This is a genomic window from Klebsiella sp. GFKo11, assembly GCF_056490265.1.
In genome coordinates, this window is sequence record NZ_CM151369.1 from 1549052 (window position 1) to 1606722 (window position 57671).

Here is a 57671-nt window from a genome sequence, read left to right on the forward strand (position 1 = left end):
AAGGATGCCCAAGCGGAGAGCGCATTTCGTCCTACGGGCGAGAAATATCTTGCTAACATCTATCAACTGGCTCGTCAGCGCCTGGCGAATGCCGGCGTGGGGCTGGTTTTCGGTGGCGACCGCTGTACTCTAAGTGAAAAGGATGATTTTTTCTCTTATCGTCGCGACAAGACGACAGGGCGTATGGCAAGTTTCATCTGGCTGATATAACCTGCCGGACTAAGACGATCCAGAAGGCAGACTTATTTTTTGCATAGTTCAGGTCTTTAACCTTGAATAATTGAGGGATGACCTCATTTAATCTCCAGTAGCAAATTTGACCTGTTATGGGAGGAGTTATGCGTCTGGATCGTCTTACCAATAAATTCCAGCTTGCTCTTGCCGATGCCCAGTCGCTTGCACTTGGGCACGACAACCAATTCATCGAACCTCTTCATTTAATGAGCGCCTTGCTGAATCAGGAAGGGGGATCGGTACGTCCTTTATTAACTTCAGCCGGCATCAACGCCGGAGAGTTACGCACCAATATTGAACAAGCACTGAGCCGTTTACCCCAGGTGGAAGGTACCGGTGGTGATGTTCAACCATCTCAGGATTTGGTGCGTATTCTGAACCTTTGCGACAAGCTGGCGCAAAAGAGAAAGGACAACTTTATTTCGTCGGAACTGTTCGTTCTGGCGGCGCTTGAATCACGCGGTACGCTGACCGACCTTTTGAAATCCGCCGGAGCAACAACCGCCAACGTGAGTCAGGCGATTGAACAAATGCGTGGAGGTGAAAGCGTGAACGATCAGGGTGCCGAAGACCAACGTCAGGCATTGAAAAAATTTACCGTCGATCTGACCGAGCGAGCCGAGCAGGGCAAGCTTGACCCGGTGATCGGCCGTGATGAAGAGATCCGCCGTACTATTCAGGTACTGCAGCGTCGTACCAAAAACAACCCTGTGCTCATTGGTGAGCCTGGCGTCGGTAAAACGGCCATTGTTGAAGGACTGGCGCAGCGAATTGTGAATGGTGAGGTTCCGGAAGGCCTGAAAGGCCGTCGGGTACTGTCACTGGACATGGGCTCGCTGGTGGCTGGGGCTAAATATCGTGGCGAGTTTGAAGAGCGTCTAAAAGGTGTGCTTAGCGATCTAGCGAAACAGGAAGGTAACGTTATCCTGTTTATTGACGAGCTGCACACTATGGTGGGGGCTGGTAAGGCTGATGGCGCCATGGATGCCGGGAACATGCTGAAACCGGCACTGGCTCGTGGTGAACTGCACTGCGTAGGCGCCACGACGCTGGACGAATATCGTCAGTACATCGAAAAAGATGCGGCGCTGGAACGTCGTTTCCAGAAGGTGTTCGTTGCTGAACCGACGGTAGAAGATACCATCGCAATTTTGCGAGGCCTTAAAGAACGTTATGAACTGCACCACCACGTTCAGATAACCGATCCGGCGATTGTTGCAGCGGCTACTTTATCGCATCGCTACATCGCTGATCGGCAGTTGCCGGATAAAGCCATCGACCTGATTGATGAAGCCGCATCCAGCATCCGTATGCAGATTGACTCGAAGCCGGAAGAGCTCGATCGCCTCGACCGCCGTATTATCCAGCTCAAGCTGGAGCAGCAGGCGTTAAAGAAAGAGTCGGATGAAGCCAGTATCAAGCGGCTGGATATGCTGAATGAAGAGCTGGCGGATAAAGAGCGTCAATATTCAGTATTAGAAGAAGAGTGGAAGGCTGAAAAAGCGTCACTCTCTGGAACCCAGACGATTAAGGCCGAGCTGGAGCAGGCAAAAATAGCCATTGAACAGGCGCGTCGCGTCGGTGATCTGGCGCGGATGTCTGAACTGCAATATGGCAAAATTCCTGAGCTGGAAAAACAGCTGGCGGCTGCAACTCAGTCTGAAGGCAAGACCATGCGCCTGTTGCGTAATAAAGTAACGGATGCAGAAATTGCGGAAGTGCTGGCTCGCTGGACCGGCATCCCTGTCGCCAGAATGCTGGAAGGTGAGCGCGAAAAGCTGTTGCGTATGGAACAGGACCTGCACCATCGCGTGATTGGTCAGAATGAGGCGGTTGAAGCGGTATCGAATGCGATTCGTCGTAGCCGTGCTGGCCTGTCCGATCCGAACCGACCGATTGGCTCATTCCTGTTTCTTGGGCCAACCGGTGTTGGTAAAACGGAACTTTGTAAAGCTCTGGCTAACTTCATGTTTGATAGCGACGATGCGATGGTTCGTATCGATATGTCCGAGTTTATGGAGAAACATTCCGTTTCGCGTTTGGTGGGGGCGCCTCCGGGATATGTCGGTTATGAAGAAGGTGGCTATCTGACTGAAGCGGTTCGCCGTCGTCCTTATTCCGTCATCCTGTTGGATGAAGTGGAAAAAGCGCATCCAGATGTCTTTAACATTCTGTTGCAGGTTCTGGACGATGGGCGTTTGACTGACGGGCAGGGGAGAACGGTCGACTTCCGTAATACGGTCGTCATTATGACTTCTAACCTCGGTTCGGATCTTATTCAGGAACGTTTCGGGGCGTTGGATTATGGCCATATGAAAGACATTGTTCTGGGAGTTGTTAGCCAAAGTTTCCGCCCGGAATTTATCAACCGTATTGATGAAGTCGTTGTATTCCACCCGCTGGGTGAAAAACACATTGCTTCAATTGCGCAGATTCAACTGCAGCGGTTGTACAAACGTCTGGAGGAGCGTGGTTATGAAGTCCGCATATCTGATGATGCGCTGAAGTTACTGAGCGAAAATGGTTACGATCCTGTTTATGGTGCACGTCCACTGAAACGGGCTATCCAGCAACAGATCGAAAACCCGCTGGCACAGCAGATTCTTTCTGGGGAGCTGATTCCAGGGAAAGAAGTGCAATTAATCGTGAAAGACGATCGGATTGTGGCAGTGCAGTAAATCACAAAACAACAAAAACGAGCCCATCGGGCTCGTTTTTGTTTAAAAACCAGGCGATAATTTAAGCCGGACAAGATTTTTGCTCGAAAAGTAATCGGGTGGATCTTTTTTTTGAAATTCCCCTTGTCACTTCGGAATTACTCCCTATAATGCGCTCCCACTGACACGGCAGATGTGAATCACTTCACACAAACAGCAGGGTCGGTTGAAGAGAAAAACCTGAAAATAAGAGGTTGACTCTGAAAGAGGAAAGCGTAATATACGCCACCTCGCAACGGTGAGCGAAAGCCGCGTTGCACTGCTCTTTAACAATTTATCAGACAATCTGTGTGGGCACTCAAAGTGACATGGATTCTTAACGTCGCAAGACGAAAAATGAATACCAAGTCTCTGAGTGAACATACGTAATTCATTACGAAGTTTAATTCACGAGCATCAAACTTAAATTGAAGAGTTTGATCATGGCTCAGATTGAACGCTGGCGGCAGGCCTAACACATGCAAGTCGAACGGTAGCACAGAGAGCTTGCTCTCGGGTGACGAGTGGCGGACGGGTGAGTAATGTCTGGGAAACTGCCTGATGGAGGGGGATAACTACTGGAAACGGTAGCTAATACCGCATAACGTCGCAAGACCAAAGTGGGGGACCTTCGGGCCTCATGCCATCAGATGTGCCCAGATGGGATTAGCTTGTTGGTGAGGTAACGGCTCACCAAGGCGACGATCCCTAGCTGGTCTGAGAGGATGACCAGCCACACTGGAACTGAGACACGGTCCAGACTCCTACGGGAGGCAGCAGTGGGGAATATTGCACAATGGGCGCAAGCCTGATGCAGCCATGCCGCGTGTATGAAGAAGGCCTTCGGGTTGTAAAGTACTTTCAGCGAGGAGGAAGGCATTGTGGTTAATAACCGCAGTGATTGACGTTACTCGCAGAAGAAGCACCGGCTAACTCCGTGCCAGCAGCCGCGGTAATACGGAGGGTGCAAGCGTTAATCGGAATTACTGGGCGTAAAGCGCACGCAGGCGGTCTGTCAAGTCGGATGTGAAATCCCCGGGCTCAACCTGGGAACTGCATTCGAAACTGGCAGGCTAGAGTCTTGTAGAGGGGGGTAGAATTCCAGGTGTAGCGGTGAAATGCGTAGAGATCTGGAGGAATACCGGTGGCGAAGGCGGCCCCCTGGACAAAGACTGACGCTCAGGTGCGAAAGCGTGGGGAGCAAACAGGATTAGATACCCTGGTAGTCCACGCTGTAAACGATGTCGACTTGGAGGTTGTTCCCTTGAGGAGTGGCTTCCGGAGCTAACGCGTTAAGTCGACCGCCTGGGGAGTACGGCCGCAAGGTTAAAACTCAAATGAATTGACGGGGGCCCGCACAAGCGGTGGAGCATGTGGTTTAATTCGATGCAACGCGAAGAACCTTACCTACTCTTGACATCCAGAGAACTTAGCAGAGATGCTTTGGTGCCTTCGGGAACTCTGAGACAGGTGCTGCATGGCTGTCGTCAGCTCGTGTTGTGAAATGTTGGGTTAAGTCCCGCAACGAGCGCAACCCTTATCCTTTGTTGCCAGCGGTTCGGCCGGGAACTCAAAGGAGACTGCCAGTGATAAACTGGAGGAAGGTGGGGATGACGTCAAGTCATCATGGCCCTTACGAGTAGGGCTACACACGTGCTACAATGGCATATACAAAGAGAAGCGACCTCGCGAGAGCAAGCGGACCTCATAAAGTATGTCGTAGTCCGGATCGGAGTCTGCAACTCGACTCCGTGAAGTCGGAATCGCTAGTAATCGTGGATCAGAATGCCACGGTGAATACGTTCCCGGGCCTTGTACACACCGCCCGTCACACCATGGGAGTGGGTTGCAAAAGAAGTAGGTAGCTTAACCTTCGGGAGGGCGCTTACCACTTTGTGATTCATGACTGGGGTGAAGTCGTAACAAGGTAACCGTAGGGGAACCTGCGGTTGGATCACCTCCTTACCTTAAAGAACCTGCCTTTGTAGTGCTCACACAGATTGTCTGATGAATAGTAAATAGCAAGGCGTCTTGCGATTGAGACTTCAGTGTCCCCTTCGTCTAGAGGCCCAGGACACCGCCCTTTCACGGCGGTAACAGGGGTTCGAATCCCCTAGGGGACGCCACTTGCTGGTTTGTGAGTGAAAGTCGCCAACCTCTATATCTCAAAACTAACTCAGTGAGTTACGTTTGAGATATTTGCTCTTTAAAAATCTGGATCAAGCTGAAAATTGAAACGACACGCTGCGTCTGTTCTCCGTAATAAGAACAGCATGACGGTGTGTTCGAGTCTCTCAAATTTTCGCAATCATGAAGTGTTTTACGAAACATCTTCGGGTTGTGAGGTTAAGCGACTAAGCGTACACGGTGGATGCCCTGGCAGTCAGAGGCGATGAAGGACGTGCTAATCTGCGATAAGCGTCGGTAAGGTGATATGAGCCGTTATAACCGACGATTTCCGAATGGGGAAACCCAGTGTGATCCGTCACACTATCGTTAAGTGAATACATAGCTTAACGAAGCGAACCGGGGGAACTGAAACATCTAAGTACCCCGAGGAAAAGAAATCAACCGAGATTCCCCCAGTAGCGGCGAGCGAACGGGGAGGAGCCCAGAGTCTGAATCAGTTTGTGTGTTAGTGGAAGCGTCTGGAAAGTCGCAGGGTACAGGGTGATACTCCCGTACACAAAAACACACAGGCTGTGAACTCGAAGAGTAGGGCGGGACACGTGGTATCCTGTCTGAATATGGGGGGACCATCCTCCAAGGCTAAATACTCCTGACTGACCGATAGTGAACCAGTACCGTGAGGGAAAGGCGAAAAGAACCCCGGCGAGGGGAGTGAAACAGAACCTGAAACCGTGTACGTACAAGCAGTAGGAGCCCACTTGTTGGGTGACTGCGTACCTTTTGTATAATGGGTCAGCGACTTATATTCTGTAGCAAGGTTAACCGTATAGGGGAGCCGCAGGGAAACCGAGTCTTAACTGGGCGTTAAGTTGCAGGGTATAGACCCGAAACCCGGTGATCTAGCCATGGGCAGGTTGAAGGTTGGGTAACACTAACTGGAGGACCGAACCGACTAATGTTGAAAAATTAGCGGATGACTTGTGGCTGGGGGTGAAAGGCCAATCAAACCGGGAGATAGCTGGTTCTCCCCGAAAGCTATTTAGGTAGCGCCTCGTGAACTCATCTTCGGGGGTAGAGCACTGTTTCGGCTAGGGGGTCATCCCGACTTACCAACCCGATGCAAACTACGAATACCGAAGAATGTTATCACGGGAGACACACGGCGGGTGCTAACGTCCGTCGTGAAGAGGGAAACAACCCAGACCGCCAGCTAAGGTCCCAAAGTCATGGTTAAGTGGGAAACGATGTGGGAAGGCACAGACAGCCAGGATGTTGGCTTAGAAGCAGCCATCATTTAAAGAAAGCGTAATAGCTCACTGGTCGAGTCGGCCTGCGCGGAAGATGTAACGGGGCTAAACCATGCACCGAAGCTGCGGCAGCGACGCTTATGCGTTGTTGGGTAGGGGAGCGTTCTGTAAGCCGTTGAAGGTGGCCTGTGAGGGTTGCTGGAGGTATCAGAAGTGCGAATGCTGACATAAGTAACGATAAAGCGGGTGAAAAGCCCGCTCGCCGGAAGACCAAGGGTTCCTGTCCAACGTTAATCGGGGCAGGGTGAGTCGACCCCTAAGGCGAGGCCGAAAGGCGTAGTCGATGGGAAACAGGTTAATATTCCTGTACTCGGTGTTACTGCGAAGGGGGGACGGAGAAGGCTATGTTAGCCGGGCGACGGTTGTCCCGGTTTAAGCATGTAGGCGGATGTTCCAGGTAAATCCGGAACGTCATTCAACGCTGAGGTGTGATGACGAGGCACTACGGTGCTGAAGTAACAAATGCCCTGCTTCCAGGAAAAGCCTCTAAGCATCAGGTAACATCAAATCGTACCCCAAACCGACACAGGTGGTCAGGTAGAGAATACCAAGGCGCTTGAGAGAACTCGGGTGAAGGAACTAGGCAAAATGGTGCCGTAACTTCGGGAGAAGGCACGCTGATGGTAGGTGAAGTGACTTGCTCACGGAGCTGAAATCAGTCGAAGATACCAGCTGGCTGCAACTGTTTATTAAAAACACAGCACTGTGCAAACACGAAAGTGGACGTATACGGTGTGACGCCTGCCCGGTGCCGGAAGGTTAATTGATGGGGTTATCCGTAAGGAGAAGCTCTTGATCGAAGCCCCGGTAAACGGCGGCCGTAACTATAACGGTCCTAAGGTAGCGAAATTCCTTGTCGGGTAAGTTCCGACCTGCACGAATGGCGTAATGATGGCCAGGCTGTCTCCACCCGAGACTCAGTGAAATTGAACTCGCTGTGAAGATGCAGTGTACCCGCGGCAAGACGGAAAGACCCCGTGAACCTTTACTATAGCTTGACACTGAACACTGGTCCTTGATGTGTAGGATAGGTGGGAGGCTTTGAAGTGTGGACGCCAGTCTGCATGGAGCCATCCTTGAAATACCACCCTTTAATGGCTGGTGTTCTAACGTGGACCCGTAATCCGGGTTGCGGACAGTGTCTGGTGGGTAGTTTGACTGGGGCGGTCTCCTCCTAAAGAGTAACGGAGGAGCACGAAGGTTAGCTAATCCTGGTCGGACATCAGGAGGTTAGTGCAATGGCATAAGCTAGCTTGACTGCGAGCGTGACGGCGCGAGCAGGTGCGAAAGCAGGTCATAGTGATCCGGTGGTTCTGAATGGAAGGGCCATCGCTCAACGGATAAAAGGTACTCCGGGGATAACAGGCTGATACCGCCCAAGAGTTCATATCGACGGCGGTGTTTGGCACCTCGATGTCGGCTCATCACATCCTGGGGCTGAAGTAGGTCCCAAGGGTATGGCTGTTCGCCATTTAAAGTGGTACGCGAGCTGGGTTTAGAACGTCGTGAGACAGTTCGGTCCCTATCTGCCGTGGGCGCTGGAGAATTGAGGGGGGCTGCTCCTAGTACGAGAGGACCGGAGTGGACGCATCACTGGTGTTCGGGTTGTCATGCCAATGGCATTGCCCGGTAGCTAAATGCGGAAGAGATAAGTGCTGAAAGCATCTAAGCACGAAACTTGCCCCGAGATGAGTTCTCCCTGACTCCTTGAGAGTCCTGAAGGAACGTTGAAGACGACGACGTTGATAGGCCGGGTGTGTAAGCGTAGCGATACGTTGAGCTAACCGGTACTAATGAACCGTGAGGCTTAACCTTACAACGCCGAAGATGTTTTGGCGGAATTGAGAGAATTTCAGCTTGATACAGATAAACAGAATTTGCCTGGCGGCGACAGCGCGGTGGTCCCACCTGACCCCATGCCGAACTCAGAAGTGAAACGCCGTAGCGCCGATGGTAGTGTGGGGTCTCCCCATGTGAGAGTAGGGAACTGCCAGGCATCAATTAAGTGAAGAGCCCATCCTGACGGATGGGCTTTTTGCGTTTTTGCTGTATAAGAAATCGATCTCAACGGCAGTATTTACATTCCTCTTTTGCAACATTAAAACCTGCTCAGCTTTACTCGCCGCCATATTTCACTTTTTCCTTGCCTACGTTCTGGCGTTAATTTTGAAAAAATACTTCACCGGAAAAGTGTGACTATAATCACATATAAAATAATAACAATTATATAACATTTTATTCACTAATTGATTTGCCGGAGTGCTGTGACACGCTCGACAAGGCAGATTGCCGTCTTTGCTGGAGCAGAATTATAATGACAGAAGGTAGCATTAATGCACGTGGTTCACTTGAACAAGGGGATACACGGCGTCGTATATGGGCAATAGTAGGTGCATCTTCAGGGAACCTGGTCGAATGGTTTGATTTTTATGTCTACTCATTCTGCTCACTTTATTTTGCGCACATCTTCTTCCCCTCTGGAAACACAACAACTCAATTGTTACAAACGGCAGGTGTGTTTGCTGCCGGTTTTCTGATGCGTCCGATAGGAGGATGGTTGTTTGGCCGCATTGCCGATCGCCGTGGACGTAAAACCTCCATGCTTATTTCAGTTTGTATGATGTGTTTTGGTTCACTGGTGATCGCCTGTTTGCCTGGCTATGCAACGATAGGCACATGGGCACCGGCGTTGCTGTTGCTGGCTCGTTTATTCCAGGGGCTTTCTGTTGGGGGGGAATATGGCACTAGTGCAACTTATATGAGTGAGGTCGCTATTGAGGGAAAGAAAGGCTTCTATGCCTCATTTCAATATGTCACTCTGATTGGTGGCCAACTACTGGCAGTACTTGTCGTTGTTGCTTTGCAGCAGATACTGAGTGATGAGGACCTTCATGCCTGGGGATGGCGTATACCTTTTGCCCTCGGTGCGGTGCTGGCCATCGTGGCCCTGTGGCTTCGTCGTCAACTGGATGAAACCTCAAAGCAGGAAAATCGTGCGTTAAAAGAGGCGGGATCGTTTAAAGGGTTATGGCGTAACCGCAAGGCTTTTATGATGGTGCTGGGTTTCACCGCTGCCGGCTCGCTGAGTTTTTATACCTTTACAACCTATATGCAGAAGTATCTAGTGAATACGGCGGGCATGACGGCCAACACTGCCAGTATGATTATGACCGCTGCGTTATTCGTATATATGCTGGTTCAGCCCCTTTTTGGTGCACTTTCAGATAAAATTGGCCGCCGTAGTTCGATGCTTTGTTTTGGTGTGCTGGTAACAATCTTCACTGTACCTATTTTGAATGCACTGCAAAATGTGAGTTCGCCGTATGCGGCATTTGCCCTGGTAATATGTGCACTGCTCATCATTAGTTTCTATACCTCAATCAGCGGGATTCTGAAGGCAGAAATGTTTCCGGCTCAGGTGCGCGCGTTAGGGGTAGGGTTATCTTATGCAGTTGCCAACGCGCTGTTTGGCGGCTCGGCGGAATATGTCGCCCTGTCACTAAAGTCGGCCGGGATCGAGCACGCTTTTTACTGGTATGTCACTGTGATGGGGGTTATTGCTCTCTTGGTTTCTCTGGCATTACACCGTAAAGGTAAGGGCCTGCGTTTATAGGCTATTGGTGTGCTAACTGCCATACGGCGAAGCCCGTAGTCGCACCAGCCACATCCCAGGCGAAATCTTTCCAACTCCAGCCGCTTCCTGCGGGACGGCTGTCCCACAACTCTTTAGATGCACCTAAACTCACGGAAAACATAAAACCGATAGCGGCACTACGATCGCGGCTATAGCCCTGGTGCTGGGCATATTCATTACCTGCTGCAGAGAGCATTGCTGAGGCGAGGAAATGCTGTGCTTTATCCTGGCCTTTCCAGGAGTCATTAGCCATATGACTACAACCGGTTAGCAATAATAGCAGAGCGATAATCACGATAATGCGCATATAAAATCCACAAAAAGCCCCACATATAGTGGGGCGGAAATTCAAAGGATACGGCTAATAAGACGGTCGATTCGGATACGTCTCAAGCGTCGAATTAGCTTGCGAACTTTTACCGGGTAATCAGCAATGCTTTGCAAATCACGATAGTGTTGGACGATTGTCGTATGCTTGCGAATGAGATTAAGCTCTTTTTCACGCATTGCGCCAAGTTGATGTTTCGGATCGTGGATAAGAATGGCATTTTCCAGATCAAGTCGCCATGCGCGAGGGTTCAGGTTATTTCCCGTCAGCAACATCCATTCGTCATCAACCCACATGCCTTTCAGGTGGTAGCTGTTATCGTCATCTTTCCATAAACGGACAATCAGTTGGTCAGTGTTGACATAATACTGCAGCCGACTCAGGAAGCGACGCAGATTAATTTCATAGAGATAGGGAAGTGCGCCGATGATTTTAAACGGCTGATCTTCTGGGATATAGAAATCGTTGGCCGTTTTATCGCCGACAATAATTTCAACTTTCTTTCCGCTACGTAGTAGCTGAATGATATTACGCACTAGTAGAGCGGGTAGGTTGAAATAAGGTGTGCAGATGGTCAACTTGTGCTCTGCACAGGGCATCAAATGGAAGATAGTTTTATTCAGCAGGCTTGATTTGCCTAAGCCAACCAGTGGTGTTACTGATAACTGATCTTCATCGGCGTCGCCGAGAAAATGGTAGCTGCTATCGCGAAGTTCCTGGCGATACTGACGGATATCATTTTTGATTTCCGGACTTTTCGGTCGATCGGCTTTGTCCAGGCGATTAACCCCACGACCTTGCACCAGGTTATTCTCAACCCAATCGAACATAACATCGGCCATTTTACCGTTGCGAATGCACTGGTAGCGGTCATAGCGATACTTATCGTGTTGATGCAGGTAAACATCATTCAGACTCGCGCCGCTGTAGAGAACGCAATCATCAACGATAAAACCTTTGAAATGGAGAACGCCGAGTGCCTCCCGGGTATTTACCGGAACGCCATAAACCGGAATATCGACGCCGGGATTTTCCTGCGCCATACGGCAATACCAATCGGCATTGGTGTTTGAGGCAGCGGCACCTATACGACCACGCTGGGCTCGATGCCAGTCGACCAGTACCCGAACATCTAATTCTGGACGCTGACGTTTAGCGTCATACAGTGCCTGCAAAATTCCTTTGCCGCCATCATCCTGTTCCAGATAGAGCGCAATAATGCAAATACGCTGAGTGGCTTGAGCTATCTTTGCCAGTAACGCTTGCCGAAAATCTGCGGGAGCGTAAAAGAACTCGATATCATCAACTGACTGAGAAAGCTTAGGGAGTTGGGCAAGGTGTTGTTGATGTTTATTACGTTTAAATTTTGACAACATCACAGTGCGTTTCTTCTCTGTTTATTGAAGGGTCTTCTGTACCATGCAGACGACGTAAGCGGGCAATAATACCATTACTACCCGTTAAAGTAGTCAACAATTGCGCTCACCCGTTTATGATTGCGCTGGTGCAAGTTGTAGAGACAAACTGACAATTCCATCTTCCAACTGGATATCAACCGTGAATCCCAGCTTTCTGGCGAGGCCGATCATGCCTTTATTGTTAGGCATTGTGATGCCGTTAAGTCGTTGCAGACCGTGGCTTTGCGTATAAACAATTAATTTTTCTAGTAGCCTACGGCCTAAACCCAGACCTTTCAGGTCAGAGCGTACCAGCACGGCAAACTCGGCATCGATATTATCCGGGTCGGAGATCGCGCGAGTTACCCCGAGGATCTCATTTCCCTCTGCCGTTGCACGCACGGCAACAAAAGCCATTTCTCGATCGTAGTCGATCTGCGTCATATTGGCTAAATCGTCATGCGTAAATTCATTGATTTCGCTGAAGTAACGATAGTAAAGATCTTCCTTCGTAACCTGCCCGATAAAGGCCAGCAACTGCGGCTCATCTTCTGGAAGAATGGGGCGAAACAGGCAACGTTCGCCATTTTTCATTACCACCCACTCTTCCTGCTGTTGCGGATAGGGACGCACAGCCAGGCGACTTTCGCTATCGCCGGTAAAAGGGGCAAGACTTAACGTGACATCAAGCGCAGTAAACTCGTGACCGGAAGCGAGTAAAGGATGGATGTCCAGGCGCTGAATCTCCGGGCAGTCGACAATTAAATTAGATACCTGTACCAGCAATTGACTCAGGCCAGGAATGTCTAATGGTCGTAGCGCGCTGCGACCGCGCATTTTTTTACTCTTGATTGCCTGAATGACCAGATAGCGCGCCAGGTTCATATTCAACGGCGGTAGCGCGACGGCAGCCTGATCTTCTGCACGCCACTCGACGCCGCCTTCACCCAGCATGATCAGTGGCCCGAAGACCGGATCGTGCTCTACTACCACTCGAAGCTCCTGTGCCCCGGCGCGGTTGGCCATACTTTGTACCAGCAGTCCGTGAATACGCGCCTGCGGCCAGGTCATTTTCACGCGATCGATAATGGCATCCGCCGCCTGCTGTACTTCGATGGCAGTACGTAGATAAAGCATAACCCCCTGAACTTCTGACTTATGGGGGATATCCGGCGAGCGTAGCTTCAGCGCCACCGGATAACCAATCTGCTCGGCGATATGTACTGCTTCGGCACTATCTGCAGCAATCCATGTCGGCAGAGTATGGATGCCATAAGCGCGCAGAACGGGGCTTACTTCATGGGTATCCAGCGATGTAGCGCCTTCATTGATTGCGCGCTGCAGCAAGTCTCGGGCTTCAGCTGTGTTGGTGGTTAACGAGTCTGAGAGGACCGGTGTTTCACGGAGCTGTTTTTGGTTACGTCTGTATTCCACCATGTGCATAAAGGCGGTAATAGTGCCCTCGGGAGTCCGATAAGTCGGTAGACCCGCATCGCTAAACAGACGCCGTGCTTCTTGAGAAGAGAATTCACCACACCAGTTGGTGAGAACGGTAACGTACTTACCGCGTGGGTGGCGTTTCAGGGCATCAATTAGCGCCAGTGCGCTTTCCGTTCCCGGTGCGGCGGCGCTTGGGGCATGAATCACCAACAGAGCGTCGTAGTCATGACTATCCAACAGTACGTTCAAGGCTTTGAGGTAATGCTCGCTACTGGCGTCATCGCGGAGGTCCAGCGGGTTGGCGATACCGATGCCAGCAGGTAATGCCTGGCGCAGTTTGTCGCTGGTCTCTTCGCTGAGAGCAGCAAGTTTGCCATTTCGCAGCCAGAGCTCATCCAGCGCCAACGCAGCAGGAGCTGCTCCGTTGCTGATAATCATCAGTTTCTCGCCGCGCAGTGGACGCATATGGCTGAGGGTTTCGACAGCGGAGAACAGCTCATGAGTGTCCTGTACCCGCAATAAACCCGCACGCTGAATGGCAGCATCCCACGCAGGATCCATTCCTGAATTAACGTGCAGCAGTTTCTGCGCCGCCGGACTACGCCCGCTTTTAATCACCAGGATAGGTTTATTACGCGAGGCGCTACGCGCCGCTGAAACAAAACGGCGGGCATCACTAATATGCTCAAGATAGAGCAGAATGGCGCTAGTCTTGCTATCGCGAGCAAGGAAGTCGAGTAAATCATCGACGTCGATATCCAGGCTGTCACCCAGTGCTATAAAGTAAGAAAAACCCATCTCTCGCTGCTGCGCCCAGTCGAGGATAGTGTTAGAGACCGCTGCTGACTGGGAAATAAACGCCAGTTTACCGCGATGAATTGGAACCGGAGAAAAGCTGGCATTAAGCCCCTGCCATGGCGCAAGCAGGCCGAGACTGTTTGGCCCGAGCAGGCGCATTTGATAGCGGGCGGCACACTTAAGCAGCGCAGGGTATTGGTCGGGTATTGAAGATAGAATGATGCAGGTTTTACACCCTTTTTGTCCCAAAGCTTCCAGCAACTCAAGGTTTCTCCGGGCATTAGTGCACAGCACAGCAAGATCGGGCGTAAAGGGCAGACTGTCGATAGTCGGCCAGGCCAGCACGCCCTGAACCGCTTTCCACGCTGGCGTCACAGGAAGAACGGGGCCATTAAACCCGCCAGCCAGCAGGTTGCGCATCATCAGATAACCGGCGCGCTGCGGTTTCATTGATGCGCCAATAACGGCGATCGATTTTGGCCGCAGTAATGCTTCCAGGCCTCGTTGGCTCATACCGGTCTCCTTAAATCTCCAGTGACCGAATGATTTTAAACGTTTTCTGTCGGGTGTGCTGTGATGCTGCCCTTATGCTGCGTTTTTCCTGCCAGATAGCGTGCTTTGAACAAGCTAAAGTGATCGCCAAGCGCCGCAGCCGCGGGTTTATCTCCCGCGAGATCCAGCAACGCAATCGCCACTTCGGCAGTGCAGTATTGCCCTTGCGCATGGGCTTCCCGCAGGTGGTAAGCAGAGATGCGGGACAGGTCGACGGAAATAACCGGCAGTGCATCAAGCCAGGGGCTTTTACGGAACATTTTTCGCGCTTCGGGCCAGGTTCCATCGAGCATAATAAATAGCGGCGGTTTGCCCACAGGCGGTGCATCAAGTACCTGACGTTCGGTGCCGGCATAAGACGCAGGAAAAACCACCATTGGCTGATAATGAGGGTCGGCAACTAAATCGAGCAATGCCTGTGGTGGTTCAGTACGGGACCACTGGAACGCTTCGGTATCCGGGAGGGTATCGGCAATAAGGCGTCCGGTATTGCTGGGCTTCATCGGCTCGGTATCGAACATTACCAGACAAAAACGACTGGAAGCGGCAACCGGGTTGAGGGTCTCGCAAAGGCACTGTTTCAACGGCAGCAGGCAACGCTGGCAGCGGTGAATACGGTTGCCGCGAGCAAGGAAAGGCCGGGTGGCGCGAGCGAGGCGTTCGGCGCGAAGGCGAAGGACGGCGTTATCAGTCATGGAGATCGCTAAGAAAAAACGCCATTGTCGCAGAGGTGAAAACGGGGCACAAGCGGTGCCCCGTCAGGTTTACTGCTGGCCGGCTTCGTTTAGCCAGCTATCGAAAGGCGCTTTAGGGACTGCACCGTTCAGCATGTCGATGACTTCGCCATTTTTAAACATCATAATGGTCGGGATGCTACGAATGCGAAAGCGGGCGCTGAGTTCCCGTTCCATTTCGGTATTCACTTTCACGAAACGCATTTCGCCACTGCGTTCTTCAGCCACATCTTCAAAGATCGGCGCGAAGTTCCGGCAGGGGCCGCACCATGGCGCCCAGAAATCGACAACGACGGGGAGATCGTCCTTCAGTAGTTTATCCAGCGTTGCCCCGGTCGCGTTGATTACGTCGCCGTCAAAAAGATCGTGACCGCAGCGTCCGCATTTCGCGCCATCGGCGCTACGATCGTCGGGGATGCGGTTCAGAGCCTGACAACTGGCACAAACGGTATTCATAACTAACCTCTGGTTATGGGTTGCAGCGCGGCACGTGGCCGATTTGTTTCTGTAATGTTACATATTATCGATGAGTAGCTATTAAAGGACAATGTGTTTTGTTCGATGAATACGATAGACCCAGGCTTTTAAATGAAATAATGGCTAAGTGGTGACACATCGGGTAATCTGCGCGCTTCGCGCAGCGCAGGTGGAGAAAATTGATGAGCGACGAACTGAAAAATAAAAGCGGCAAGGTCAAAGTGATGTATGTCCGCAGTGATGATGATTCTGAGAAACGCACCCAAAACCCGCGTACCGGGAAAGGGGGAGGTCGTCCAGGAAAATCACGCGTTGACGGCCGCAACCGCCCTGCGCGCGATGAAAGAAGTAGCCGCGGTGGTGACCGTAAACGTGACGATCGCAAACGTGATGATTTCGGTGGTGAAGGTTCCTCACCGTGGCGTACCGTGTCTCGTGCGCCTGGAGAAGAAACTCCGGTAAAAGCCGATCACGGTGGGATCAGCGGTAAAAGCTTTATCGATCCGGAAGTGCTGCGTCGTCAGCGTGCGGAAGAGACCCGCGTTTATGGTGAAAATGCCTGCCAGGCCTTATTCCAGAGCCGTCCGGATGCCATCGTGCGTGCCTGGTTTATCCAGAGCGTAACGCCTCGCTTTAAAGAAGCTCTTCGCTGGATGGCGGCAAATCGCAAAGCCTATCACGTTGTTGATGAAGCTGAACTGGCTAAAGCTTCAGGTACTGACCATCATGGCGGCGTTTGCTTCCTGATTAAAAAGCGTCATGGCACATCGGTTGAACAGTGGGTTGCTAAAGCGGATGCTGAAGATTGTGTTCTGGCGCTGGAAGATGTGGGTAATCCCCATAACCTCGGCGCGATCATGCGTAGCTGCGCGCATTTCGGCGTTAAAGGCGTTGTTGTGCAGGATGCCGGAGTACTGGAGTCAGGTGCCGCAATCCGTACAGCAGAAGGTGGCGCAGAGCACGTTGAGCCGATCACTGGCGACAGCTTCATTGATACGCTCGAGAGATTCCGTAGCGCGGGTTACGCTATTGTTTCTACTTCCAGCCATAATGGTACTCCACTGTTTAAAGCCGAGCTGCCGAAGAAAATGGTGCTGGTGTTAGGGCAAGAGAGTGATGGTCTGTCCGATGCGGCGATCTCCAGTGCCGATCTGAATGTGGCTATCGAAGGGACAGGTAATGTGGAGAGCCTGAACGTTTCCGTTGCTACCGGCGTATTGCTGGCAGAGTGGTGGCGTCAGAATAAGGCTTGATACCTTAATTCAAAGTAAAAAATGCCAGCATAGCTGTAATGCTAATGCTGGCATTTTTTTGTCCTGATTCAGAGTGATGACTAGTCCGTAGATTCATACGGACGGTCATTTACTCGCTTTCAGTCGGTAGCACCGGTACCCAGTCAATCGGTGCTTCACCGCGTTCGGCCAGCCACTGATTGGCCTGGACAAAATGGTTGCTGCCAAAGAACCCGCGATGGGCGGAAAGCGGTGATGGATGCGGCGCTTTCAGTACACAATGGCGCTGACGATCGATAATCGCCCCTTTCTTTTGCGCATGAGACCCCCACAGCAGGAACACCACACCTTCCCGATGCTGGTTGATCAATGAAATCACTTTATCGGTAAAGGTTTCCCATCCGAGGCTGGCGTGAGAGTGTGCTTGCCCCGCACGTACCGTTAATACGGTATTGAGCAGCAGCACGCCCTGACGCGCCCAGCTTTCGAGATAACCGTGAGTCGGGCGCTGAAATCCAGGTATCGTCCCTTCCAGTTCCTTGTACATATTAAGCAGTGATGGTGGTGTCGCAATTCCTGGTAGAACAGAGAAGGCAAGGCCGTGAGCCTGCCCGGGTCCGTGGTAGGGATCCTGGCCCAGGATCACCACTTTGACATCGCTTAATTCGGTGTAACGAAACGCATTAAAGACATCTTTTTGCGGTGGGTAGATGGTGATGCCAGATTGGCGTTCTTCAGCAACGGTTTTCAGGGTGTTAACAAACCAGGGTTGCTGCTTCTCTTCTGCCAGTACATCGTGCCAGGTTAATGGGGTGGTCATTTTGCTCTCCTGCAAAGTGTCATCGCCATAGCTTAACTGCATCTTTCTACAACACAAAATTTGCGCCACGCGATTGACGTTCTTCATGCAAAAAAAATTGAAATTTTACAAATTTATTTAGTGTTGGATATGGCGTAACTTGATGTAAAACAATAATATCCACTCATACCCACTTTCACTGAGTGGTTTTTGTTGATTTAAATCAATGAATGCCGGGTGCCCGGCTGTTATATATACACTCATACAACAATGGTTTTACCAATTGGCCGCGAAGGCCAATAATCGAATAAACACTGCCTGGGAGGCATCAAATGATTACTGGTATCCAAATTACTAAAGCTGCAAACGACGACCTGCTGAACTCTTTCTGGCTGCTGGATAGCGAAAAAGGCGAAGCACGCTGCCTGTGCGCCAAAGCCGGTTATGCTGAAGATGACGTGGTTGCGGTAAGCAAACTGGGCGAGATCGAATACCGTGAAATTCCGGTAGACGTGAAACCGGAAGTTCGCGTTGAAGGTGGTCAGCACCTGAACGTAAACGTACTGCGTCGCGAAACGTTGATGGATGCGGTTGAACATCCGGAAAAATATCCGCAGCTGACTATTCGCGTATCTGGTTACGCGGTACGTTTTAACTCTCTGACTCCGGAACAGCAGCGCGATGTTATCGCCCGTACTTTTACCGAAAGCCTGTAAGATTAAGTTTTGATGTGAAAACGCCGGGATATCCCGGCGTTTTTTTTACTTTTCGTTTGGCTGCTGTGGCGTATCGCTCCCGCTTGCCTTGCGACGCTTACCAATGTTCTTGGTATCACGGTGACGTTTCTTCACGCGCGGCTTCTCTTTATCTTTCTCTTTTTTCTCTGCACGCTTCGCTAATACTTTCTTAGACGGCTTACCAGTCTGCTTCTCGCTCGGTGCGCGAGTCGTTGGGCGCAACTCATCGATGACTCGGGCTTTTAACGGCTCTTCAATATAACGGCCAATTTTGCCCAACAGCAGGTGGTCATGAGCCTCAACCAGAGAAATGGCGACGCCTTTTTTCCCTGCGCGACCCGTTCGACCGATGCGGTGTAGATAGGTGTCGGCGGTACGCGGCATGTCGAAGTTGATGACGTGACTCACATCCGGAATATCGATACCACGTGCAGCGACGTCAGTCGCAATCAGCACATTCATACGACCGTCTGTCATTCGTTTAATTGCTTCGTTGCGCTTCGCCTGAACCATCTCACCTTCAAGCCAGCAGGTATTGATACCCGCTTCACGCAGCCAACCCGCCAGTTCATGAACACGCTCGCGTTTACGCACAAAGACGATAGAACGTGTGGCATCTGGTTGCTTCAGTAAATTTACGAGCAGCGCGGTTTTGTGTTTGATGTCATCAGCACGGTAGTACCACTGATGAATTTTCTTACGCTCGCGAGTGGAAGGGGTGGCTGAGACTTCAACCGGATCTTCCAGCAGACGTTCAGCAAAGTCCTTAATCGCGTCGCCTTCAAGAGTCGCGGAAAACAGCATGGTCTGCTTACGCCAGCGAGTTTCACCAGCTATGTGTTCAATATCCTGGGCGAAGCCCATGTCGACCATGCGATCTGCTTCATCAAGAATCAGAGTTTCAACGGCGCGGCAGTCGAAGTTTTCTTCTTTAATGTATTGCAGCAGGCGTCCGGTGGTCGCAACCACGATATCCTGGTTTTCACTGAACACTTCCGCGTGGTTCATATACGCTACGCCGCCGGTGATAGTGGCGATATCCAGATGAGTATGTTTTGCCAGTTCACGCGCATGGTCAGCAACCTGCATCGCCAGCTCGCGAGTCGGCGTCAAGATGAGAATGCGCGGTGGACCGGACTTCTTGCGTGGAAAATCGAGCAGGTGCTGCAACGCTGGCAGCAAATACGCCGCTGTTTTACCGGTGCCGGTCGGGGCTGAACCGAGAATGTCACGGCCATCAAGCGCAGGCGGAATAGCGGCGGCCTGAATGGCTGTCGGGCGTGTGAAACCTTTATCCTGGAGCGCTTCCAGTAGGTTTTCGTCGAGTTCAAGTTCGGAAAAAGTCGTTACAGTCATGATCTACCTCTGAGTGGACCGCCGATTATAGACGTTACGGACGCAATGTTCATCTGTTTGTAAGGCTATCTGTTCTCCGGTATTGTGCATAGCCTTAAGCCCAGGAGTTTTTTGCCCGCAAGGTTATCGAGGATGTCTCAGTCGAAGTTTGCGCTGCCGCGCAATGGTTTTACATTTAAACAATTTTTTATCGCCCACGATCGCTGTGCGATGAAGGTGGGCACTGACGGCATTTTACTTGGCGCATGGGCTCCGATAGCGCAGGTTAAGCACGTACTGGATATCGGTACTGGCAGCGGCCTGCTTGCGCTAATGATAGCGCAGCGAACCGTGGAGGCGGTCACTGTTGACGCTGTTGAACTGGACGAAGATGCGGCAGAACAGGCGCGGGAAAACGCTGAAGAATCCCCGTGGTCCGGACGTATCCAGATCCACCGGGCTGATATTCAGCAATGGCAGTCGCCGCAAACCCGACGCTACGAACTGATTGTCAGCAATCCGCCTTTTTTTGCTGAAGGTGTCCCCTGCGCGACCTCGCAGCGTGAGCAGGCCCGCTATACCACCACGCTCGATCATACAACGCTGTTAACCTGTGCCGCTGAATCCATTACGGAAGAGGGATTTTTTTGCGTTGTGTTGCCGGTTGATATCGGTAATGCATTTGTTCAGCGGGCGCAGAACATGGGTTGGCATCTACGTTTACGTACCGACGTGGCGGAAACGGAAATGCGTCCACCGCATCGGGTTCTGTTGGCTTTTTCGCCGACAGCGGGTGAGTGCTTTAGCGACAGGTTGGTTATCCGCGGGCCAGAGCAGCAGTATTCCGAAGGATTTACCGCTCTGACCGAGGATTTCTATCTTTTTATGTGAACCAGTGGCGACAGCACTGACGGCCCGCTAGTCGGCAACTGTTCCGGATAGTCCAGCGTATAGTGCAGACCACGGCTCTCTTTACGTAGCATGGCGCAGCGCACAATCAACTCGGCAACCTGGACCAGGTTACGCAGCTCCAGCAAATTATTGGAGACGCGGAAGCGGGTGTAATATTCGTCCAGTTCCTGCTGCAGCATAGTAATGCGTCGCAGGGCACGCTCAAGTCGGCGGGTGGTGCGCACAATGCCGACATAATCCCACATTAATAAGCGCAGCTCATGCCAGTTATGTTGGATAACAACAAGTTCGTCGGGGATTTCGACCTGGCTTTCGTCCCATAAAGGAAGTTCATTGACTCTCTGCGCGAAAGGCATGCGCTTAACGATATCTTCGGCTGCGGACCAACCGTAAACAAGACACTCCAGCAGCGAGTTTGAAGCCATGCGGTTAGCGCCATGTAATCCGGTATAGCTGACTTCGCCGATGGCATACAGGCCGTCGACATCAGTACGTCCGTTATCGTCAACCATCACACCGCCGCAGGTATAGTGAGCAGCCGGAACAATAGGCACCGGCTCTTTTGTCAGATCGATTCCCAGACCCAGTAACTTCTCGTAAATCATAGGGAAATGGTGGCGAATAAATTCTGCGGGTTTATGGCTGATGTCGAGATACATGCAGTCGACGCCAAGGCGCTTCATTTCATGGTCGATGGCTCGGGCGACCACATCGCGGGGGGCCAGTTCACCGCGTTCGTCAAAGTCCGGCATAAATCGTGTGCCGTCCGGGCGTTTCAACAGTGCGCCTTCACCGCGCAATGCTTCTGTCAGCAGGAAATTGCGCGCCTGCGGATGGTATAAGGCGGTGGGGTGAAACTGATTGAACTCAAGGTTGGCGACACGGCAACCTGCACGCCAGGCCATGGCGATCCCATCACCGGAAGAGACGTCGGGATTTGTCGTATATTGGTATACCTTAGCCGCGCCTCCGGTAGCCAGTACCACCGCTTTTGCGCTACAAGTTTCAACCGTTTCTTTATTTCGATTCCAGACCCAGGCTCCTACTACGCGACGCGTTCCCGGCAGGCCGATTTTATCTGAGATAATCAGGTCAACGGCGTTGCTGCGTTCCAGCACGCGGATGTTGGGATGAGAAAGCGCTTTGCTGACCAGCGTTGTCTCTACGGCTTTACCCGTCGCGTCGGCTGAGTGGAGAATTCGGCGGTGGCTATGCCCCCCTTCTCGGGTCAAGTGATAGCTTTCAGCCCCGTTAGCCTGAACCTGAGTATCAAACAGGACGCCCTGATCAATAAGCCACTGAACGCAGGGTTTAGCGTTGCTGGCGACAAAAGAAACGGCATGGCGATCGCAAAGGCCGGCTCCGGCAATCAACGTATCTTCTACATGGGATTCAATGCTGTCGGTTTCATCGAAGACGGCGGCGATCCCGCCTTGAGCATAGAAAGTTGACCCTTCACTGATAGGGCCTTTGCTCAGTACCGTGACTGTGCAGTGTTCCGCCAGCCGCAAAGCAAGGGACAATCCGGCAGCACCGCTGCCAACAATCAGTACATCACAAGAGGAATCAGAAGTTGTTTTCATGAGCTTTGTTTAATTTACTAAACAGGATTGCAGCACAATAGCACCAGCCTGCGCTGAATCGTACATTTTTTTTACTCAATGTTGTGGCGGCTAAACATAACGCTTTGATGGGGTGGGCTGTAAATGTAAGAAAAGTTTTGCGAAGCAACTCGTTAGCTTCAGATTTTATAGTGAAATAAAAGTCGGGTTACGTTACCCTTCTGGCGGGCTTTGCGCTTTTTCTTATTATCTTACATATCGTTTAGCTACCGGGGCATATAATGAGAGATAACGACCCGTCAGCCGGTGCCAGACGAAAAAAAAAGGCGTAACGGAACTTTATTGTTTTCAGACACTCCAACCCTCAGCTTGCTCATTTATGCAGTCATTGGGTGGTGTTTTGAATACGCATGGGAATTGGGTTTGGGGAGACATTACCTCGGATGAGCGAGCAGTTAACGGATCAGGTCCTTGTTGAACGGGTCCAGAAAGGAGATCAGAAAGCATTTAACCTGCTGGTGGTACGCTATCAGCATAAGGTTGCAAGCCTGGTCTCCCGCTACGTGCCACCGGGCGATATCGCTGACGTTGTTCAGGAGTCGTTCGTAAAAGCATGGCGTGCGCTGGATTCTTTCCGGGGGGATAGTGCTTTTTACACCTGGTTATATCGTATCGCCGTCAATACGGCGAAGAATTATCTGGTTGCTCAGGGGCGCCGTCCGCCATCCAGCGATGTTGATGCCAATGAGGCAGAAAATTTCGAAAGTGGCGGGGCATTGAAAGAAATTTCGAACCCTGAGAACTTAATGTTGTCAGAAGAGCTGAGACAAATAGTTTTTCGTACCATCGAATCGCTTCCGGAAGATTTACGCATGGCAATTACCTTGCGGGAGTTGGATGGCATGAGCTATGAAGAAATAGCCGCCATCATGGATTGTCCGGTGGGCACAGTGCGTTCGCGTATCTTCCGGGCACGAGAAGCTATTGATAATAAAGTTCAACCGCTAATCCGGCGTTGACGATAGCGGAATACTGGAAAAGGGTATCAGGCATGCAGAAAGAAAAACTTTCGGCCTTAATGGATGGTGAAACGCTGGATAACGAACTGCTCAATGAGCTAGGTCGTTCATCTGAAATGCAAAAAACCTGGGAGAGCTATCATCTCATCCGCGATACGCTGCGAGGCGATACCAGTGAGATGCTCCATTTTGATATCTCTGCTCGCGTCATGGCCGCCATTGAAAATGAGCCCGTTCGTCAGACGGTTCCTCTAATTCCTGAATCTCAGCCTGCCCCGCATCAGTGGCGCCAGATGCCTTTCTGGCAAAAAGTGCGCCCATGGGCAAGTTCATTAACCCAAATGGGGGTCGCTGCGTGCGTTTCCCTTGCTGTTATCGTCGGCGTCCAGCAGTATAATGGGCAGTCTGATGCATCTCAGCAGCCTGAAGCGCCGGTGTTTAACACCATGCCGATGATGGGGAAAGCCAGCCCGGTTAGTCTGGGCGTGCCAGCGGATGCTTCAGCAGGCAGCGGTCAGCAGGCGCAAGTGCAGGAACAGCGCCGCAGAATTAATGCTATGCTGCAGGATTATGAATTGCAGCGTCGCCTGCATGCTGAACAGCTTCAGTTTGGTCAGGCCCAGACTCAGCAAGCCGCTGTTCAGGTGCCGGGCTATCAAACTTTAGGAACGCAATCGCAGTAATGAAGCAACTTTTGTGTGCCATGTCGCTCATGGCAGGCAGCTTGTTCTTCTCCGCCAACGCCTCGGCTGATACATCGTCCGGGGCGTTGTTGCAGCAGATGAACCTGGCTAGCCAGTCCCTCAATTACGAGCTGTCTTTCGTCAGCATCAACAAGCAGGGCGTTGAGTCGCTGCGCTATCGACACGCGAAACTGAATAACCGCCCCCTCGCTCAGCTATTACAGCTCGACGGCCCTCGCAGGGAAGTCGTACTGCGCGGCACTGAAATTAGCTATTTTGAACCAGGCCTCGATCCGTTCACGTTGAATGGTGACTATATCGTCGATTCGCTGCCTTCATTGGTGTACAGCGACTTCAAACGGCTGGCGTCGTATTATGATTTCATCTCTGTTGGGCGTACGCGTATTGCCGATCGTTTATGCGATGTGGTGCGAGTCGTGGCCCGTGATGGTACGCGTTACAGTTACATCGCCTGGCTAGATGCTGAAACAAAGCTGCCGCTGCGTGTTGATTTACTCGATCGCGATGGGGAAACCCTTGAGCAGTTCCGGGTCGTTTCTTTCAGCGTTGGCGACAATGTTAGCGCCAGTATGGAAACTCTGGCAAAGGCGAGCCTGCCGCCGCAGCTTTCCGTACCGGAAGGCGGTGATAAGGCTAACTTCAACTGGGCGCCAACCTGGCTGCCGCAGGGGGTTGCGGAAGTCTCCAGCAGCCAGCGTCGTCTACCAACGTTTGATGGTCCGGTAGAGTCCCGTCTCTACTCTGATGGGCTATTTAGTTTCTCCATCAATATTAATCGCGCCGCAGCAAATAGTAGCGATCAGTTGTTGCGTACCGGGCGTCGCACCGTGGCTACCATTGTGCGCGATAATGCAGAGATAACCATTGTTGGCGAACTGCCCCCGCAAACCGCGAAGCGTATTTCTGACAGCATTAAATTCAAGGCCGTACAATGATCAAAGAGTGGGCAACGGTCGTTTCCTGGAATAACGGAATTGCGCAGGTGCATTGCGATGTTAAAGCATCCTGTAGTAGTTGCGCTTCCCGTGCCGGTTGCGGTAGTCGGGTGTTGAATAAGCTCGGGCCGCAAACCAGCCATACAATTAGCGTGCCTTGTGAACAGCCGCTGGCTGCCGGGCAAAAAGTAGAATTGGGGATTGCCGAAAGCAGTTTGCTTGGCTCTGCCGTATTGGTCTATATGGCACCGTTAGTTGGATTGTTTTTAATGGCGTCTATCTTCCAGGTTCTGTTCGCGAATGATTTTGCTTCGCTGTGTGGGGCAATACTTGGCGGCGTTGGCGGGTTTTTGGTGGCTCGTGGTCTTTCTCCTGGTTTAGCGGCTCGTCAGTCGTGGCAACCGGTGATTATTAGCGTCGGTTTACCGCCAGATTTAGTTCGCATCGAGACGCCTTCCGCACCATTGGGTCAGTGATTTCACTGGCCCTAATTTTTATTTACAACTCCCACAAGATCTCGTCATTTACTCCGACTATGCTAGCCGTAAGAGCATTTCCTGGTTTCGTGGATGTAGTGTAGAATGCGGCGTTTTCGGATCAAAAAAACGTCAGGCACAGAATAGCGGCCTCATGATACGCGTAAGGCATAACTAACTCTAAATATGAAGAATATACGTAACTTTTCAATCATCGCTCACATTGACCACGGTAAGTCGACGCTGTCTGACCGAATTATCCAGATTTGCGGTGGCCTTTCCGATCGTGAAATGGAAGCCCAGGTCCTGGATTCCATGGATCTTGAACGCGAGCGCGGGATTACCATCAAGGCACAGAGCGTCACGCTGGATTACAAAGCGACCAATGGCGAAATCTATCAGCTGAACTTTATCGACACCCCGGGGCACGTGGACTTCTCCTATGAAGTTTCTCGTTCACTGGCGGCGTGTGAAGGGGCCCTGCTGGTGGTTGATGCGGGTCAGGGCGTAGAAGCTCAGACGCTGGCTAACTGCTATACGGCGATGGAAATGGACCTGGAAGTAGTGCCGGTCCTGAATAAAATCGACCTGCCTGCGGCCGATCCTGAACGCGTAGCGGAAGAAATTGAAGACATCGTCGGTATTGATGCTACCGATGCAGTGCGCTGTTCGGCGAAAACTGGCGTTGGTGTGCCCGATGTCCTGGAGCGTCTGGTACGCGATATTCCGCCGCCGGAAGGCGACCCGGAAGCGCCGTTACAGGCACTGATCATCGACTCATGGTTTGATAACTACCTTGGTGTTGTCTCGCTGGTGCGTATTAAAAACGGCACCATGCGCAAAGGCGACAAAATCAAGGTAATGAGCACCGGTCAGGTCTACAACGCCGATCGTCTCGGTATTTTCACGCCTAAACAGGTTGATCGCACCGAGCTGAAATGCGGCGAAGTTGGCTGGTTGGTTTGCGCGATTAAAGACATCCTCGGCGCACCGGTTGGCGATACGCTGACTCTGTCCCGTAACCCAGCAGATAAAGCTCTGCCAGGTTTTAAAAAGGTCAAACCGCAGGTTTATGCTGGCTTGTTCCCGGTAAGTTCTGATGATTATGAGAACTTCCGCGATGCGCTGGGCAAACTGAGCCTCAACGATGCCTCTTTGTTCTATGAGCCGGAAAGCTCTACTGCGCTGGGTTTTGGTTTCCGCTGCGGCTTCCTGGGTCTTCTGCACATGGAGATCATTCAGGAACGTCTGGAGCGCGAATACGATCTGGATCTGATCACCACGGCGCCGACGGTAGTCTATGAAGTAGAGACGACTTCGAAAGAAGTTATCTACGTCGACAGCCCGTCTAAACTCCCGCCGCTGAACAATATTCAGGAACTTCGTGAGCCGATCGCTGAGTGCCATATGCTGCTGCCGCAGGAATTTTTGGGCAACGTCATTACCCTGTGCATAGAAAAACGTGGTGTTCAGACCAATATGGTCTACCACGGTAATCAGGTTGCGCTGACCTATGAAATTCCGATGGCGGAAGTGGTGCTCGATTTCTTTGACCGCCTGAAATCTACTTCCCGTGGTTATGCATCGCTGGACTATAACTTCAAACGTTTCCAGGCTTCCAACATGGTACGCGTGGATGTGTTGATCAACAGCGAGCGAGTGGATGCGCTGGCGCTGATTACGCACAATGATAATGCGCCATACCGCGGTCGCGAACTGGTAGAGAAGATGAAAGAGCTGATCCCACGTCAGCAATTCGACATCGCTATTCAGGCCGCTATCGGCAACCACATTATTGCCCGTTCAACGGTGAAACAGCTGCGTAAAAACGTCCTGGCGAAATGCTATGGCGGCGACGTCAGTCGTAAGAAAAAGCTGCTGCAGAAGCAGAAAGACGGTAAGAAACGCATGAAGCAGGTCGGTAACGTTGAGCTGCCGCAGGAAGCGTTCCTCGCCATTCTGCACGTTGGTAAAGACGGCAAATAACCCTAAGGAGTTGGCATGGCGAACATGTTTGCCCTGATCCTGGTCATCGCTACCCTGGTGACGGGTCTATTGTGGTGCCTGGATAAATTTATTTTCGCGCCAAAACGTCGTGAACGTCAGGCCGCCGCTCAGGCCGCGACCGGCGACCAGTTGGACAAAAAAACACTGAAGAAAGTCAGCCCTAAACCGGGCTGGCTGGAAACCGGTGCTTCGGTATTCCCGGTCCTGGCGATTGTTCTGGTAGTGCGTTCGTTTATTTACGAACCTTTCCAGATCCCTTCGGGTTCGATGATGCCTACGTTGTTGATCGGCGATTTTATTCTGGTTGAGAAGTTTGCTTATGGGATTAAAGACCCTATCTACCAGAAAACGCTAATTGAAACGGGTCATCCGAAACGGGGTGATGTCGTGGTTTTCAAATATCCTGAAGATCCGCGTCTGGACTACATCAAACGTGCAGTTGGTTTACCGGGTGATAAAGTTACATACGATCCGATTAGCAAGCAGGTCACCATCCTGCCGGGCTGTAGTTCAGGCCAGGCGTGCGGCAATGCTCTGCCGGTAACTTACTCCAACGTCGAGCCGAGCGATTTTGTGCAAACCTTCTCCCGTAGTAACGGTGGTGAAGCAACCAGCGGTTTTTGGCAGTTGCCGAAAGGTGAAACCAAAGCCGACGGCATTCGTCTGACCGAGCGCAAAGAGACGCTGGGTGAGGTAACGCATCGTATTCTGACCGTGCCGATTGCTCAGGATCAGGTGGGGATGTATTACCAGCAGTCTGGTCTGCCATTGGCGACCTGGATTGTGCCGCCGGGGCAGTATTTCATGATGGGTGACAACCGCGATAACAGCGCCGACAGCCGTTATTGGGGCTTTGTACCGGAAGCAAATCTGGTTGGTAAAGCAACCGCAATCTGGATGAGTTTTGAAAAACAGGAAGGCGAGTGGCCTACCGGAGTACGTTTATCACGTATTGGTGGTATCCGGTAATTTTCCTGCCTTCATTCACGCTGCCGTTACAATAACGGCAGCGTGAATTATTTAAGATTTAAATCTATTCAAACTAACGACATCCCTTGTCGTTGCGTATAGAATATCCCCCCGAAGTTTTAGGTTGTCTCTCGTAAGATTGACACAGCACACGAAACCGCGTTGGCTTTTACTCAGGTCGGTTTCGTGTGCTGCATTTTTGACGCATTCATTTATTGGTAACGCATGAATCCCATCGTAATTAATCGGCTTCAACGGAAGCTGGGCTACACTTTTCATCATCAGGAGCTGTTGCAACAGGCATTAACTCACCGCAGTGCCAGCAGCAAACACAATGAGCGCCTGGAGTTTTTAGGTGACTCTATATTGAGTTTCGTCATCGCAAATGCGCTCTACCATCGCTTCCCACGGGTCGACGAAGGTGATATGAGCCGCATGCGCGCGACGTTGGTGCGGGGCAACACGCTGGCAGAAATGGCCCGCGAGTTTGAGTTGGGTGAATGTTTGCGTCTTGGGCCGGGTGAATTGAAAAGTGGAGGTTTTCGCCGTGAATCCATTCTGGCGGATACCGTTGAAGCATTAATCGGCGGGATTTTCCTCGACAGTGATATTCAGAACATCGAGCGCCTGATTCTCTCCTGGTACCAAAGTCGCCTGGACGAAATTAGCCCTGGCGATAAGCAAAAAGATCCTAAGACCCGTTTGCAGGAGTATCTGCAGGGGCGTCACCTGCCGCTTCCATCCTACCTGGTGGTTCAGGTTCGCGGTGAAGCGCATGACCAGGAATTTACTATCCACTGCCAGGTTAGCGGCCTGAGTGAACCGGTGGTTGGCACAGGTTCTAGCCGTCGCAAGGCGGAACAGGCTGCCGCCGAACAGGCGTTGAAAAAGCTGGAGCTGGAATGAGCGAAGAAAAAAATTATTGTGGGTTTGTTGCTATCGTTGGTCGTCCTAACGTCGGTAAATCAACGCTGTTGAACAAGCTGCTTGGGCAGAAGATTTCTATTACTTCACGTAAAGCGCAGACCACACGTCACCGTATCGTCGGTATTCATACTGAAGGTCCGTATCAGGCAATTTATGTTGATACCCCGGGCCTGCATATGGAAGAGAAGCGTGCTATTAACCGTCTGATGAACAAAGCGGCCAGTAGCTCGATTGGCGACGTTGAACTGGTGATTTTTGTCGTTGAAGGTACACGCTGGACGGCAGATGACGAAATGGTTCTGGGGAAGCTGCGTGACGCCAGAGCACCGGTTATCCTTGCGGTGAACAAAGTTGATAACGTGCAGGAAAAGGGCGATCTGCTGCCGCACCTGCAGTTCCTCGGCAGCCAGATGAATTTCCTCGATATCGTGCCGATTTCCGCGGAAACCGGGCTGAACGTGGATACCATCGCTGGTATCGTGCGTAAGCATCTGCCGGAAGCAATTCATCACTTCCCGGAAGATTATATTACCGATCGTTCTCAGCGTTTTATGGCTTCTGAGATCATCCGCGAAAAACTGATGCGTTTCCTGGGCGCTGAGCTGCCGTATTCCGTGACCGTCGAAATCGAACGTTTCCAGACTAACGAACGCGGTGGCTACGATATCAATGGTCTGATTCTGGTTGAGCGTGAAGGGCAGAAGAAGATGGTGATTGGCAACAAAGGGGCCAAAATCAAAACCATCGGCATTGAAGCGCGTAAAGACATGCAGGATATGTTTGAAGCGCCGGTTCACCTGGAGCTGTGGGTGAAAGTGAAATCCGGCTGGGCCGATGACGAACGTGCGTTGCGCAGTCTCGGTTACGGCGAAGACCAGTAGTTTTCATACTCTATGGCTTTCGAGGTGCAGGAAGGCGGCAAGACCGCGAATCCCCGGGAGCTTACTCAGGTAAGTGACTGGGGTGAACGGGCGCAGCCAACGCACCTGCAACTTGAAAGACGACGAGTATGATGGAAGGCTGGCAGCGCGCTTTTGTCCTGCATAGTCGTCCCTGGAGCGAAACCAGCCTGATGCTGGACGTCTTCACGGAAGAGTCAGGTCGCGTGCGCCTTGTTGCTAAAGGCGCACGTTCCAAACGTTCCAATCTCAAAGGTGCTCTTCAGCCCTTTACCCCCTTGCTGCTTCGCTTTGGCGGGCGTGGCGAAGTCAAAACGCTACGCAGCGCGGAAGCCGTCTCGTTGGCGCTCCCTCTCAGCGGTATCACGCTCTATAGCGGTCTTTACGTTAACGAACTGCTTGCCCGCGTGCTTGAGCATGAAACGCGCTTCTCCGAACTTTTCTTCGATTATCTGCACTGCATCCAGTCTTTGGCTGGCGCAAGCGGTTCTCCTGAACCGGCACTGCGTCGCTTTGAACTGGCGCTGCTGGGGCATCTTGGTTACGGCGTCGATTTCCTCCACTGTGCCGGGAGCGGTGAAGCGGTTGACGACGCCATGACCTATCGCTACCGTGAAGAAAAAGGCTTTATCGCCAGCGTGGTTATTGATAACAGCACCTTTACCGGGCACCATCTTAAGGCGTTGGCGAATCGCGAATTTCCGGACAGCGATGCGCTGCGTGCGGCAAAACGTTTCACCCGTATCGCCCTGAAGCCGTATCTTGGTGGGAAACCGTTGAAAAGCCGGGAGCTTTTTCGCCAGTTTATGCCCGCGCGGGCGGCGCGGGCCAATAAAACCAATAACGATTAACGAGGATTGTCATGGCTGAATTACTGCTAGGGGTCAATATTGACCACATTGCGACATTACGCAACGCTCGCGGCACCGCTTATCCTGACCCGGTGCAGGCGGCCTTTATCGCCGAGCAGGCCGGTGCTGACGGTATTACCGTCCATCTGCGCGAAGACCGCCGACACATCACCGATCGCGATGTGCGTATCCTGCGTCAGACTCTCGATACTCGCATGAATCTTGAGATGGCGGTGACGGAAGAGATGCTGAATATCGCCTGCGAGACTAAACCCCATTTCTGCTGCCTGGTGCCGGAAAAACGCCAGGAAGTGACCACCGAGGGTGGTCTGGACGTTGCGGGCCAGCTCGACAAAATGCGCGATGCCTGTAAGCGCCTTGCCGATGCCGGTATTCTGGTTTCCCTGTTTATCGATGCTGATAATGCGCAAATTAAGGCCGCGGCGGACGTGGGAGCACCCTATATCGAAATTCACACCGGTTGCTACGCCGATGCTGCAACTGATGCAGAGCAGGCAAAAGAGCTGGAGCGTATTGCTAAAGCGGCAACTTACGCCGCCAGCCTTGGGCTGAAGGTCAATGCCGGTCACGGTCTAACCTACCATAACGTTAAAGCCATTGCGGCACTGCCGGAAATGCACGAGCTGAATATCGGTCATGCGATTATTGGTCGTGCGGTAATGAGCGGCTTGAAAGAGGCGGTTGCGGAAATGAAGCGTCTGATGCAGGAAGCTCGCGCGTAATGGCTATCCTGGGACTGGGCACTGATATTGTTGAAATTGCCCGTATTGAAGCGGTGATCGCCCGCAGCGGCGATCGCCTGGCCCGCCGCGTACTTAGCGACCATGAGTGGGCGATATGGGAACAGCATCAGCAACCGGTCCGTTTTTTGGCTAAGCGTTTCGCGGTAAAAGAAGCCGCTGCCAAGGCGCTTGGGACCGGCATTCGCAACGGTCTGGCCTTTAATCAGTTTGAGGTTTACAACGACGAGCTGGGTAAGCCAAAGCTGCGTTTGTGGGGAGAGGCGAAAAATCTGGCGGCACGTTTAGGAGTCAGCAGCATTCATGTGACGCTGGCCGATGAGCGCCACTATGCCTGCGCTACGGTCATCGTCGAAAGCTAGATTTTTTCGGCGTGGTGCAGCAGGACGAATTTATCCCACAACTGCTCTTCGTTTTCACTATGCGCCGGATCTTTCAGAATAGTGTTCGGGATTGGACACACTTTCTGGCAGGTCGGCGTTTCATAATGACCCACGCACTCGGTGCAGCGGTCGCTGTTAATTTCATAAATGCTATCACCCATTGATATCGCCTCATTCGGGCATTCTGGCTCGCACATATCGCAGTTGATGCATTTTTTGGTGATTAACAGCGCCATCAGGAAATTCTCAGAAACAATACAAATAGGGCGGGCATTATACGCCCATTTTCTGCTCAGGCCAGCTCTTTTCTGGCGTCAATTCGTTATCCGTAGTGTAAAAATTTTTGATCTGCTTGAGCAGGCAGATAGTTGCGTTGTCCAGCGAAAGGTCATTGCTATGTACGAGCATCACTGGGATGAAAAAAGCCGGAATACCAAGCGAAACCAGACGGACATTTTTGGGCGTGGATAAACGCGTTAGTGAGCGGGTAATAAATGCGATGCCAATTTGTGCTTCAGCATACTCAAGGCATGAGTAGTGGTTATCCAGCTCGCAGATGATATTCGGCGCTATCTTACGGTTATTGAATTCTGTCGTGATAATTCCTCTTAATAATAGAGAGTCATTAAGCACGATAATGGGTTGGTCGTTCAGATCTTCAGGGCGTAGGCGCTCATGCTTCGCCAGGGGATGTGAAAGCGGGATAGCGGCGATAATCTCATCTTCAAACAACATGGTAGAGCTAAGCTGAGCGGGCAGCGTGGTCCGGTAAACGATACCAATATCGACGCTACTATCGGTGAGTTTTTTGATGGTTTGTTCCGTGGAAAATTCCTTAACATTCAAGGAAATTTCAGGATGATGCGTCATAAAGCTGCGAAAGGCTGGCAAGACCAGATAGCTGCCTGAGACGCCAATCGATATCGTATCGCGTTGCTGATATTTATAGGGAAGGAGATCGTTTTCCGCATTTTTCAAATCCAACATTATTTTGTTAGCATGCTGTTGCAAAATAATGCCGGGTTTTGTTAATTCAATACCTCTGCCTCTTCGTTTAAATAATATTGTCTTAAGTGATGACTCAAGTTGTTTGATTTGCTGACTTAATGATGGTTGGGTGATAAAAAGTCGACTGGCTGCCCGACCATAATGTAGTTCATCACACAAAATCAGGAAAGAATGCAGTTGTTTGATATTCATTGAAATGGAACGCCAATCGATTGGGTTTTGTTATAACGATTATAAAAAATACCAAATTGTTTGCCTATTTTGCTTTTTTTAAACTGTGATCAGTGCATTTTAAAAAAGGAAAAATTATGTCGGTATCAATCAACCGCTGGGGAATGCTTGCCGCCCACGTGTGCATAAATTTTGTACTCGGGGGCGTCTATGCATTTAGCTATTTTAAAACACCATTAATGGAGCAATATCACTGGGACCCTGCGACCCTGGCGTTGGCATTTTCTATCAATATGGGGATCATTCCTTTACCGATGATTTGGGGCGGGAGAATGATCGATAACGGCAAAGGAAAATAGGCGATTGTCATCGGTGGCATCCTGTTTTCTTTAGGTTTTATCTTGTCCGGGTTCGTGGATAATTTGCCGATGTTGTTCTTAACCTATGGGGTCATCGCTGGGCTGGGATCGGGATTGGCCTTTACGGGGAATCTTAATAATATTCTCAAGTTTTTCCCTGACCGTCGAGGGCTTGCCAGCGGCATCGTCCTGGCCGGCGTTGGAGTAGGGACGCTACTTTGCACCCGCCTGGCTGAATATTTTATGGCGCAAACCCACGATGTCAGTCGGGCGCTATTATATCTTGGTATCGTATATTTGGTTGTCATTTTTATTGTGCAATTCTTTATTCGAAGCGCGCCCGCAAAAGATAGTGGTGGAATTAAAGCATCGCCAATGGATAAAGACTATCGACGTATGCTTAAGGACCTGCGTTTTTGGCTACTCTTTATGATTCTGGCGCTGGGTGTATTCTCCGGAATGGTGATCAGTTCGAGTTCTGCACAAATTGGTATGACGCAATATGGTTTAATCTCCGGGGCCTTGATTGTCAGTCTGGTATCGATATTTAACTCTATTGGTCGCTTGTTCTGGGGCGGTTTGACCGATAAGTTAGGCGGGTATAATACGCTGGTGATTGTTTATCTCTTTACCTGCCTTTGTATGCTGCTGTTGCTCTTTTTTAATGGTAATACTTCGGTGTTCTATTTCAGCGCGCTGGGCGTTGGCTTTGCTTATGCCGGGATATTAGTTATCTTCCCCGGACTGACCAGTCAGAACTTTGGCATGCGTAATCAGGGATTAAACTATGGATTTATGTATTTTGGTTTTGCCGTTGGTGCGGTTATTGCACCGTATGTTACATCAGCTATAGCAAAATATACGGGGAGCTACAATACGGTATTTATTCTCACCACAGTCTTATTGCTTATTGGGGTTGTGCTCACGCTGGTGACGAAACGTTATGTTGGAACGGTTTTAGCCAAAATACATTGATCAAATCATAAGGAAATAAAGATGAAAATTGCAATCGCAGGTGCAGGGGCTATGGGGTGTCGTTTTGGCTATATGCTACTGGCTGCCGGACATGACGTGACGCTTATCGATAGCTGGCAGGAACATGTTGATGCTATTTGCAGTAAGGGATTGTTTGTCGAAACGGAAACGACTCAACAGTATTATCCGATACCCGCAGTTATGGCCGATAAGGCGCAGGGGGAATTTGAACTGGTTATTCTGTTTACCAAAGCCATGCAACTGGACAGCATGCTACAGAGGATTAAGCCGCTGCTACCCACTGCGAAAGTCGTGATGATTTTATCTAATGGTCTGGGAAATATTGAAACGCTGGCAAACTATGTTGATCGGGAAAAAATTTATGCTGGTGTCACGTTATGGTCGAGCGAACTGGAAGGTGCCGGACATATTATGGCCACCGGCACGGGGACGATTGAGCTGCAGCCTATTGCCAGCCAGGATGCTGACCAGGAATCCAGAGTCATTGCCGCCCTCAATAGCGCCGGGCTGAATGCGGAAATTAGCCCTGACGTATTATTATCAATCTGGAAGAAAGCGGCTTTTAATAGCGTAATGAATACCTATTGCGCACTGCTGGATTGTAATGTTGGTGGTTTTGGCAGTCGACCTGGAGCATTAGATTTAGCGCAGGCAGTGGTGGATGAGTTTGTACTGGTAGCAGCTAGTCAGAATATTCCGTTGACTCAGGAAATGGTGATGAATACGGTCAAAAAAGTATTCGACCCGCGCGAAAGCGGCCATCATTATCCTTCTATGTATCAGGATTTACATAAAGGGCGGCTCACTGAAATTGACTATTTAAATGGGGCGATTGCGCGTATTGGGATGCAGAACAATATTGCCGTACCGGTTAACAAGCTTCTGACTCAGCTGATTCACGCCAAAGAAGCGCAATAAATCCAGGGGCTCTTTTGCGAAATGCAGAAGAGCCCGCTTTCAGACCAGTTTTTTCACCAGCGCTTCACTGTGACGAATGCGATCCGGGGCGCGCTCGAGATCCTGCTGGACCAGCCCCATAAACAGCAGGTCGGCCAGCATCATTTGCGCGCTGGTGGAGGAGATCGCGGCGCTGCGCGTAGCCTGCTCTTCAGCGATGGTATACAGGCACAGAGTTGCCTGCTGTTGAAGGGCGTTGGGGTTAAAACCGGTGATCGCCAGGATCTGGCTCCCCACTCGCAATGCTTCACCTGCCGCCATATTAATTTCGCGTCGCTCACCAGAGTAGGAGATGGCCAGCAGCAGATCGTCTGCCGCCATCGCCTGTACTGTTGCCAGAAGGGCGTGCATATCCTGCTCAGAAACGGCGTTAATACCGATTTTCATCAGCTTCCAGCTAAAGTTCCTCGCCACCAGGCCCGATGCGCCAATACCGGTAATAATGACCCGCCGGGCATTACGCAGTAGCGCAACGGCTTCCAGTAGCTTTTCTTCGCTGTTGACGTCCAGAGAGGCATGCATTGCTGCAATATTATCTTTAATCAGCTTTTCGCCCACCAGTCGGAGAGGATCATCTCCGCGAATCTGGTTATGCACCGGTACGGATTGCGGAGAGGGGGCGCTAGCCAATGCTTCGCTTAATGCCAGTTTCAACGCCGGGAAACCTTTAAAACCCATCTTCTGCGCGAATTTTACCACGCTCGACTGGCTGACTCCGGCTTCGCCCGCCAGCTGCTGAGAGCTGAGGTGGCGGGTTTGATCCGGTTGGGCCAGAATAAAATCGGCCAGTTTTTTATCACTTGCGGCCAGCGTGGGGTAGCGTTGGCGGATTCGGGTCAAACAGTTCATAGCGGCTCCGGAGGACAGCTTTCACCCTCGGCTGAAAGAATTTTGTATTCAATTATAAGGGGAATAGTGCGAATTAAAAATTCAACCGTTCAGATTTCTCTGCAAGCAGGTTTTACCTTAATCCCGGCTCAACGATGGCGGATGTTTTCGCTATTCAATGCGTAAGGCTGTTAAGCTATTGGTTATCGAGGTGTTAATCCAGAGGAGTCGGTTTTGAATAGTAGCATGCGGCGAGTGGTTTTCTTTGATCTGGATGGCACCTTGCATCAGCAGGATATGTTCGGCAGTTTCTTGCGCTATGTGTTACGTCATCAGCCGTTGAATACGCTGCTGGTTCTTCCTCTGTTGCCCGTTATTCTTGCCGGACTGTTGCTAAACGGTCGGGCCGCACGCTGGCCGATGAGCCTGCTGCTGTGGGCTACGACTTTCGGGCGCAGTGAGAGGCATCTGAAACGTCTTGAGGCGAGTTTTGTTCACTGGTTCCGGCAGCATGTCACGGCTTTTCCCGTCGTTCAGTCACGGTTGACGGATTATCTGACCAGTACCGATGCGGACGTTTGGTTGATTACCGGGTCGCCGCAGTCGCTGGTGGAGCAGGTCTATTTTGATACTGCATGGTTGCCACGGGTGAATCTGATTGCCAGTCGGATGGAGCGCCGTTGCGGCGGCTGGGTTTTAACGCTGCGCTGTCTGGGTAACGAAAAAGTCGCGCAACTGGAGCAAAAAATCGGTGCTCCGCTGCGCTTGTATAGTGGTTATAGCGACAGCGAACAGGACAATCCGCTGCTCTATTTTTGCCAGCACCGCTGGCGAGTAACCCCACAGGGCGATCTTCAGCAGTTAGAATAGTGTGTAATACATAGCGCCCATGTATAATGCGCCCCGCTTTTTCCGCAGGAGTGCCCGCTTTGTCTGACCATGAATTAAATGATGAATACTGGATGCGTCATGCTTTGACGCTGGCGAAACGCGCCTGGGAAGAGGGCGAGGTGCCGGTCGGCGCGGTGCTGGTGCACAATCATCAGGTCATCGGTGAAGGCTGGAACCGGCCAATTGGCCGTCACGATCCTACTGCGCATGCTGAGATTATGGCGTTGCGCCAGGGTGGGATGGTGCTGCAAAACTACCGTCTGGTTGACGCGACGCTGTACGTCACCCTGGAGCCTTGTGTAATGTGCGCCGGGGCGATGGTACATAGCCGCATTTCACGGCTGGTATTCGGTGCCAGGGATGCGAAAACCGGCGCTGCCGGATCGCTTATCGACGTGCTGCATCATCCGGGGATGAATCATCGGGTAGAGATAACCGAAGGACTCCTGGCAGAACAGTGCTCTGGTATGCTGAGCGATTTTTTCCGCTGGCGGCGCGAAGAGAAAAAAATGCTTAAAAAGGCGCGTCAGCAAACGGAAGATTAATGGCCCAGTCCTGGGATTTTAAATTTTGCGTTATCGACCAGCGTTTCGGCGCGAAAGCTGAAAAAGGACATGGCGTACTGTTCTTCTTTATTTAACTCATCCGGCATGACCGCCGGATAGTGTTCGCCAAGCGCCGCAATCTGCGCCTCTTTTCTCTCTTTCTCAGAGAGGTAGCCCACAAGGCTGATATGGTATTTGCGGATATTCTCGACGTAGGCGTAGGCCTCATGACCGCGCGCAAAGCCGTACTTCAGCCGACTGTAATAGTTTTTCTGGCTCAGCAGCGGCAGACGCTGCTTCACATCGGCCCAGCTATTGGGATTACCTTTCTGCTTTTTGGTTAGCGCCATCGCGTCAAGCATATGCGCGTAGCCCATATTGTAAGCCGCCAGCGCAAACCAGATACGTTCGTCTTTGGGAACGGAGTCGGGCACCTTACTCATCATATCCTGTAGATAACGCATGCCGCCGTCGAGGCTTTGGTCTGCGTCGGTACGGTCGGTCAGTCCCAGGCTCTGGGCGGTATTGCGGGTGAGCATCATTATTCCGCGTACGCCGGTCGGAGAGGTAGCCTGAGGGTCCCAATGCGACTCCTGCCATGAGATGGCCGCCAGCAGGCGCCAGTCTATCTGCCGGGCATATTTTTCAAACATCGGCTGTAGGTCAGGGAGGACGTTCTCCACGGCGCGCAGGAAGGTGCGCGTATCAACATAGTCAAAATCGTTACCGTGGCCGAGGTATTTCTCTTCCAGTCGTGCAAGGATGCCGTCTTCATTAATGTTATTGAAGAAATCGAGCATCGCTGCCGACAGCGAGTTGTCTTCGCCTTTTTCACTAAACCAGGTCACCGGCTGCTCATCGCTGATATCCAGCGCGACGGCCAGTTCCGGGTGGACGCGCTGGAACAGACTGACGGCGACCGAATCCGCGATGGTGTAATCGAGCTTACCGTCGATCACCGCCTGCATCAGCGCCGTGGTGCCGCGTTTATCATCCACGCGCCAGTCGAGGTCCGGATATTTTTGTTCTTTTAATGCCTGCAGGTCATTAATCGCCACGTGCCCGGGGGCGATAGCCAACTGCTCAGCGGTAAGATTAGCGAGGCTGCGCGGGCGCAGGCTGCCTTTGCGATACACCAGTTGTTGCGAAACGGAATAGTAGGTTGGCCCGGCCTGATAGTTCTTTATCCGTTCAGAGTTGTAGACCAGACCCGCCGCCAGCATGTCGGCTTTTCCCTCATCAAGATCGTCGAATAACTGGCTGATATTTTGTCGGACGGTCACCTTCAGCTCGACCCCAAGGTAGTTGGCAAACTGCTGTGCCAGCTCATAATCGAAACCGTAGGTTTTGTCATTGATGGTCGCGAAGGTCATTGGCGAATTAATGGTGCTGATGCGCAGTTCTCCGCGCGCCATAATCCCCGCCACACGGTTCTCTGGTTTCCCCATCCACGGGAGAGACGGCCACAGGGCAGCCGCCAGCAAGAGGGTTACAATGCCGATGAGCAGATAATTAATCTTTAGTTTTTTCAGATAGTTAATCTTCTGCAGCTTTGCGTTCCTCAGCAGACTATGACCAGAAAAAGTAAAAGGTTGTCGTCGAATGAGCGGCATTTTGCTTAAGAATGCGCCAGTTGGCAACTTATTCGCGAGTCGGGTCACATTTATTGATAAACCCTGGCAACCATTTTATTTCTACGCAAACGGTTTCGTCGGGACGCAGGATTCACTATAATGGCGCCCGTTTCCCCCGGCTCACCCTGAAAGCTTCGAAGACGAGAGACTTATGATGGAAATTTTGCGTGGTTCACCTGCACTGTCGGCATTCCGTATCAATAAACTGCTGGCACGTTTCCAGGCGGCCAACCTTCCGGTAAGCACTATATATGCCGAGTATGTTCATTTTGCCGATCTCAGCGCCCCGCTAAGCGGCGACGATCGTGAGAATCTGGCGAGGTTGCTAAAATATGGCCCGAACTTAAGCAGCCATACCCCAACCGGCAAGCTACTGCTCGTTACCCCCCGTCCTGGCACTATCTCTCCCTGGTCTTCAAAAGCTACCGACATCGCCCATAACTGCGGCCTGTCTCAGGTTGTACGCCTGGAGCGCGGCGTTGTGTACTACGTTGAAGCGAGCAGCCTGACTGAAGAGCAGTGGGCGCTGGTGGCGGCTGAACTGCACGATCGAATGATGGAAAGCGTATTTGATGCGCTGGAAGAGGGCGAAAAGCTGTTTGCTCACCATCAGCCGACCCCGGTAACCAGCGTTGACCTGCTGGGACAGGGTCGTCAGGCGCTGATTGACGCCAACCTCCGTCTGGGGCTGGCGCTGGCGGATGACGAAATCGACTATCTGCAGGATGCCTTCCATAAGCTGGGCCGTAACCCGAACGATATCGAACTCTATATGTTCGCGCAGGCCAACTCCGAGCACTGCCGACACAAGATTTTTAACGCCGATTGGGTCATTGATGGCGAGCAGCAGCCGAAGTCGCTGTTCAAGATGATCAAAAACACCTTTGAGAAAACTCCGGACTACGTGCTGTCGGCCTATAAAGATAACGCCGCGGTAATGGAAGGTTCGGCGGTGGGACGTTACTTTGCTGACCACGAAACGGGTCGCTACGACTTCCACCAGGAAGACGCGCATATTTTGATGAAGGTCGAAACCCACAACCACCCGACGGCGATCTCTCCGTGGCCGGGCGCGGCGACCGGTTCCGGCGGTGAAATCCGTGACGAAGGCGCGACCGGTCGTGGCGCTAAGCCGAAAGCGGGGCTGGTGGGTTTCTCCGTCTCTAACCTGCGTATTCCGGGCTTTGAGCAGCCGTGGGAAGAAGATTTCGGCAAGCCGGATCGTATTGTGACCGCGCTGGATATCATGACCGATGGCCCTCTGGGCGGTGCGGCGTTTAACAACGAATTTGGTCGCCCGGCGCTGAACGGTTATTTCCGCACCTATGAAGAGAAAGTGACCAGCCACAACGGCGAAGAGCTGCGCGGTTATCACAAGCCCATCATGCTGGCGGGCGGTATCGGCAACATTCGCGGCGAACACGTGCAGAAGGGGGAGATTGTTGTTGGCGCGAAGCTGATTGTTCTTGGCGGCCCGGCGATGAACATTGGCCTCGGCGGCGGCGCTGCTTCTTCAATGGCGTCGGGACAGTCTGACGCAGACCTGGATTTTGCCTCCGTACAGCGCGACAACCCGGAAATGGAACGTCGCTGCCAGGAAGTTATCGACCGCTGTTGGCAGTTGGGTGATGCCAACCCGATTCTGTTTATCCATGATGTCGGCGCTGGCGGTTTGTCCAATGCCATGCCGGAGCTGGTGAGCGATGGTGGCCGCGGCGGTAAATTCCAGCTGCGCGACATCCTCAGCGACGAGCCGGGCATGAGCCCGCTGGAAATCTGGTGTAACGAATCGCAGGAACGTTACGTCATGGCCGTTGCACCGGAGCAGTTGCCGCTGTTTGATGAACTATGCCGACGTGAGCGTGCGCCGTACGCGGTTATTGGCGAAGCGACTGAAGCGATGCACCTGAGCCTTGACGATACCCATTTTGACGATCGACCGATTGATCTGCCGCTCGACGTGCTGCTGGGTAAAACGCCGAAAATGACCCGCGATGTGCAGACGCTGAAAGCGCAGGGTCAGAGTCTGGATCGCCAGGGCATAACTATTGCCGACGCGGTGAACCGCGTGCTGCATCTGCCGACCGTGGCGGAGAAAACCTTCCTTGTCACCATCGGTGACCGCACCGTGACCGGCATGGTCGCCCGCGATCAGATGGTCGGCCCGTGGCAGATCCCGGTCGCTAACTGCGCGGTAACCACCGCCAGCCTCGATAGCTATTACGGTGAAGCCATGTCAATTGGTGAACGTGCTCCGGTTGCGCTGCTGGACTTTGCCGCTTCTGCCCGCCTGGCGGTTGGCGAAGCGCTAACGAATATCGCCGCGACGCAGATTGGCGCGCTCAATCGCGTGAAGCTGTCGGCAAACTGGATGGCCGCAGCCGGTCACCCAGGTGAAGACGCTGGTTTATATGAAGCCGTTAAAGCGGTTGGCGAAGAGCTGTGTCCGGCTCTGGGACTGACGATTCCAGTGGGTAAAGACTCTATGTCGATGAAAACCCGCTGGCAGGAAGGCAATGAACAGCGCGAAATGACCTCCCCGCTGTCGCTGGTGATTTCTGCCTTTGCTCGCGTGGAAGATGTGCGCCGCACCGTGACCCCGCAGCTCGCGACCGTTGATAACGCCCTGCTGCTGATTGATTTGGGCAAAGGCAAAAATGCGCTGGGCGCCACCGCGCTGGCGCAGGTTTACCGTCAGCTGGGCGATGTTACCGCGGACGTGCGCGATGTTGCTCAGTTGAAAGGTTTCTGGGAGTCGATGCAGACGCTGGTGGCTGAAGATAAGCTGCTGGCCTGGCATGACCGTTCCGATGGCGGCCTGCTGGTGACCCTGGCTGAAATGGCCTTTGCTGGCCACTGTGGCGTCAATGTGGATATCGCCGCGCTCGGCAATGACCATCTGGCTGCGCTGTTTAACGAAGAGCTGGGGGGCGTGATTCAGGTTCGTGCCGCCGATCGTCAGGCGGTTGAAGCGTTGCTGGCGGCGAATGGCCTGGCAGATTGCGTTCACTACCTCGGACAGGCGACGGCGGGCGACCGCTTTGTTATCGCCGCCGATAGTCATCCGGTATTTAGCGAAAGCCGCACCACGCTGCGTATGTGGTGGGCTGAGACTACCTGGCAAATGCAGCGTCTGCGCGATAACCCGGAGTGTGCCGACCAGGAACATGACGCGAAGGCTAACGACAACGATCCAGGCCTCAACGTGAAGCTTTCCTTCGATATCAACGAAGACATCGCGGCACCTTATATCGCTAGCGGCGCGCGTCCGAAGGTCGCTGTGCTGCGCGAGCAGGGCGTGAACTCCCATGTAGAAATGGCGGCAGCGTTCCATCGTGCGGGCTTTGATGCTATCGACGTGCATATGAGCGACCTGCTGGCGGGCCGTACCGGTCTTGCTGATTTCCAGGCGCTGGTGGCCTGCGGCGGTTTCTCCTACGGTGATGTCTTAGGCGCAGGTGAAGGCTGGGCGAAATCTATTCTGTTCAATGACCGCGTACGCGACGAGTTTGCCACTTTCTTCCATCGCCCACAGACATTGGCGCTGGGCGTGTGCAATGGCTGTCAGATGATGTCTAACCTGCGTGAGCTCATCCCCGGCAGCGACCTGTGGCCGCGCTTTGTGCGCAACCACTCTGACCGTTTTGAAGCTCGTTTCAGCCTGGTTGAAGTGACCCAAAGCCCGTCGCTGCTGTTGCAGGGAATGGTGGGGTCAATGATGCCAATTGCCGTTTCTCACGGTGAAGGGCAGGTAGAAGTGCGTGATGGTGCACATCTGGCTCAGCTAGAGAGCAAAGGCCTGGTGGCTCTGCGCTTCGTCGATAACTTTGGTAAGGTCACGGAGAACTACCCGGCTAACCCGAACGGTTCGGCGAACGGCATTACCGCGGTGACCAGCGAAAGCGGACGCGCGACTATCATGATGCCGCACCCGGAGCGCGTATTCCGTACCGTGTCGAACTCCTGGCATCCGGAAAACTGGGGCGAAGACAGCCCGTGGATGCGTATTTTCCGCAACGCGCGTAAACAGCTGGGCTAAGTCTTCTTCGCACACCTCATTAAGCCTCCTGTAATCGCAGGGGGCTTTTTTGTTTGTGATGAGCGTGGGAAAAAGGTGTCGGGGATCGCCGACAAACGTGTAATAGCCGTGTCGTCAAAAGGTGACACTTAACTCATTGATTTAAAATGGTGTTAATAAATCACTTATTCGGTGTTGCTAATTAGCGACACTTTGCACAAATAGCAACCATCATCATTACAGTGATAAAGTAGTAAAAAGACATTATTTTTCATTGTGTTAATAAAATGTTTTGTGATGTGGCATAGTTCGTGCATAATTATAACCAGTGGCTCATTCACCTTCTTATGTCAGCCCCCTCGGGAAGCGCTACATAAACCTCGAATGACGCACAAACAGGTGCCTGCCGTCCAACTCCTGATAACAGCTCTGCTTTATCAGTCATCGGGCGAAACGTCGAGTAAGGCACCGCCTCATTGCTTAATAAAGCCAGGCTCTTGTAGCCTGGCTTTATTATTTCTGGCGTAGATGTTTATTGCGTCCTCAGTTAGCATCGTAGTGAGCTAATGATTGAGACGATATCCTTGAAGCGACTCTCCCTGTTCCCCCGTTCACTGCGCCAACTGGTCACGCTCTCCTTTGTGCTGATCCTGCTCCCGCTATTGGTTCTGGCCTGGCAGGCGTGGCAAAGCCTTAACGCGCTGAGCGCGCAGGCGGCGCATATCAATCGCACTACTCTTATCGACGCCCGGCGCAGCGAGGCGATGATCAATGCTGCGCTGGAGATGGAGCGCAGCTACCGGCAGTATTGCGTGCTGGATGATCCAACCCTGGCGCGGGTCTATCAAAATCAGCGTAAGCGCTACAATGAAATGCTTGATGCTCACGCGGGTGTCCTGCCGGATGAAAAAATCTGGCAGGCGCTACGTCAGGAGCTCGACGATCTGGCGGAGCTCCAGTGCAAAAATAGCGGTCCGACGGCGAAATCTGCCGCCAGCCTGGAAGCTTTTGCCGCTGCCAACAGCGATATGGTCCAGGCGACCCGAACGGTGGTCTACTCTCGCGGGCAGCAGCTACAACAGGAGATTGCCGAACGCGGCCAGTTTTTCGGCTGGCAGGCGCTGGTTCTGTTTCTGCTCAGCCTGGCCCTGGTGCTGCTTTTCACCCGCATGATTATCGGCCCGGTGAAAGGTATTCAGAGAATGATTAATCGGCTGGGTGAAGGAAAATCGCTGGATGATGCCGCGATGTTTACCGGCCCGCGAGAGCTGCGATCCGTCGGCAAACGCATTATTTGGCTGAGCGAACGTCTTGCCTGGCTGGAATCCCAGCGTCATCAGTTTTTGCGCCATCTTTCCCATGAGCTGAAAACGCCGCTGGCCAGCATGCGTGAAGGGACGGAACTGCTCGCTGACCGCGTGGCCGGGCCGCTCACGCCCGAACAGCAGGAGATCGTGGAGATTCTGGATAGTAGCAGCCGCAATCTACAAAAGCTGATCGAACAACTGCTGGATTACAACCGGCAGCAGGCCGATGGCCCGGTTGCACGTGAGACGGTCAATCTCGCTGAGCTGGTGGACAATGTGGTTTCCGCCCATAGCCTGCCGGCAAGAGCTAAAATGATGCAAACCGAATTGACGCTCACCGAGCGCTTCTGCCTGGCGGAGCCCGAACTTCTGGTGAGCGTACTGGATAATCTCTATTCCAATGCGGTGCACTATGGTGCTGAATCCGGTAACATCCGTATTCATAGCTACCGGCACGGCGAGCAAGTGCGCATTGACGTTATCAATAATGGCGAGCCGATCCCGCCTGCGGAAAAACAGATGATTTTCGAGCCTTTTTATCAGGGAAGCCACCAGCGTAAAGGGGCGGTAAAAGGCAGCGGTCTGGGGCTAAGCATCGCTCGTGACTGTGTACGGCAAATGCAGGGCGAGCTGAGCCTGGTGGATGATAAATCCGGGCTTATCTGTTTTCGTATCACGCTGCCCGCCGCTGAGCCTGGAAAAAACAACGCATAAATTAATATTGGGTGAATATGTCCCACTTCTTCGCATTTGTCCGTCCTCTTAGGGGATGGCTGCTGTCAGGTATTTCTTGCCTGGCGCTGGCGGGATGTTCCGCCTCCACATCACCACAGGCCGCGGATGGTAAAACGCTCTCCGCGCTGCCGCAGCATCAGGTCGCCGATTTTCTCTCGGTAGAGTGCGCCGACATCTGGAATCTGAAAAATGAGGCCAGCGATAAAAACCCGCTCTACTGGTTGCGGGGGATCGATTGCGCAGATCGTCTGGCCCCGGCGCAGGCGCGTGCGGAAGCTAAGCTGCATAATGATGACAGCTGGCAGGATGCTTTTAAGCGCGGTATTTTGCTGGCGGATGCCAAAATTACGCCAGATGAACGCCGGGCGCTGGTGAATCGTCTGGATACTTTCAGCCCGCAAATCGCCGCGCAGGTACGCCCGCTTTACCAGCTCTGGCGCGAAGGGCAGGGCCGACAACTTCAATTGGTTGATGAGCGTTCGCGCTACGCCAAATTGCAGCAATCCAGCGATGCCGAGCTTGAGGCGCTGCGCCAGCAGGAGCTGGAGTTACGCAGCCAGCTTGAGCTCACCACCCGTAAGCTGGAAAACCTCACCGATATTGAGCGCCAGCTCTCCAGCCGTAAGCCTGGAGGCAATTTCAGTTCTGATGCCGGGCACGGCAGCGAGAAAGTCCCGGAGGTGATTCATGACGATCCGTAAACCCGCCCATCTGCTGCTCGTAGACGACGATCCGGGCTTGTTGAAGCTGCTGGGGATGCGTCTTATCAGCGAAGGATATCGTGTGGTCACTGCCGAAAGCGGCCCGGAGGCGTTGCGTATTTTGGGTCGCGAGAAAGTGGATCTGGTCGTCAGCGACCTGCGGATGGACGAGATGGACGGCCTACAGCTGTTCAGTGAAATTCAGAAGGTCCAGCCGGGGATGCCGGTGATTATCCTGACCGCGCACGGTTCCATTCCTGATGCCGTCGCAGCGACTCAGCAGGGAGTATTCAGTTTCCTGACCAAGCCGGTGGACAAAGACGCGCTGTATAAAGCTATCGACGATGCGCTGGAGCAGAGCGCGCCGACCACCGACGAGCGCTGGCGTCAGGCGATTGTCACCCGCAGCCCGCTGATGCAGCGCTTGCTTGAGCAGGCCGGGATGGTGGCGCAATCGGACGTGAGCGTGCTGATTAACGGCCAAAGCGGCACCGGCAAAGAGATTGTCGCCCAGGCCATTCATAACGCCAGCCCGCGCCACGATAAACCTTTTATCGCTATTAACTGTGGAGCGCTACCCGAACAACTGCTGGAATCGGAACTATTTGGTCACGCGCGCGGTGCTTTTACCGGCGCGGTCAGCAGCCGTGAAGGATTGTTTCAGGCAGCCGAAGGCGGCACGCTGTTTCTTGATGAGATAGGCGATATGCCGGTGGCGCTACAGGTGAAACTGTTGCGCGTCCTGCAGGAGCGCAAAGTACGCCCGCTGGGCAGCAATCGCGATATTGATATTGACGTGCGGATTATCTCCGCTACCCACCGCGATCTGCCGAAAGCGATGGCCCGCGGTGAGTTTCGTGAAGATCTGTTTTATCGCCTGAACGTGGTGAATCTGAAAATTCCCCCGCTGGCCGATCGCACAGAAGATATCCCGCTACTGGCTAACCATCTGCTGCGCCAGTCCGCCGATCGCCATAAACCGTTTGTTCGCGCTTTCTCCACGGATGCAATGAAGCGGCTGATGGCCGCCAAATGGCCGGGGAACGTACGCCAACTGGTGAACGTGATTGAGCAGTGCGTGGCGCTGACTTCCTCGCCGGTGATCAGCGATGCGCTGGTGGAGCAGGCGCTGGAGGGGGAGAATACCGCTCTGCCGACGTTTGTTGAGGCGCGTAATCAGTTTGAGCTGAATTACCTGCGTAAGCTGCTGCAAATTACCAAGGGTAATGTCACGCATGCGGCGCGGATGGCAGGGCGTAACCGCACGGAGTTTTATAAGCTGCTGTCGCGCCACGAGCTTGAAGCCAACGACTTTAAAGAGTAGCTCCGCAAGATGACGCAAGTTATGATACGGTTAGCAACCGGTTACGCGACTAAGACAGGAACACCATGAAAAAGATTGATGCGATTATTAAACCATTCAAACTGGATGACGTGCGTGAAGCGCTGGCCGAAGTCGGCATCACCGGGATGACGGTAACGGAAGTGAAAGGCTTTGGCCGTCAGAAGGGGCACACCGAGCTGTATCGCGGCGCGGAGTACATGGTGGATTTTCTGCCGAAAGTGAAAATCGAAATTGTCGTTACTGATGACATCGTCGATACCTGCGTCGATACTATTATCCGCACGGCACAGACGGGCAAAATTGGCGATGGCAAAATCTTTGTCTTCGACGTTGCGCGCGTGATTCGTATTCGTACCGGTGAAGAAGACGACGAAGCGATTTGAGTTTTCAAACTAAGTTATCAAACAGCCCCGGTCGTATCATGCGACCGGGGCTGTTTGTCTCTGTCAATGGCGTTCAGTTATGCTTTTGCCTTGATAAACGCAGATCCATAGCTGTCGGCGGCGAGCAGGGCCGCATAAACGCTATCCTCAGTGATTTTAAACGGCATATTGTGAATCGTCTCTCCTTTCACGCAGGCCAGCTCGGCAACTTTACGCATCTTATTTTCGACATCTTCAGTGACGTTCAACTGCCTGAGCGTTACCGGCAGACCGACATCAATGCACAGCTGTAGAACGGTATTGAGTTCTTCAGTCGGCGCATTTTCCAGGATCAGCTGGGTTAACGTGCCGAACGCCACTTTTTCACCGTGATACATCGCATGCGTTTCTTCTAATACGGTAAAACCATTGTGGATAGCGTGGGCCGCCGCCAGGCCACCGCTCTCAAAACCTACGCCGCTTAAATAAGTATTCGCTTCGACAATGTGCTCTACGGCTTCGGTTACCACGTTGCGCTCGACGGCGAGCAAAGCTTTTTTGGCATCAGCAAGCAGCGTCTCATAACACTGTCTGGCAATACTCGTTGCGGCGACGGTGGGGTGCCCGCCAGCCATGGTTGTGGCCGAACTTTTCAGACAGGCTCGGGCTTCGAACCAGGTTGCCAGCGCATCCCCGATACCTGCTGCCAGTAGCCGTGCAGGCGCATTGGCGACTATCTGAGTATCCACCAGTACCAGCGTTGGGTTGAAAGGCAGGTCGAGGTAAGCGTCGAATTCACCATCATCGGTATAGAGCACGGACCAGGAACTGCACGGCGCATCGGTAGAAGCAATCGTCGGGATAATGACCAGCGGCAAATTCAGGTAGTACGCTACTGCTTTTGCCGCATCGATCGTTTTCCCACCGCCAATCCCGATAATTGCCGTGCACTGATTTTCTTCGGCTTCAGCCTGAATAGCAGTGATGGCGCTGCGCGAACACTCTCCGTTAAACGTCGAAAATTGGCAGGCGATATTTTCACCTTTAAAACTTGTGCTGAGCCGGTCTTGCGTTAATCCCAATACGAAAGCATCGCCAAGAACTAAAAATTTGGCGTTAAGGTGTTTTACATAAGTTGCAACCGAACTTAAAAGCCCGGCCCCCTGAATATATTTACCCGGCGACTGAATAATTTTTGTGCTCATTATCTTCTCCTTGATTGAAAACGCTGACTATTTAATAGCAAGGCTTCCGTAAGCGGATTGCCAGTCATGCTGAAACTGGGCGACGGCAGCATCGACAGCCGGGTTTTGCAGGAGATTTTTTGCAAGGTCAGTGGGCAGCGTGATGCACTCGCAGCCTGCCAGCAGGCAATCAAGGAACTGTTGATTGTTTTTGTAGCTGGCGCCAAACACTTTGCAGTGCGGGGCATGTAAGGCAAGCGCCTTAACCAGAGCGCTGACAATTTCAATACCGTTGCCAGATAGCGCTTCAATGCGGTTGAAATAGGGGGCGACATATTCTGCACCAGCCAGCGCGGCTAACAATCCCTGGGTGGTGGTATAGACGGCGGTTCCCAGCGTTCTGACCTGATGGGCTTTCAGTTTTTTTATCGCTTTCAAACCTTCAGATGTTACGGGAATTTTGATGACAATATTCTCATCCATTGCGCTCAGGCGGCGAGCTTCTTCCACCATACCTGCGCAATCGGAGGCAATAACCTGGGCAAATATCATTCTGTCCTTACCCAGTACGGCGCGAATTTGCGGAATAAGCACCGATAGCGCAATACCTGATTTCGCCGTGATGCTGGGATTCATGGTTACGCCAGCCAGCGGTAAATTCTCCTCAAGCAGCTTTATTTCATTAAGATCGGCAGTATCAATATAGATTTTCATAGAGTTATTCCTGATTAATTAAAATGAATTTTATTTTACTAATTAGTGAGTGGTCGCGATTTCAACATGTTGTCCACGATATAACCTGGTCCAGGTTAAGGCATAAAATAAAATGAACACAAAGCAGATTAGCGGCATAATAAATCCGGTAGCCATATCGTAATGGTCGGCAATAGCCCCCATGATCATCGGCATAACGGCACCACCAACGATAGACATAACAATAATTGAAGAGGCTTTTTTAGTTTGTCCGCCAAGGCCCGTAATACCGAGTGAGAAAATAGCCGGGAACATGATCGACATAAAATAAAAACTGAGCACTAAAGAAATGGTTGCCAGATAACCATCTGAGTAAATGATAATGACCATTAGCACGGAGTTGATTAGGGCAAACGTTGAAAGAACAACCTGAGTTTTAATTTTACTCAGCAGCATTCCTCCGGTCAGGCGACCAATCATAAAGAGCCCGAATCCACCGAAGGCCAGGATCTGCGATGCGCCGCGTTCGGTAATTTGGTAGAAACTTCCCGCGTTCCAGGTCCATGTCGAAGGCAGCATGCTAGCGAGACTCAGCGTCATGGCCGGTGAGTGTTCGACAACGTAGTTGATAAAGAAACTGAAGATTCCCGTCTGCCCCGCGACATATAAGAACTGGGCGATGACGGCGAAAATAAAATGCGGTAGCTGCCAAAAGGGTTTCTCGCTCGCGTTGATTCGCTCATCTGCTTCAGGCACAACTTCGGGAACTTTGGTTCTGAAGAAGACCAATAGAATCAGGGTCACCGCGAGGAAAATCCCCAGATAGGGTATGAATAACCCGTCGTTAGTCTTAGAAACTTCCCCGGTCGCGGAAAGGACAAAATGGCCGCCAATCAGTGGGCCAAAGATCAGGCCCAGACCCGCGATGGATTGCGATATGTTCAGCCTTGCCGCTCCGCCGTCTTTATTCCCGAGGACAATGACGTAAGGGTTGGCAATGGTTTCGATAAAGGTCAGTCCAGCCGCGAGGATGAAAATACCGGTAAGAAAGAACATATACTCACCATGCACCGTCGCCAGCATAAACGTACTGGTACCGCACATAATCAGCACGAGTCCGATAATAATGCCGGATTTATACCCATAGCGCTGTGCCAGGATCCCCGCAGGAATAGCGACGAAGAAATAGCTAATATAGTTCGCGAACTGAATAAGCGCCGACTTTGCTTTGGTGATCTCTAACGTGTTTTGAAAGTGTTTATTAAGGATATCGATCATGCCGGTGCTGAATCCAAGAACAAGAAACAGCATAGAGATGATGCAAAATATCTTGAATTGGTTATTACCATCTGGAGAAACGAACAATCCTGTTTTTTTCATCACAGCACCGCCTGGTCGTTAAAAAGTTTTTCTATAATGTCGTTATCATATTCCGGCTGCGCGCCTTCTTTAGTGGCAACCCATGATCCCAATGCTGATGCCTTATATAGCGCCGCGATGGGTTCAAATTGCGGATTAATTAAGGCATTGATCATCGCTGCGAAGAATGCGTCACCGGCACCGATAGTGTTTTTAACGTTTACCCGGATAGCTTGTCCTGAGTAAATATGTCCTTCCCGGTAGAGAACCGGGTGTTTATCCCCTCGGGTGATACAGATAATTTTGTCGCCAATAATGTCCACCAGCGCGTATATCTGCTCTTCGATTTTTTCAGCCACAATATTGAAATGACGGGCAATCTTGTCCAGTTCACTTTCGTTTAACTTAATGAAATCCGCTCGCTGTAAAAACTCACCAACAATCTGAATATCATTTTGTCCTTCGCGTAAGTTAACGTCAAAACACTTTAGCCCCTGATATATTTGCAGAAAATCAGCAAAGGATTTCTGGTTGAACGTGCTACGCAAAGCGACAGACCCGTAAACAAAGGCGCTGCTGGCGAGGTTTTCCGCATTGTGGCTGATGCTAATGTAGTCCCAGGCGGCGGGAGTATGAATGTCATAGGAGGCATCGCCTGCTGCATCAATTTTGACATCCACAATCCCCGTTCCCACATCCTTAAGGACCTTGATTTCGCTGACATCGCAGCGCCAGTCATTTTTAATGATGCTGAGCGACTGGTTGCCGAGCTTGTCGCTACCCACGCTGGATACCGGGACCGTTCTGCAGCCTAATTTTTGCAGATGATAAGCCACGTTAAGGGTTGCTCCACCCTGTTGAGGAGGGTGGCCTTCAACGCAGTCCCAGAGGATTTCACAGGCTAACAGGCATGAAGGTTTAGCATGGAGCATTGGTGTACTCCCCCTTTTTCACCTCGGGCACAATCACCGTATCAATATCCAGCACTTCGATATCGTCAGGCGTGTGGCGGCCGGACAGCAGCATATAAGTAGCGTTTTCTCCATGTAGGGGATACGGGGCAAAGTGCCAGGCGTTGCGGCGCATGATAATGCCGTAAGAGCCATCAAGGTGGATGGCGACCAGTTTGTTGATATCAAATTCACCCACTGGCCCGAGGACGATTACGCTCTCGCCGGTCAAGGGGATAACGGCCTCTTCGGTCTGCATATGGCGTTCAATATTGGCAAGCGTGAAGGGATGCGGTTTCGCTTTCAGGAAGCTGGCGACCGGTATTTCGGTGAAGTCATTGGCATCGCAGACATCGTGAAAGTAAGTGATGTCGGTACGGTCAACAGAGGGGGTTCTGTTTGCCGGTAAACCGATGAGTTTGGCGTAAGGGGCCAGGTTTTCTGCTGTGGCTTCGATCAATGGGATGGTTAGCATTTTCAATACTCCTGATTAATGAAAACGTTGTCTTTTAACGTTTTTAAATTGTCACTTCTGTTGTGTTATCTAATTGTTTTTACGTATTTGATTCTTTGTTTTTAGCTTTTATTTTAAAATGACAACGTTGTCATTTGTGGGCATTCTAGCCTGGCAAGAGAAGATCAAAAAGAGAGAACGATCACAGATTGCGATCGTCATTCAGGTGAGAGCTTTCTCCGTTCAGGGCGACAGGAATTGCCAGAAAACAGGTATGTGAAGTAACCTGTTGAATAGCTAAAGGGTTTAATTGGATGTCAGGACTCAAGGGGCGTGCCAGAATACGTGAATGGCCTGGCGTAGGCTCCAGGGTCAATGGGTGAAAAGAACGACGGATCGTCTTAAGAGAGAAATATGGCAAGCATTGCAGATATCGCTAAAAAACTTAATTTATCTAACTCTACTGTTTCAAGAGCATTGCGCGATTCGGGGCTGGTGACCAAAGAGACCCGAGAAAAAGTGTTACTCGCAGCGCAGGAAGTAGGGTATGAGGTTAACGTTATAGCCAGAAAACTGCGCAGCGGTGAGTCGAAAACGATTGGCGTGATCGTTTCCGATATCACTAACTTATTTCACGGTGAAATCATCACTGCTATCCAGAAAGTGGCAATTGATAATGGCTATACCGTCATTTTTGGCACTTCCTCAGAAGATGAAAATACCGAGCGGGAACTTATCGATTTGCTAAAAAGCAACATGCTTCAGGGACTTATCATTGTCCCGACGCATCAATCGATAAATAACATCAGACCCCTGGCGCATCTGCCGATCGTTGAAGTTGACCGCCTGTCCGGCCTCGATTCAAGCGACCAGGTGTTGATTAGCAACCATGAAAGCATGAAGCTCGCAACCAACTATCTCATCAGCCAGGGACACAGAAACATACTCTACTGCACCGGTGATTTAGCGATTACTACATTTGATGAGCGCTTGAGTGGGTTTAAAAGCGCAATAGCTGAAGCCGATTCAAATATTACCCACGACGTTTTGTTGGTTAAAGACACGGATAAGTTACAGTCCAGAACCAGCAGTGAGGTCATCAATTTTCTGACGGGTAAAAACAGACCTTCCGCCATTATTGCGGCTAACGATTTTATTGGTGAAGGGGTTATTTCTGCTATTTACAAATGTGGTCTGGCGGTTCCGGAAGATATCTCTTTTCTGATGTTTGATGACCCCAGGTGGGCAAGCTTTTTCCCGACTCCGTTGACGGTCATTAAGCAGCCTGCATATCAACTGGGTCTGACCGCAGCCAAACTGTTGATTTCTAAAATTGAAAACAAAGAAAAGAGAACCAAGAGCGTTAAGCGCCTGACCGCAGACCTGATCGTCAGACAGTCGGTAGCGAAAGTAGGGTAGCGACGTTGACAGGCCGGTTTCCCGGCCCGTCATCTAAAGTGGCTTACAGCACCTTATGCGGGCCGAAGCATTCGTAATGAATGTTCTCGCTGTTTACGCCCAGCTCAACCAACTGCTTCGCGGCAAACTGCATAAACGCCACCGGGCCGCACAGATAAAACTGCATCTGCGGGTCGCTGAGCTTGTTGGACAGTACCGATAAATCCATCAAACCTTCGCTATTAAACTGTGCCGCCTGGCGGTCTGCTTCGTTCGGGTTGCGGTACCAGACGTGAGAAGTAAACTTCGGCAGGCTTGCCCCCAGCGCTTTTACCTCGTCTGCAAAGGCGTGAACGTCACCGTTTTCTGCCGCATGGAACCAGTTAACCTGAGCCGGATGCTGCGCTTTCGCCAGAACATCCAGCATCGCCAGCATCGGCGTTTGGCCGACGCCGCCGGAGATCAGCGTGACTGGCGTTTGCGGGGCGACATTGAGGAAGAAATCACCTGCTGGTGCCGCCAGATAAATCACATCCCCTTCTTTGGCTGAGTTATGCAGCCAGCTTGATACCTGACCGCCATCTTCACGTTTCACCGCAATGCGGTAACCCTTGCCATCAGGCTTGCGGGTCAGGGAGTACTGACGGATTTCCTGATGCGGAAAACCTTCCGGCTTCAGCCAGACCGCCAGATATTGGCCTGGCTGATATTCAGCTACGGCACTGCCGTCGACAGGTTCAAATTCAAAGCTGGTGATGAGTGCGCTGCGCGGGGTTTTCTTCACGATGCGGAACGCACGAGTCCCATCCCAGCCGCCGGTTTTGCTGGCGCTTTCGCTGTAGATTTCCGCTTCACGATTGATAAAGACGTTGGCCAACACGCCGTAAGCTTTGCCCCAGGCGTCCAGCACTTCCTGGCCCGGACTGAACATTTCGTCCAGGGTGGCCAGCAGATGGGTACCGACAATGTTGTACTGCTCTGGTTGGATCTGGAAGCTGGTATGCTTCTGAGCAATTTTCTCGACCGCCGGCAGCAGGGCGGGCAGGTTCTCAAGATTACTGGCATAGGCGGCAATCGCGTTAAACAGTGCTTCACGCTGATCGCCATTGCGCTGGTTACTCATGTTAAAAATTTCTTTGAGTTCAGGGTTATGCGTAAACATGCGATCGTAAAAATGGGCGGTCAGCTTTGGACCGGTTTCAACCAGCAGGGGAATGGTGGCTTTCACCGTTGCGATGGTTTGGGCGTCGAGCATAGCAGCTTCCTTATATGAGTCATTTTAATAATGTATTTTAAATGCATCTTATAAAAATAACCCTGCTTTGTAAATGGTTCTTTAACACTTTGCCGTAAGGTGGTTACAACATGAATTATTTGCATCACAAACCTGAAAAGAAATCCGTTGATAATCTCAGGAGCGTTATTGCTCAAAGCCTTGTGTAATGCGGAGCCAATCGTTTGCGTAAAATCATTTGTCAAGACCTGTTATCACAGAATGATTCAGTTATACTGTGGGCCGTTGTCCGATTGGACCGCCTTTTTAGGCCGAAATTTTATCGTTAGCTGAGTCAGGAGATGCGGATGTTAAAGCGTGAAATGAACATTGCCGATTATGATGCCGAACTGTGGCAGGCTATGGAGCAGGAAAAAGTACGTCAGGAAGAGCACATCGAACTGATCGCCTCCGAGAACTACACCAGCCCGCGTGTTATGCAGGCGCAGGGTTCTCAGCTGACCAACAAATACGCTGAAGGATATCCGGGAAAGCGCTACTACGGCGGCTGCGAATACGTTGATATCGTTGAACAACTGGCTATCGACCGCGCAAAAGAGCTGTTCGGCGCCGACTACGCTAACGTTCAGCCGCACTCCGGTTCCCAGGCTAACTTCGCGGTCTACACCGCGCTGCTGCAACCGGGCGATACCGTTCTGGGTATGAACCTGGCGCAGGGTGGTCACCTGACTCACGGCTCCCCGGTTAACTTCTCCGGTAAACTGTACAACATCATCCCTTACGGCATCGATGAGTCCGGTAAAATTGACTATGAGGACATGGCGAAGCAGGCGCAGACCCACAAACCGAAGATGATTATCGGCGGCTTCTCCGCATACTCTGGTGTGGTTGACTGGGCAAAAATGCGTGAAATCGCAGACAGCATTGGCGCATACCTGTTCGTTGATATGGCCCACGTTGCCGGTCTTATTGCTGCTGACGTTTACCCGAACCCGGTTCCGCACGCTCACGTTGTCACCACAACTACCCACAAAACCCTGGCGGGTCCGCGCGGCGGCCTGATCCTGGCGAAAGGCGGTAGCGAAGAGCTGTACAAAAAACTGAACTCAGCCGTATTCCCAAGCGCTCAGGGTGGCCCGCTGATGCACGTCATCGCGGCGAAAGCCGTGGCGCTGAAAGAAGCGATGGAGCCAGAGTTCAAAGTCTACCAGCAGCAGGTTGCGAAAAACGCCAAAGCGATGGTGGAAGTGTTCCTGAACCGTGGCTACAAAGTGGTGTCTGGCGGCACTGAAAACCACCTGTTCCTGCTGGATCTGGTCGACAAAAACCTGACCGGTAAAGAAGCTGACGCGGCGCTGGGTCGTGCCAACATCACCGTCAACAAAAACAGCGTACCGAACGATCCGAAGAGCCCGTTCGTGACGTCCGGTATCCGTATCGGTTCTCCGGCGGTCACTCGTCGCGGCTTTAAAGAAGCGGAAGTGAAAGAACTGGCTGGCTGGATGTGCGACGTGCTGGACAACATCAATGACGAAGCGGTCATTGAGCGCGTGAAGGGTAAAGTGCTGGATATCTGCGCACGCTTCCCGGTTTACGCATAACGCTGAGTTGTTTAAAGCGAAAAAAAGGCCGCGATTGCGGCCTTTTTTGCGTCTGGGGGATTAACGCCGGTCGAGTGAAATAGCGCCAGGCCCGGTTATCGCCAGTAGCAGAAAGGCTCCGGCAATACTGACGTTTTTCCAGAAGTTAATCATATTCGGCAGTACCGCATCGCCGGACATATCCCAATAGTGATGGCCAATAACCGCCGTGCCCAGGGTATAAAAAATAAACAGCACCGCCAGCGGTCGGGTGAAAAAGCCCAGCACAATCAAAATGGCCGCCGGGACTTCCATAATGATGGCAATAATCGCCGCCAGCGTCGGCATCGGCGCGCCGGATGAAGCCATATATTGCACCGTACCGCTAAAGCCCAGCAGTTTTGGGTAGCCAAAAAGAATAAACAGAACCACCACCGCGATACGGGCAATCAACAGCAGCAGGGAGCGGGAAGAGCCAAAATCAAAATAGCGTAGTGTGTTCATAATCAGCTCGTTATGAGAGACGTGTGATTTAAACGTAATACACAATTTTGCGCTCCGCCACGCGCCGCTCGCGATTAACGCAGCGTTTGTAACTGCTCCTCAACGTACAGATAACCGATCCCCATTAGCTGCTGTGCGCGGGTCAGCTTGCCAAAGCCGATTTGAGTAGCGCGGGTTCGCGGGGCATCACGGTGATCAAACGGATTGAAACCAGTTTGTTTGA

48 protein-coding genes, 1 tRNA gene, 3 rRNA genes and 1 pseudogene (2 of these 53 running past the window's edge) are annotated in these 57671 nt (G+C 51.9%); 33 read left to right on the forward strand and 20 right to left on the reverse strand.

Annotated features, from left to right (window positions below):
- From yfiH to AC07P6_RS07605, 7 genes are all read left to right on the forward strand, one after another.
- Positions 1–210 carry the final stretch of a purine nucleoside phosphorylase YfiH gene (gene yfiH, locus AC07P6_RS07575; protein ID WP_304252880.1) on the forward strand. It extends 522 nt beyond the left edge of the window, so only the last 210 of its 732 coding nucleotides appear in the window; its start codon lies off the left edge, out of view; its stop codon occupies positions 208–210.
- Positions 211–338: 128 nt separating this feature from the next.
- On the forward strand, positions 339–2912 hold the full coding sequence (gene clpB / locus AC07P6_RS07580) for an ATP-dependent chaperone ClpB (protein ID WP_182207755.1): 2574 nt from the start codon (positions 339–341) through the stop codon (positions 2910–2912).
- Between the two features lie 443 nt (positions 2913–3355).
- Positions 3356–4895 (forward strand): 16S ribosomal RNA (locus AC07P6_RS07585).
- Between the two features lie 85 nt (positions 4896–4980).
- Positions 4981–5056: transfer RNA gene (locus AC07P6_RS07590), tRNA-Glu, on the forward strand.
- A 218-nt stretch (positions 5057–5274) separates the two neighbouring features.
- Positions 5275–8182 (forward strand): 23S ribosomal RNA (locus AC07P6_RS07595).
- Between the two features lie 65 nt (positions 8183–8247).
- Positions 8248–8363: ribosomal RNA gene (rrf, locus tag AC07P6_RS07600) — 5S ribosomal RNA — on the forward strand.
- The 16S, 23S and 5S rRNA genes sit together here with 1 tRNA gene alongside, the layout of an rRNA operon.
- Before the next feature lie 318 nt (positions 8364–8681).
- The gene (locus AC07P6_RS07605) at positions 8682–9980 is read left to right on the forward strand and encodes an MFS transporter (protein ID WP_182240469.1); all 1299 of its coding nucleotides are present in this window, start codon (positions 8682–8684) and stop codon (positions 9978–9980) included.
- Position 9981: 1 nt separating this feature from the next.
- On the opposite strand, the gene AC07P6_RS07610 is transcribed toward AC07P6_RS07605, so the two are convergent.
- From AC07P6_RS07610 to trxC, 5 genes are all read right to left on the reverse strand, one after another.
- Positions 9982–10308, reverse strand: a complete 327-nt coding sequence (locus AC07P6_RS07610; protein WP_181485281.1) for a YfiM family lipoprotein — start codon at positions 10306–10308, stop codon at positions 9982–9984.
- Positions 10309–10349: 41 nt separating this feature from the next.
- The gene (gene pssA, locus AC07P6_RS07615) at positions 10350–11705 is read right to left on the reverse strand and encodes a CDP-diacylglycerol--serine O-phosphatidyltransferase (protein WP_304261093.1); all 1356 of its coding nucleotides are present in this window, start codon (positions 11703–11705) and stop codon (positions 10350–10352) included.
- Positions 11706–11819: 114 nt separating this feature from the next.
- A complete protein-coding gene (locus AC07P6_RS07620) occupies positions 11820–14477 on the reverse strand; it encodes a bifunctional acetate--CoA ligase family protein/GNAT family N-acetyltransferase (protein ID WP_434662028.1) in 2658 nt (885 codons plus the stop codon).
- Positions 14478–14512: 35 nt separating this feature from the next.
- On the reverse strand, positions 14513–15211 hold the full coding sequence (locus AC07P6_RS07625) for a tRNA-uridine aminocarboxypropyltransferase (protein ID WP_182207629.1): 699 nt from the start codon (positions 15209–15211) through the stop codon (positions 14513–14515).
- A gap of 69 nt (positions 15212–15280) precedes the next feature.
- On the reverse strand, positions 15281–15706 hold the full coding sequence (gene trxC, locus AC07P6_RS07630; protein WP_004104599.1) for a thioredoxin TrxC: 426 nt from the start codon (positions 15704–15706) through the stop codon (positions 15281–15283).
- A 203-nt stretch (positions 15707–15909) separates the two neighbouring features.
- Between trxC and AC07P6_RS07635 the strand changes: the two genes are divergently transcribed.
- Positions 15910–16980, forward strand: coding sequence for a tRNA/rRNA methyltransferase (locus tag AC07P6_RS07635; protein WP_182207628.1), 1071 nt, complete (start codon positions 15910–15912; stop codon positions 16978–16980).
- 109 nt (positions 16981–17089) lie between these two features.
- On the opposite strand, the gene ung is transcribed toward AC07P6_RS07635, so the two are convergent.
- Positions 17090–17779, reverse strand: a complete 690-nt coding sequence (gene ung, locus AC07P6_RS07640; RefSeq protein WP_182207627.1) for a uracil-DNA glycosylase — start codon at positions 17777–17779, stop codon at positions 17090–17092.
- Between the two features lie 311 nt (positions 17780–18090).
- Between ung and grcA the strand changes: the two genes are divergently transcribed.
- Complete coding sequence (grcA, locus tag AC07P6_RS07645) at positions 18091–18474, forward strand: autonomous glycyl radical cofactor GrcA (RefSeq protein WP_110272046.1); 384 nt, start codon at positions 18091–18093, stop codon at positions 18472–18474.
- A gap of 45 nt (positions 18475–18519) precedes the next feature.
- Here grcA and srmB read toward each other — a convergent pair whose 3' ends face one another.
- Positions 18520–19851 (reverse strand): ATP-dependent RNA helicase SrmB, encoded by a 1332-nt coding sequence (srmB, locus tag AC07P6_RS07650; protein ID WP_181485286.1) that lies wholly within the window; start codon positions 19849–19851, stop codon positions 18520–18522.
- A 132-nt stretch (positions 19852–19983) separates the two neighbouring features.
- Between srmB and trmN the strand changes: the two genes are divergently transcribed.
- Complete coding sequence (gene trmN, locus AC07P6_RS07655; RefSeq protein ID WP_478315965.1) at positions 19984–20721, forward strand: tRNA(1)(Val) (adenine(37)-N(6))-methyltransferase TrmN; 738 nt, start codon at positions 19984–19986, stop codon at positions 20719–20721.
- Here the strand turns inward: trmN and nadB are convergent.
- Entirely contained in the window at positions 20706–22325 is a 1620-nt protein-coding gene (nadB, locus tag AC07P6_RS07660; RefSeq protein ID WP_478315966.1) for an L-aspartate oxidase, read from the reverse strand. The genes trmN and nadB overlap by 16 nt on opposite strands.
- A 285-nt stretch (positions 22326–22610) precedes the next feature.
- Between nadB and rseD the strand changes: the two genes are divergently transcribed.
- The 12 genes from rseD (at position 22611) to acpS (ending at position 32214) form a co-directional block, all read left to right on the forward strand.
- Positions 22611–22751 carry a rpoE leader peptide RseD gene (gene rseD / locus AC07P6_RS07665; RefSeq protein ID WP_167492730.1) on the forward strand — a complete coding sequence of 47 codons (141 nt, stop codon included), beginning with the start codon at positions 22611–22613 and terminating at the stop codon, positions 22749–22751.
- On the forward strand, positions 22748–23323 hold the full coding sequence (gene rpoE, locus AC07P6_RS07670) for an RNA polymerase sigma factor RpoE (RefSeq protein WP_110272050.1): 576 nt from the start codon (positions 22748–22750) through the stop codon (positions 23321–23323). The genes rseD and rpoE overlap by 4 nt, the downstream gene beginning before the upstream one ends.
- Before the next feature lie 32 nt (positions 23324–23355).
- The gene (rseA, locus tag AC07P6_RS07675; protein WP_112215423.1) at positions 23356–24006 is read left to right on the forward strand and encodes an anti-sigma-E factor RseA; all 651 of its coding nucleotides are present in this window, start codon (positions 23356–23358) and stop codon (positions 24004–24006) included.
- Positions 24006–24962 carry a sigma-E factor regulatory protein RseB gene (rseB, locus tag AC07P6_RS07680; RefSeq protein WP_182207624.1) on the forward strand — a complete coding sequence of 319 codons (957 nt, stop codon included), beginning with the start codon at positions 24006–24008 and terminating at the stop codon, positions 24960–24962. Before rseA ends, rseB begins: the two co-directional genes overlap by 1 nt.
- Complete coding sequence (gene rseC, locus AC07P6_RS07685; protein WP_182240453.1) at positions 24959–25438, forward strand: SoxR-reducing system protein RseC; 480 nt, start codon at positions 24959–24961, stop codon at positions 25436–25438. The genes rseB and rseC overlap by 4 nt, the downstream gene beginning before the upstream one ends.
- Before the next feature lie 186 nt (positions 25439–25624).
- The gene (gene lepA / locus AC07P6_RS07690) at positions 25625–27424 is read left to right on the forward strand and encodes a translation elongation factor 4 (protein WP_110272054.1); all 1800 of its coding nucleotides are present in this window, start codon (positions 25625–25627) and stop codon (positions 27422–27424) included.
- 15 nt (positions 27425–27439) lie between these two features.
- Positions 27440–28414 (forward strand): signal peptidase I, encoded by a 975-nt coding sequence (gene lepB / locus AC07P6_RS07695; RefSeq protein WP_478315967.1) that lies wholly within the window; start codon positions 27440–27442, stop codon positions 28412–28414.
- Positions 28415–28639: 225 nt separating this feature from the next.
- Positions 28640–29320: a ribonuclease III gene (rnc, locus tag AC07P6_RS07700; RefSeq protein WP_110272057.1), complete on the forward strand. Its 681-nt coding sequence runs from the start codon at positions 28640–28642 to the stop codon at positions 29318–29320.
- Entirely contained in the window at positions 29317–30222 is a 906-nt protein-coding gene (gene era / locus AC07P6_RS07705) for a GTPase Era (protein WP_112215426.1), read from the forward strand. Before rnc ends, era begins: the two co-directional genes overlap by 4 nt.
- A gap of 131 nt (positions 30223–30353) precedes the next feature.
- Positions 30354–31091 carry a DNA repair protein RecO gene (gene recO / locus AC07P6_RS07710; protein ID WP_110272059.1) on the forward strand — a complete coding sequence of 246 codons (738 nt, stop codon included), beginning with the start codon at positions 30354–30356 and terminating at the stop codon, positions 31089–31091.
- A gap of 11 nt (positions 31092–31102) precedes the next feature.
- Positions 31103–31834, forward strand: a complete 732-nt coding sequence (pdxJ, locus tag AC07P6_RS07715) for a pyridoxine 5'-phosphate synthase (protein ID WP_181485293.1) — start codon at positions 31103–31105, stop codon at positions 31832–31834.
- Positions 31834–32214: a holo-ACP synthase gene (gene acpS, locus AC07P6_RS07720; RefSeq protein WP_182207578.1), complete on the forward strand. Its 381-nt coding sequence runs from the start codon at positions 31834–31836 to the stop codon at positions 32212–32214. The genes pdxJ and acpS overlap by 1 nt, the downstream gene beginning before the upstream one ends.
- Here the strand turns inward: acpS and AC07P6_RS07725 are convergent.
- Both AC07P6_RS07725 and AC07P6_RS07730 read right to left on the reverse strand, forming a co-directional pair.
- Positions 32211–32471, reverse strand: a complete 261-nt coding sequence (locus tag AC07P6_RS07725) for a YfhL family 4Fe-4S dicluster ferredoxin (RefSeq protein WP_110272062.1) — start codon at positions 32469–32471, stop codon at positions 32211–32213. The genes acpS and AC07P6_RS07725 overlap by 4 nt on opposite strands.
- 37 nt (positions 32472–32508) lie before the next feature.
- Positions 32509–33435: a LysR family transcriptional regulator gene (locus AC07P6_RS07730; protein WP_478315968.1), complete on the reverse strand. Its 927-nt coding sequence runs from the start codon at positions 33433–33435 to the stop codon at positions 32509–32511.
- A gap of 116 nt (positions 33436–33551) precedes the next feature.
- Here AC07P6_RS07730 and AC07P6_RS07735 point away from each other — a divergent pair.
- Positions 33552–34748: pseudogene (locus tag AC07P6_RS07735) on the forward strand (L-lactate MFS transporter).
- A gap of 21 nt (positions 34749–34769) precedes the next feature.
- Positions 34770–35687, forward strand: coding sequence for an oxidoreductase (locus tag AC07P6_RS07740; protein WP_182207575.1), 918 nt, complete (start codon positions 34770–34772; stop codon positions 35685–35687).
- A 39-nt stretch (positions 35688–35726) separates the two neighbouring features.
- On the opposite strand, the gene AC07P6_RS07745 is transcribed toward AC07P6_RS07740, so the two are convergent.
- Complete coding sequence (locus AC07P6_RS07745; RefSeq protein WP_304252848.1) at positions 35727–36575, reverse strand: MurR/RpiR family transcriptional regulator; 849 nt, start codon at positions 36573–36575, stop codon at positions 35727–35729.
- A gap of 225 nt (positions 36576–36800) precedes the next feature.
- On the opposite strand from AC07P6_RS07745, the gene yfhb reads away from it, so the two are divergent.
- Complete coding sequence (yfhb, locus tag AC07P6_RS07750; protein WP_167492856.1) at positions 36801–37424, forward strand: phosphatidylglycerophosphatase C; 624 nt, start codon at positions 36801–36803, stop codon at positions 37422–37424.
- A gap of 59 nt (positions 37425–37483) precedes the next feature.
- Complete coding sequence (tadA, locus tag AC07P6_RS07755) at positions 37484–37990, forward strand: tRNA adenosine(34) deaminase TadA (RefSeq protein ID WP_434662051.1); 507 nt, start codon at positions 37484–37486, stop codon at positions 37988–37990.
- Here the strand turns inward: tadA and mltF are convergent.
- Complete coding sequence (mltF, locus tag AC07P6_RS07760) at positions 37987–39603, reverse strand: membrane-bound lytic murein transglycosylase MltF (protein WP_182240887.1); 1617 nt, start codon at positions 39601–39603, stop codon at positions 37987–37989. The genes tadA and mltF overlap by 4 nt on opposite strands.
- A 172-nt stretch (positions 39604–39775) precedes the next feature.
- Between mltF and purL the strand changes: the two genes are divergently transcribed.
- The 5 genes from purL to glnB all read left to right on the forward strand — a co-directional run bounded on the left by purL (position 39776) and on the right by glnB (position 48113).
- Entirely contained in the window at positions 39776–43663 is a 3888-nt protein-coding gene (gene purL, locus AC07P6_RS07765; RefSeq protein WP_434662053.1) for a phosphoribosylformylglycinamidine synthase, read from the forward strand.
- A 563-nt stretch (positions 43664–44226) separates the two neighbouring features.
- Positions 44227–45663: a sensor histidine kinase gene (locus AC07P6_RS07770; protein ID WP_182207570.1), complete on the forward strand. Its 1437-nt coding sequence runs from the start codon at positions 44227–44229 to the stop codon at positions 45661–45663.
- Positions 45664–45680: 17 nt separating this feature from the next.
- Positions 45681–46385, forward strand: a complete 705-nt coding sequence (qseG, locus tag AC07P6_RS07775; RefSeq protein WP_182207569.1) for a two-component system QseEF-associated lipoprotein QseG — start codon at positions 45681–45683, stop codon at positions 46383–46385.
- The gene (glrR, locus tag AC07P6_RS07780) at positions 46372–47709 is read left to right on the forward strand and encodes a two-component system response regulator GlrR (RefSeq protein WP_181485307.1); all 1338 of its coding nucleotides are present in this window, start codon (positions 46372–46374) and stop codon (positions 47707–47709) included. The genes qseG and glrR overlap by 14 nt, the downstream gene beginning before the upstream one ends.
- Before the next feature lie 65 nt (positions 47710–47774).
- Positions 47775–48113, forward strand: coding sequence for a nitrogen regulatory protein P-II (gene glnB / locus AC07P6_RS07785; protein ID WP_041146740.1), 339 nt, complete (start codon positions 47775–47777; stop codon positions 48111–48113).
- 77 nt (positions 48114–48190) lie between these two features.
- On the opposite strand, the gene AC07P6_RS07790 is transcribed toward glnB, so the two are convergent.
- Genes AC07P6_RS07790 through AC07P6_RS07810 form a run of 5 tightly spaced genes read right to left on the reverse strand, consistent with a single transcriptional unit; the run spans position 48191 to position 52753 of the window.
- Complete coding sequence (locus tag AC07P6_RS07790) at positions 48191–49297, reverse strand: glycerol dehydrogenase (RefSeq protein WP_478315969.1); 1107 nt, start codon at positions 49295–49297, stop codon at positions 48191–48193.
- 27 nt (positions 49298–49324) lie between these two features.
- On the reverse strand, positions 49325–49990 hold the full coding sequence (locus tag AC07P6_RS07795; RefSeq protein WP_181485309.1) for a transaldolase family protein: 666 nt from the start codon (positions 49988–49990) through the stop codon (positions 49325–49327).
- Positions 49991–50032: 42 nt separating this feature from the next.
- Positions 50033–51349, reverse strand: coding sequence for an MFS transporter (locus tag AC07P6_RS07800; protein WP_478316956.1), 1317 nt, complete (start codon positions 51347–51349; stop codon positions 50033–50035).
- Entirely contained in the window at positions 51349–52260 is a 912-nt protein-coding gene (locus AC07P6_RS07805; RefSeq protein WP_478315970.1) for a PfkB family carbohydrate kinase, read from the reverse strand. Before AC07P6_RS07805 ends, AC07P6_RS07800 begins: the two co-directional genes overlap by 1 nt.
- On the reverse strand, positions 52247–52753 hold the full coding sequence (locus AC07P6_RS07810; protein WP_478315971.1) for an ureidoglycolate lyase: 507 nt from the start codon (positions 52751–52753) through the stop codon (positions 52247–52249). Before AC07P6_RS07810 ends, AC07P6_RS07805 begins: the two co-directional genes overlap by 14 nt.
- A 393-nt stretch (positions 52754–53146) precedes the next feature.
- On the opposite strand from AC07P6_RS07810, the gene AC07P6_RS07815 reads away from it, so the two are divergent.
- Positions 53147–54151 carry a LacI family DNA-binding transcriptional regulator gene (locus AC07P6_RS07815; RefSeq protein ID WP_181485312.1) on the forward strand — a complete coding sequence of 335 codons (1005 nt, stop codon included), beginning with the start codon at positions 53147–53149 and terminating at the stop codon, positions 54149–54151.
- A 43-nt stretch (positions 54152–54194) separates the two neighbouring features.
- On the opposite strand, the gene hmpA is transcribed toward AC07P6_RS07815, so the two are convergent.
- Complete coding sequence (gene hmpA / locus AC07P6_RS07820; protein WP_478315972.1) at positions 54195–55385, reverse strand: NO-inducible flavohemoprotein; 1191 nt, start codon at positions 55383–55385, stop codon at positions 54195–54197.
- Positions 55386–55711: 326 nt separating this feature from the next.
- Between hmpA and glyA the strand changes: the two genes are divergently transcribed.
- Complete coding sequence (glyA, locus tag AC07P6_RS07825; protein ID WP_112215441.1) at positions 55712–56965, forward strand: serine hydroxymethyltransferase; 1254 nt, start codon at positions 55712–55714, stop codon at positions 56963–56965.
- Positions 56966–57025: 60 nt separating this feature from the next.
- Here the strand turns inward: glyA and AC07P6_RS07830 are convergent, their stop codons facing one another.
- Positions 57026–57448: a DoxX family protein gene (locus AC07P6_RS07830; protein ID WP_112215502.1), complete on the reverse strand. Its 423-nt coding sequence runs from the start codon at positions 57446–57448 to the stop codon at positions 57026–57028.
- A 74-nt stretch (positions 57449–57522) separates the two neighbouring features.
- Positions 57523–57671: the 3' portion of an ROK family transcriptional regulator gene (locus AC07P6_RS07835; RefSeq protein ID WP_181485314.1), read on the reverse strand. It continues 1045 nt past the right edge of the window; the window shows 149 of its 1194 coding nt (coding positions 1046–1194); the start codon falls outside the window, past its right edge — the gene reads right to left on this strand; it ends in the stop codon at positions 57523–57525.

What these genes read in the sequence shown, in the direction of transcription:
- AC07P6_RS07800 (WP_478316956.1), bottom strand. Translation starts at nt 51,349, where the DNA reads ATGAAAAAAACAGGATTGTTCGTTTCTCCAGATGGTAATAACCAATTC.
- glrR (WP_181485307.1), top strand. Translation starts at nt 46,372, where the DNA reads ATGACGATCCGTAAACCCGCCCATCTGCTGCTCGTAGACGACGATCCG.
- grcA (WP_110272046.1), top strand. Translation starts at nt 18,091, where the DNA reads ATGATTACTGGTATCCAAATTACTAAAGCTGCAAACGACGACCTGCTG.
- pdxJ (WP_181485293.1), top strand. Translation starts at nt 31,103, where the DNA reads ATGGCTGAATTACTGCTAGGGGTCAATATTGACCACATTGCGACATTA.
- hmpA (WP_478315972.1), bottom strand. Translation starts at nt 55,385, where the DNA reads ATGCTCGACGCCCAAACCATCGCAACGGTGAAAGCCACCATTCCCCTG.
- ung (WP_182207627.1), bottom strand. Translation starts at nt 17,779, where the DNA reads ATGACCACCCCATTAACCTGGCACGATGTACTGGCAGAAGAGAAGCAG.
- yfhb (WP_167492856.1), top strand. Translation starts at nt 36,801, where the DNA reads ATGCGGCGAGTGGTTTTCTTTGATCTGGATGGCACCTTGCATCAGCAG.
- AC07P6_RS07795 (WP_181485309.1), bottom strand. Translation starts at nt 49,990, where the DNA reads ATGAAAATCTATATTGATACTGCCGATCTTAATGAAATAAAGCTGCTT.
- clpB (WP_182207755.1), top strand. Translation starts at nt 339, where the DNA reads ATGCGTCTGGATCGTCTTACCAATAAATTCCAGCTTGCTCTTGCCGAT.
- rnc (WP_110272057.1), top strand. Translation starts at nt 28,640, where the DNA reads ATGAATCCCATCGTAATTAATCGGCTTCAACGGAAGCTGGGCTACACT.
- AC07P6_RS07610 (WP_181485281.1), bottom strand. Translation starts at nt 10,308, where the DNA reads ATGCGCATTATCGTGATTATCGCTCTGCTATTATTGCTAACCGGTTGT.
- AC07P6_RS07740 (WP_182207575.1), top strand. Translation starts at nt 34,770, where the DNA reads ATGAAAATTGCAATCGCAGGTGCAGGGGCTATGGGGTGTCGTTTTGGC.
- mltF (WP_182240887.1), bottom strand. Translation starts at nt 39,603, where the DNA reads ATGCCGCTCATTCGACGACAACCTTTTACTTTTTCTGGTCATAGTCTG.
- AC07P6_RS07830 (WP_112215502.1), bottom strand. Translation starts at nt 57,448, where the DNA reads ATGAACACACTACGCTATTTTGATTTTGGCTCTTCCCGCTCCCTGCTG.
- era (WP_112215426.1), top strand. Translation starts at nt 29,317, where the DNA reads ATGAGCGAAGAAAAAAATTATTGTGGGTTTGTTGCTATCGTTGGTCGT.
- trxC (WP_004104599.1), bottom strand. Translation starts at nt 15,706, where the DNA reads ATGAATACCGTTTGTGCCAGTTGTCAGGCTCTGAACCGCATCCCCGAC.
- AC07P6_RS07745 (WP_304252848.1), bottom strand. Translation starts at nt 36,575, where the DNA reads ATGAACTGTTTGACCCGAATCCGCCAACGCTACCCCACGCTGGCCGCA.
- qseG (WP_182207569.1), top strand. Translation starts at nt 45,681, where the DNA reads ATGTCCCACTTCTTCGCATTTGTCCGTCCTCTTAGGGGATGGCTGCTG.
- AC07P6_RS07625 (WP_182207629.1), bottom strand. Translation starts at nt 15,211, where the DNA reads ATGACTGATAACGCCGTCCTTCGCCTTCGCGCCGAACGCCTCGCTCGC.
- purL (WP_434662053.1), top strand. Translation starts at nt 39,776, where the DNA reads ATGATGGAAATTTTGCGTGGTTCACCTGCACTGTCGGCATTCCGTATC.
- acpS (WP_182207578.1), top strand. Translation starts at nt 31,834, where the DNA reads ATGGCTATCCTGGGACTGGGCACTGATATTGTTGAAATTGCCCGTATT.
- srmB (WP_181485286.1), bottom strand. Translation starts at nt 19,851, where the DNA reads ATGACTGTAACGACTTTTTCCGAACTTGAACTCGACGAAAACCTACTG.
- glnB (WP_041146740.1), top strand. Translation starts at nt 47,775, where the DNA reads ATGAAAAAGATTGATGCGATTATTAAACCATTCAAACTGGATGACGTG.
- rpoE (WP_110272050.1), top strand. Translation starts at nt 22,748, where the DNA reads ATGAGCGAGCAGTTAACGGATCAGGTCCTTGTTGAACGGGTCCAGAAA.
- AC07P6_RS07635 (WP_182207628.1), top strand. Translation starts at nt 15,910, where the DNA reads ATGAGCGACGAACTGAAAAATAAAAGCGGCAAGGTCAAAGTGATGTAT.
- AC07P6_RS07805 (WP_478315970.1), bottom strand. Translation starts at nt 52,260, where the DNA reads ATGCTCCATGCTAAACCTTCATGCCTGTTAGCCTGTGAAATCCTCTGG.
- AC07P6_RS07790 (WP_478315969.1), bottom strand. Translation starts at nt 49,297, where the DNA reads ATGAGCACAAAAATTATTCAGTCGCCGGGTAAATATATTCAGGGGGCC.
- AC07P6_RS07725 (WP_110272062.1), bottom strand. Translation starts at nt 32,471, where the DNA reads ATGGCGCTGTTAATCACCAAAAAATGCATCAACTGCGATATGTGCGAG.
- trmN (WP_478315965.1), top strand. Translation starts at nt 19,984, where the DNA reads ATGTCTCAGTCGAAGTTTGCGCTGCCGCGCAATGGTTTTACATTTAAA.
- lepA (WP_110272054.1), top strand. Translation starts at nt 25,625, where the DNA reads ATGAAGAATATACGTAACTTTTCAATCATCGCTCACATTGACCACGGT.
- AC07P6_RS07605 (WP_182240469.1), top strand. Translation starts at nt 8,682, where the DNA reads ATGACAGAAGGTAGCATTAATGCACGTGGTTCACTTGAACAAGGGGAT.
- recO (WP_110272059.1), top strand. Translation starts at nt 30,354, where the DNA reads ATGGAAGGCTGGCAGCGCGCTTTTGTCCTGCATAGTCGTCCCTGGAGC.
- rseB (WP_182207624.1), top strand. Translation starts at nt 24,006, where the DNA reads ATGAAGCAACTTTTGTGTGCCATGTCGCTCATGGCAGGCAGCTTGTTC.
- AC07P6_RS07620 (WP_434662028.1), bottom strand. Translation starts at nt 14,477, where the DNA reads ATGAGCCAACGAGGCCTGGAAGCATTACTGCGGCCAAAATCGATCGCC.
- rseC (WP_182240453.1), top strand. Translation starts at nt 24,959, where the DNA reads ATGATCAAAGAGTGGGCAACGGTCGTTTCCTGGAATAACGGAATTGCG.
- pssA (WP_304261093.1), bottom strand. Translation starts at nt 11,705, where the DNA reads ATGTTGTCAAAATTTAAACGTAATAAACATCAACAACACCTTGCCCAA.
- AC07P6_RS07810 (WP_478315971.1), bottom strand. Translation starts at nt 52,753, where the DNA reads ATGCTAACCATCCCATTGATCGAAGCCACAGCAGAAAACCTGGCCCCT.
- AC07P6_RS07730 (WP_478315968.1), bottom strand. Translation starts at nt 33,435, where the DNA reads ATGAATATCAAACAACTGCATTCTTTCCTGATTTTGTGTGATGAACTA.
- glyA (WP_112215441.1), top strand. Translation starts at nt 55,712, where the DNA reads ATGTTAAAGCGTGAAATGAACATTGCCGATTATGATGCCGAACTGTGG.
- lepB (WP_478315967.1), top strand. Translation starts at nt 27,440, where the DNA reads ATGGCGAACATGTTTGCCCTGATCCTGGTCATCGCTACCCTGGTGACG.
- AC07P6_RS07815 (WP_181485312.1), top strand. Translation starts at nt 53,147, where the DNA reads ATGGCAAGCATTGCAGATATCGCTAAAAAACTTAATTTATCTAACTCT.
- nadB (WP_478315966.1), bottom strand. Translation starts at nt 22,325, where the DNA reads ATGAAAACAACTTCTGATTCCTCTTGTGATGTACTGATTGTTGGCAGC.
- rseA (WP_112215423.1), top strand. Translation starts at nt 23,356, where the DNA reads ATGCAGAAAGAAAAACTTTCGGCCTTAATGGATGGTGAAACGCTGGAT.